The sequence below is a fragment of the Agrobacterium sp. genome (assembly GCF_032092815.1).
Lineage (GTDB): Bacteria > Pseudomonadota > Alphaproteobacteria > Rhizobiales > Rhizobiaceae > Agrobacterium.
On the sequence record NZ_DAMDBP010000017.1, the window covers coordinates 1 to 56,567 of the forward strand.

At 57.0% G+C, this 56,567-nt stretch carries 56 protein-coding genes (1 of these 56 running past the window's edge); 26 read left to right on the plus strand and 30 right to left on the minus strand.

Annotated features, from left to right (window positions below; translation table 11 throughout):
- Positions 1-4 precede the first annotated feature (4 nt).
- From RT613_RS12225 to RT613_RS12255, 7 genes are all read right to left on the minus strand, one after another.
- On the minus strand, positions 5-1,471 hold the full coding sequence (locus RT613_RS12225) for a diguanylate cyclase (protein WP_313615687.1): 1,467 nt from the start codon (positions 1,469-1,471) through the stop codon (positions 5-7).
- 319 nt (positions 1,472-1,790) lie between these two features.
- Positions 1,791-3,110: an FAD-binding oxidoreductase gene (locus tag RT613_RS12230; RefSeq protein WP_313615689.1), complete on the minus strand. Its 1,320-nt coding sequence runs from the start codon at positions 3,108-3,110 to the stop codon at positions 1,791-1,793.
- Between the two features lie 51 nt (positions 3,111-3,161).
- On the minus strand, positions 3,162-4,478 hold the full coding sequence (locus RT613_RS12235; protein WP_313615691.1) for an FAD-binding oxidoreductase: 1,317 nt from the start codon (positions 4,476-4,478) through the stop codon (positions 3,162-3,164).
- A 114-nt stretch (positions 4,479-4,592) separates the two neighbouring features.
- Positions 4,593-5,339: an amino acid ABC transporter ATP-binding protein gene (locus RT613_RS12240; RefSeq protein WP_313615693.1), complete on the minus strand. Its 747-nt coding sequence runs from the start codon at positions 5,337-5,339 to the stop codon at positions 4,593-4,595.
- Positions 5,336-6,154: an amino acid ABC transporter permease gene (locus RT613_RS12245; RefSeq protein WP_313615695.1), complete on the minus strand. Its 819-nt coding sequence runs from the start codon at positions 6,152-6,154 to the stop codon at positions 5,336-5,338. The genes RT613_RS12240 and RT613_RS12245 overlap by 4 nt, the downstream gene beginning before the upstream one ends.
- A complete protein-coding gene (locus RT613_RS12250; protein ID WP_313615696.1) occupies positions 6,151-6,867 on the minus strand; it encodes an amino acid ABC transporter permease in 717 nt (238 codons plus the stop codon). The genes RT613_RS12245 and RT613_RS12250 overlap by 4 nt, the downstream gene beginning before the upstream one ends.
- Before the next feature lie 18 nt (positions 6,868-6,885).
- Positions 6,886-7,713: a transporter substrate-binding domain-containing protein gene (locus RT613_RS12255; protein WP_313615698.1), complete on the minus strand. Its 828-nt coding sequence runs from the start codon at positions 7,711-7,713 to the stop codon at positions 6,886-6,888.
- A 182-nt stretch (positions 7,714-7,895) separates the two neighbouring features.
- On the opposite strand from RT613_RS12255, the gene RT613_RS12260 reads away from it, so the two are divergent.
- Positions 7,896-8,663, plus strand: coding sequence for an IclR family transcriptional regulator (locus tag RT613_RS12260; RefSeq protein ID WP_313615700.1), 768 nt, complete (start codon positions 7,896-7,898; stop codon positions 8,661-8,663).
- On the opposite strand, the gene RT613_RS12265 is transcribed toward RT613_RS12260, so the two are convergent.
- From RT613_RS12265 to RT613_RS12275, 3 genes are all read right to left on the minus strand, one after another.
- On the minus strand, positions 8,657-9,358 hold the full coding sequence (locus RT613_RS12265) for an SDR family NAD(P)-dependent oxidoreductase (protein WP_313615701.1): 702 nt from the start codon (positions 9,356-9,358) through the stop codon (positions 8,657-8,659). The genes RT613_RS12260 and RT613_RS12265 overlap by 7 nt on opposite strands.
- Before the next feature lie 13 nt (positions 9,359-9,371).
- Positions 9,372-10,694 (minus strand): FAD-binding oxidoreductase, encoded by a 1,323-nt coding sequence (locus tag RT613_RS12270; RefSeq protein ID WP_313615702.1) that lies wholly within the window; start codon positions 10,692-10,694, stop codon positions 9,372-9,374.
- A gap of 404 nt (positions 10,695-11,098) precedes the next feature.
- Entirely contained in the window at positions 11,099-12,034 is a 936-nt protein-coding gene (locus RT613_RS12275; protein WP_313615703.1) for a LysR substrate-binding domain-containing protein, read from the minus strand.
- Between the two features lie 92 nt (positions 12,035-12,126).
- Here RT613_RS12275 and RT613_RS12280 point away from each other — a divergent pair, with 92 nt between their 5' ends.
- Complete coding sequence (locus RT613_RS12280; protein WP_313615704.1) at positions 12,127-13,101, plus strand: MBL fold metallo-hydrolase; 975 nt, start codon at positions 12,127-12,129, stop codon at positions 13,099-13,101.
- A gap of 430 nt (positions 13,102-13,531) precedes the next feature.
- On the opposite strand, the gene RT613_RS12285 is transcribed toward RT613_RS12280, so the two are convergent.
- Positions 13,532-13,891, minus strand: coding sequence for a helix-turn-helix transcriptional regulator (locus RT613_RS12285; RefSeq protein ID WP_313615705.1), 360 nt, complete (start codon positions 13,889-13,891; stop codon positions 13,532-13,534).
- A gap of 204 nt (positions 13,892-14,095) precedes the next feature.
- On the opposite strand from RT613_RS12285, the gene RT613_RS12290 reads away from it, so the two are divergent.
- On the plus strand, positions 14,096-15,199 hold the full coding sequence (locus RT613_RS12290) for an NADH:flavin oxidoreductase/NADH oxidase (protein WP_313615707.1): 1,104 nt from the start codon (positions 14,096-14,098) through the stop codon (positions 15,197-15,199).
- 92 nt (positions 15,200-15,291) lie between these two features.
- Here the strand turns inward: RT613_RS12290 and RT613_RS12295 are convergent, their stop codons facing one another.
- The gene (locus tag RT613_RS12295; protein WP_313615708.1) at positions 15,292-16,629 is read right to left on the minus strand and encodes a DUF882 domain-containing protein; all 1,338 of its coding nucleotides are present in this window, start codon (positions 16,627-16,629) and stop codon (positions 15,292-15,294) included.
- A gap of 291 nt (positions 16,630-16,920) precedes the next feature.
- A complete protein-coding gene (locus tag RT613_RS12300; protein WP_313615709.1) occupies positions 16,921-18,084 on the minus strand; it encodes an MFS transporter in 1,164 nt (387 codons plus the stop codon).
- A 107-nt stretch (positions 18,085-18,191) separates the two neighbouring features.
- On the opposite strand from RT613_RS12300, the gene RT613_RS12305 reads away from it, so the two are divergent.
- Entirely contained in the window at positions 18,192-18,686 is a 495-nt protein-coding gene (locus RT613_RS12305; protein ID WP_313615711.1) for a MarR family transcriptional regulator, read from the plus strand.
- Between the two features lie 40 nt (positions 18,687-18,726).
- Here the strand turns inward: RT613_RS12305 and RT613_RS12310 are convergent, their stop codons facing one another.
- Both RT613_RS12310 and RT613_RS12315 read right to left on the minus strand, forming a co-directional pair.
- Entirely contained in the window at positions 18,727-19,353 is a 627-nt protein-coding gene (locus RT613_RS12310) for a GDSL-type esterase/lipase family protein (protein ID WP_313615712.1), read from the minus strand.
- Between the two features lie 26 nt (positions 19,354-19,379).
- The gene (locus RT613_RS12315; RefSeq protein ID WP_313615713.1) at positions 19,380-20,291 is read right to left on the minus strand and encodes a 2-dehydro-3-deoxygalactonokinase; all 912 of its coding nucleotides are present in this window, start codon (positions 20,289-20,291) and stop codon (positions 19,380-19,382) included.
- Positions 20,292-20,408: 117 nt separating this feature from the next.
- On the opposite strand from RT613_RS12315, the gene RT613_RS12320 reads away from it, so the two are divergent.
- The 9 genes from RT613_RS12320 (at position 20,409) to RT613_RS12360 (ending at position 30,153) form a co-directional block, all read left to right on the plus strand.
- Positions 20,409-21,317 carry a dihydrodipicolinate synthase family protein gene (locus tag RT613_RS12320; protein WP_313615715.1) on the plus strand — a complete coding sequence of 303 codons (909 nt, stop codon included), beginning with the start codon at positions 20,409-20,411 and terminating at the stop codon, positions 21,315-21,317.
- Positions 21,314-22,480, plus strand: coding sequence for a mandelate racemase/muconate lactonizing enzyme family protein (locus RT613_RS12325; RefSeq protein ID WP_313615716.1), 1,167 nt, complete (start codon positions 21,314-21,316; stop codon positions 22,478-22,480). Before RT613_RS12320 ends, RT613_RS12325 begins: the two co-directional genes overlap by 4 nt.
- A 22-nt stretch (positions 22,481-22,502) precedes the next feature.
- Positions 22,503-23,774, plus strand: coding sequence for a sugar ABC transporter substrate-binding protein (locus RT613_RS12330; protein ID WP_313615717.1), 1,272 nt, complete (start codon positions 22,503-22,505; stop codon positions 23,772-23,774).
- A 74-nt stretch (positions 23,775-23,848) separates the two neighbouring features.
- Positions 23,849-24,775 (plus strand): sugar ABC transporter permease, encoded by a 927-nt coding sequence (locus RT613_RS12335; protein WP_313615719.1) that lies wholly within the window; start codon positions 23,849-23,851, stop codon positions 24,773-24,775.
- A gap of 10 nt (positions 24,776-24,785) precedes the next feature.
- A complete protein-coding gene (locus RT613_RS12340; protein ID WP_313615720.1) occupies positions 24,786-25,616 on the plus strand; it encodes a carbohydrate ABC transporter permease in 831 nt (276 codons plus the stop codon).
- A gap of 2 nt (positions 25,617-25,618) precedes the next feature.
- Positions 25,619-26,701, plus strand: coding sequence for a sn-glycerol-3-phosphate ABC transporter ATP-binding protein UgpC (locus RT613_RS12345; protein WP_313615722.1), 1,083 nt, complete (start codon positions 25,619-25,621; stop codon positions 26,699-26,701).
- Positions 26,698-27,693, plus strand: coding sequence for an NAD(P)-dependent oxidoreductase (locus tag RT613_RS12350; protein ID WP_313615723.1), 996 nt, complete (start codon positions 26,698-26,700; stop codon positions 27,691-27,693). Before RT613_RS12345 ends, RT613_RS12350 begins: the two co-directional genes overlap by 4 nt.
- Positions 27,690-29,372 (plus strand): SMP-30/gluconolactonase/LRE family protein, encoded by a 1,683-nt coding sequence (locus tag RT613_RS12355; protein WP_313615724.1) that lies wholly within the window; start codon positions 27,690-27,692, stop codon positions 29,370-29,372. Before RT613_RS12350 ends, RT613_RS12355 begins: the two co-directional genes overlap by 4 nt.
- 19 nt (positions 29,373-29,391) lie before the next feature.
- Positions 29,392-30,153 (plus strand): SDR family oxidoreductase, encoded by a 762-nt coding sequence (locus RT613_RS12360; RefSeq protein ID WP_313615725.1) that lies wholly within the window; start codon positions 29,392-29,394, stop codon positions 30,151-30,153.
- 67 nt (positions 30,154-30,220) lie between these two features.
- Here the strand turns inward: RT613_RS12360 and RT613_RS12365 are convergent, their stop codons facing one another.
- Positions 30,221-30,517 carry an RcnB family protein gene (locus tag RT613_RS12365; protein ID WP_313615726.1) on the minus strand — a complete coding sequence of 99 codons (297 nt, stop codon included), beginning with the start codon at positions 30,515-30,517 and terminating at the stop codon, positions 30,221-30,223.
- Between the two features lie 127 nt (positions 30,518-30,644).
- Positions 30,645-31,283, minus strand: a complete 639-nt coding sequence (locus tag RT613_RS12370; protein WP_313615728.1) for a hypothetical protein — start codon at positions 31,281-31,283, stop codon at positions 30,645-30,647.
- A gap of 201 nt (positions 31,284-31,484) precedes the next feature.
- Here RT613_RS12370 and RT613_RS12375 point away from each other — a divergent pair, with 201 nt between their 5' ends.
- Together RT613_RS12375 and RT613_RS12380 are read left to right on the plus strand one after the other, a co-directional pair.
- Positions 31,485-32,213, plus strand: a complete 729-nt coding sequence (locus RT613_RS12375) for a response regulator (RefSeq protein WP_313615730.1) — start codon at positions 31,485-31,487, stop codon at positions 32,211-32,213.
- The gene (locus RT613_RS12380) at positions 32,210-33,472 is read left to right on the plus strand and encodes an ATP-binding protein (RefSeq protein WP_313615732.1); all 1,263 of its coding nucleotides are present in this window, start codon (positions 32,210-32,212) and stop codon (positions 33,470-33,472) included. Before RT613_RS12375 ends, RT613_RS12380 begins: the two co-directional genes overlap by 4 nt.
- Positions 33,473-33,669: 197 nt before the next feature.
- Here the strand turns inward: RT613_RS12380 and RT613_RS12385 are convergent, their stop codons facing one another.
- The 3 genes from RT613_RS12385 to RT613_RS12395 form a co-directional block, all read right to left on the minus strand.
- Positions 33,670-34,281 carry a LysE family translocator gene (locus RT613_RS12385; protein ID WP_313615734.1) on the minus strand — a complete coding sequence of 204 codons (612 nt, stop codon included), beginning with the start codon at positions 34,279-34,281 and terminating at the stop codon, positions 33,670-33,672.
- Positions 34,282-34,509: 228 nt separating this feature from the next.
- Positions 34,510-35,337, minus strand: coding sequence for an AraC family transcriptional regulator (locus RT613_RS12390; protein ID WP_313615736.1), 828 nt, complete (start codon positions 35,335-35,337; stop codon positions 34,510-34,512).
- Positions 35,338-35,500: 163 nt separating this feature from the next.
- Positions 35,501-36,391, minus strand: coding sequence for a LysR substrate-binding domain-containing protein (locus tag RT613_RS12395; protein WP_313615738.1), 891 nt, complete (start codon positions 36,389-36,391; stop codon positions 35,501-35,503).
- A gap of 89 nt (positions 36,392-36,480) precedes the next feature.
- Between RT613_RS12395 and RT613_RS12400 the strand changes: the two genes are divergently transcribed.
- The 6 genes from RT613_RS12400 (at position 36,481) to RT613_RS12425 (ending at position 41,843) form a co-directional block, all read left to right on the plus strand.
- Positions 36,481-36,993, plus strand: a complete 513-nt coding sequence (locus tag RT613_RS12400) for a GNAT family N-acetyltransferase (RefSeq protein WP_313615740.1) — start codon at positions 36,481-36,483, stop codon at positions 36,991-36,993.
- A 150-nt stretch (positions 36,994-37,143) separates the two neighbouring features.
- On the plus strand, positions 37,144-37,755 hold the full coding sequence (locus tag RT613_RS12405) for a cytochrome b/b6 domain-containing protein (protein ID WP_313615742.1): 612 nt from the start codon (positions 37,144-37,146) through the stop codon (positions 37,753-37,755).
- A gap of 226 nt (positions 37,756-37,981) precedes the next feature.
- Positions 37,982-38,467, plus strand: coding sequence for a hypothetical protein (locus RT613_RS12410; RefSeq protein WP_313615744.1), 486 nt, complete (start codon positions 37,982-37,984; stop codon positions 38,465-38,467).
- A gap of 146 nt (positions 38,468-38,613) precedes the next feature.
- Positions 38,614-39,957, plus strand: a complete 1,344-nt coding sequence (locus RT613_RS12415; RefSeq protein ID WP_313615746.1) for a sensor histidine kinase — start codon at positions 38,614-38,616, stop codon at positions 39,955-39,957.
- Positions 39,954-40,649 (plus strand): response regulator transcription factor, encoded by a 696-nt coding sequence (locus tag RT613_RS12420; protein WP_313615748.1) that lies wholly within the window; start codon positions 39,954-39,956, stop codon positions 40,647-40,649. Before RT613_RS12415 ends, RT613_RS12420 begins: the two co-directional genes overlap by 4 nt.
- Before the next feature lie 171 nt (positions 40,650-40,820).
- Positions 40,821-41,843 carry an extracellular solute-binding protein gene (locus RT613_RS12425; protein ID WP_313615750.1) on the plus strand — a complete coding sequence of 341 codons (1,023 nt, stop codon included), beginning with the start codon at positions 40,821-40,823 and terminating at the stop codon, positions 41,841-41,843.
- 106 nt (positions 41,844-41,949) lie between these two features.
- On the opposite strand, the gene RT613_RS12430 is transcribed toward RT613_RS12425, so the two are convergent.
- Positions 41,950-42,549 carry a CDP-alcohol phosphatidyltransferase family protein gene (locus tag RT613_RS12430; protein WP_313615752.1) on the minus strand — a complete coding sequence of 200 codons (600 nt, stop codon included), beginning with the start codon at positions 42,547-42,549 and terminating at the stop codon, positions 41,950-41,952.
- 119 nt (positions 42,550-42,668) lie between these two features.
- Between RT613_RS12430 and RT613_RS12435 the strand changes: the two genes are divergently transcribed.
- Genes RT613_RS12435 through RT613_RS12455 form a run of 5 tightly spaced genes read left to right on the plus strand, consistent with a single transcriptional unit; the run spans position 42,669 to position 47,760 of the window.
- On the plus strand, positions 42,669-44,405 hold the full coding sequence (locus RT613_RS12435) for a bifunctional alpha/beta hydrolase/class I SAM-dependent methyltransferase (RefSeq protein ID WP_313615754.1): 1,737 nt from the start codon (positions 42,669-42,671) through the stop codon (positions 44,403-44,405).
- A gap of 7 nt (positions 44,406-44,412) precedes the next feature.
- Positions 44,413-45,747 carry a phosphatase PAP2/dual specificity phosphatase family protein gene (locus tag RT613_RS12440; RefSeq protein ID WP_313615756.1) on the plus strand — a complete coding sequence of 445 codons (1,335 nt, stop codon included), beginning with the start codon at positions 44,413-44,415 and terminating at the stop codon, positions 45,745-45,747.
- Positions 45,744-46,181 (plus strand): hypothetical protein, encoded by a 438-nt coding sequence (locus tag RT613_RS12445; protein WP_313615758.1) that lies wholly within the window; start codon positions 45,744-45,746, stop codon positions 46,179-46,181. The genes RT613_RS12440 and RT613_RS12445 overlap by 4 nt, the downstream gene beginning before the upstream one ends.
- Positions 46,178-46,828 (plus strand): lysophospholipid acyltransferase family protein, encoded by a 651-nt coding sequence (locus tag RT613_RS12450; protein WP_313615760.1) that lies wholly within the window; start codon positions 46,178-46,180, stop codon positions 46,826-46,828. Before RT613_RS12445 ends, RT613_RS12450 begins: the two co-directional genes overlap by 4 nt.
- Positions 46,828-47,760, plus strand: coding sequence for a phosphatidate cytidylyltransferase (locus RT613_RS12455; protein ID WP_313615761.1), 933 nt, complete (start codon positions 46,828-46,830; stop codon positions 47,758-47,760). Before RT613_RS12450 ends, RT613_RS12455 begins: the two co-directional genes overlap by 1 nt.
- Before the next feature lie 50 nt (positions 47,761-47,810).
- Here RT613_RS12455 and RT613_RS12460 read toward each other — a convergent pair whose 3' ends face one another.
- The 9 genes from RT613_RS12460 to RT613_RS12500 form a co-directional block, all read right to left on the minus strand.
- On the minus strand, positions 47,811-48,284 hold the full coding sequence (locus RT613_RS12460; RefSeq protein ID WP_313615763.1) for a heme-degrading domain-containing protein: 474 nt from the start codon (positions 48,282-48,284) through the stop codon (positions 47,811-47,813).
- A gap of 74 nt (positions 48,285-48,358) precedes the next feature.
- A complete protein-coding gene (locus RT613_RS12465) occupies positions 48,359-48,562 on the minus strand; it encodes a cold-shock protein (protein ID WP_313615765.1) in 204 nt (67 codons plus the stop codon).
- Between the two features lie 155 nt (positions 48,563-48,717).
- Positions 48,718-49,965 (minus strand): glucarate dehydratase family protein, encoded by a 1,248-nt coding sequence (locus RT613_RS12470; RefSeq protein WP_313615767.1) that lies wholly within the window; start codon positions 49,963-49,965, stop codon positions 48,718-48,720.
- An 8-nt stretch (positions 49,966-49,973) separates the two neighbouring features.
- A complete protein-coding gene (locus RT613_RS12475; RefSeq protein ID WP_313615769.1) occupies positions 49,974-50,759 on the minus strand; it encodes a TIM barrel protein in 786 nt (261 codons plus the stop codon).
- The gene (locus RT613_RS12480) at positions 50,756-51,790 is read right to left on the minus strand and encodes a hydroxyacid dehydrogenase (RefSeq protein WP_313615771.1); all 1,035 of its coding nucleotides are present in this window, start codon (positions 51,788-51,790) and stop codon (positions 50,756-50,758) included. Before RT613_RS12480 ends, RT613_RS12475 begins: the two co-directional genes overlap by 4 nt.
- On the minus strand, positions 51,787-52,956 hold the full coding sequence (locus tag RT613_RS12485) for an SGNH/GDSL hydrolase family protein (RefSeq protein WP_313615773.1): 1,170 nt from the start codon (positions 52,954-52,956) through the stop codon (positions 51,787-51,789). The genes RT613_RS12480 and RT613_RS12485 overlap by 4 nt, the downstream gene beginning before the upstream one ends.
- 15 nt (positions 52,957-52,971) lie before the next feature.
- Positions 52,972-53,721: an SDR family oxidoreductase gene (locus RT613_RS12490; RefSeq protein WP_313615775.1), complete on the minus strand. Its 750-nt coding sequence runs from the start codon at positions 53,719-53,721 to the stop codon at positions 52,972-52,974.
- Positions 53,722-53,739: 18 nt separating this feature from the next.
- Complete coding sequence (locus RT613_RS12495) at positions 53,740-56,070, minus strand: alginate lyase (RefSeq protein ID WP_313615777.1); 2,331 nt, start codon at positions 56,068-56,070, stop codon at positions 53,740-53,742.
- Positions 56,071-56,140: 70 nt separating this feature from the next.
- Positions 56,141-56,567: the 3' end of an extracellular solute-binding protein gene (locus RT613_RS12500; protein WP_313615849.1), read on the minus strand. Its footprint extends 1,103 nt past the window's final position; the window shows 427 of its 1,530 coding nt (coding positions 1,104-1,530); its start codon lies off the right edge, out of view — the gene reads right to left on this strand; it ends in the stop codon at positions 56,141-56,143.

The following is a 56,567-nucleotide window of genomic DNA, read 5'->3' on the forward strand; positions in this document are numbered from 1 at the left end:
CGGCCTATAGCACCCATCTCTCCACACCCGGAAATGCGTTCGCCGGACGCTCACGTTCTCGCAGCGCTTTAGCGCGATAAAGGTTAGCATCGGCTTCTAGCTTTAAGTCTTTCAGGCTCTTGCCCGACTGGTAGTGGGCGACGCCACAGCTCATTGCAACAAACAGCCTGACGTTCCCGCTCAGTTGCAGTGCTGTTTGCTCAACAAGTGCCTTGAGTTGCGCGACGATAGCATGTGCATCATTTTCACTTGTTCCGTCGAGCAGTATGAGGAACTCGTCGCCGCCAAGGCGTCCTATGATGTCTCTTGAGCGGATCCTGGATTTCAGCAAGGTTGTGAGATGCACCAGAGCTGCATCGCCTGCTGCGTGACCAAAGTTGTCATTTATCTTTTTGAAATGATCGAGATCGATTGCAACCAGACATGCGGATACCGTTGTCGGTCGGGTGAGGCGGGCTGTCGCAAGCTTGTCGAAGGCGCCTCGGTTCAAAACCCCCGTCAAGCTGTCGATCGTCGCCGCCTTTTCCATTTCGTCCGCGCGTTCAGCTTGTTCTAGGGCACTTTGTGAGAGGTAGGATGCCAGTTGCTGGCGTGCGCTCAGATTGGCGACAACTGGTAAGCAAGTCAGCGACAGCACGGCGAGGAACGCCTGAAACAGGTGTGATTGGTCCGCGCCATCGCTTGTATACCAAGCAATTGGTCCATGCCCATATATGGTTGCAACTGCACCTGTCGCAGCGACCACCATGGTTGCAGCTTCCGTGCCCAGTCGCCCGACACGGAACGTAATCAACATGACGGGCGCGAAGACAACGAACAGAAGCGGCATCGTCGTGATGAAGAAAACAAAGGCTGTCACGCCGAATACAAGCCCGTGCAGTGCGACAGCCTCAAGTCTCTCCTTCGGGCTTTTGAGCCTGAAGCACCTTACATAGTCATTGTTGAACAGGGACCAGAGTGGCGGCGTGAAGATCATCAAGCCCAAGGCATCGCTAAGGTACCAGGTCTCGAAGGAGTGTAAGAATGGTTGGTCAAACACGGCCACGGCAGTTATTGCGCCAAGCAAAGCACTGGCGGCCGGTGCGAATATACTCGCACCGATCAAGAAACGGCCGATGTTTGATGGCGAGGTAAGTGGCTGTGAGTTGTCAGCGCGTGCGCCGATTATGGCCGCTGCAATCACAACCTCGGCCACGTTGCTGACACCAAACAGAAGTGGTCCGCTGACGCTTCCGCGTGTAAGGACATTGGCAAGGACGTTAGCTGCAAAGCCCGCTGTACAGACACCGATATAACCGATGTCTCGTCGCGACAGCAGGAGTGCAAGAAGCACGGCGTTGGCAGGCCAAAGGGTGGCGATATCCTTACCATTGCTCGTCAGCGCGATGGCCGATGACGCAAGGAAGGCGTAAAGCACGAAGGCGGTAGCCCACCAAAAAGCCTTGGTCTTCCAGTGCGGTAAGGTATTCATTGTGATAATCTCCTCGCCTTATTTTTACAAAAAAAGGTGAAAGATTTCTTCTGTGCCTATCGCTTGCCGCGCCCATAATTGCGGGCGATCATTAATGGCTGGTCAAGTGAAGTTGTGCCCCCCAGCCTTTTATTGGACATCACGCCAAATCACCCAGCAAACCCGCGGGCGCAGCATCGCAAGCGCCTCGTCAATCCCCTTATTGCCTGAGGCGGCAAGGAGATTGGCATTGTCCAGTCATGGGCGTTACCAATAGAGGTCCCGAACGAAGACCTTTTCTGCTGTGACATCTGCAGGCTGCTGGTGCTGACTGATTGAGCTATGCGCGGGGCTTTGCCAATCGTGCAAACCGTTGAGCCCTGAAGGGGAAAGGATCGACGGCTGGTGTCGCGCCGGTTATCAGGTCGGCCATCAGGGCGCCAGCCCCCGGGCCAATGCCGAAACCGTGGCCTGAAAAGCCCGTTGCAAGATAGAAGCCCCCAAGTGAAGCCACGGGTGAGATCACAGGAACGGCATCCGGCGTGACGTCCATCAGGCCAGCCCAGATCTTCGTGATCCGGGCGTTGCGAAAGGCTGGCAGTGCCTTTTGCAAATTGTCGACACCGCCATTGACGAATTTCGGCGTCGGATCGGGGTCAAGGATACGAACTTGCTCGAACGGCGTCATCTCGTCGGGTTTCCATCTGCGCGGGATACGGAGTTCGCGTACGAACTCACCATTGATGCGCAAGGCGAGCTCGCGCCAAGTTTTAATCAGGCTTGGCATATAGTCGGAGAACAGACGGAAGCTGTCTGGCGTTACCGCTGCGATATTGGCGTTGCGCTGGGCAACAGTGAACCCACCGTCCAGCCTTTTGCGAAAGGCAAAATCACTGGCACCGACCGGCATGTCGGACATGCCGTCGACGGAGGAAAGCCGGGCCACGCTGCCAAGTATCTTCAAGATTGGAAGGTCGATACCCATGTTGCCTGCGAAAAGCCTTGACCATGCACCGCCGGCAAGGACCACCGATGAACATTTTATTTCGCCATGTTCGGTTACGACACTGCTGACTTTGCCGCCGCTGGTCTCAACGGACCGTGCAGCGCAATTGGTAAAGATATGGGCACCCTTCTTCGCCGCTGCGCGCGCCATGGCAGGTACAGCGATGAACGGTTCGGCCCTTGCGTCGCTTGCCGTATAGATCCCAGCCTTAAATGTTTGCCCTATGCCAGGCACAAGGGTTTCAAGTGCCGGTCCTGATACCAGGGCGGAGTCAAGGCCAAGCGGGCGGGCGTGCTTCAGCCACTCTTCGTGGACGGCCAGTTCGGCATCGTTGCGGCAGATATAGGCAATACCTGTCTTGCGGAAGCCGGTCTCGGCGCTCACGCGGGCATTCATGCCTTCCCAAATGCGCAGGCTTTCCATGGAAAGCGGCAACTCTGCCGGGTCGCGGCCCATTTGCCTGACCCAGCCCCAGTTTCTCGATGACTGTTCACCGGCTATGAGGCCCTTTTCGCACAGGGCGACGCTTACGCCGCGTTCGATGAGGGACAGGGCCGTGCTCACGCCGATAATGCCGCCACCAATGACGACGACATCGACGCGTTCGGGCCAATCGCTCGGCGTTTCCACCAGATCGGGAATAATTCTGGACACGCTCGTCTCCTGAAATGAAGGACTGGCAAATTTTGGTGCGGGAATGGCCGTTCAGCGGCCCGGGCGGTCGAGAAAATCGCGAAACCTGTACCAGCCGGTGAACACCGGAAGGAACCAGGGTTTGCCATTATAAAAAGGCACGGCGGTGAACTTTTTTCGATCGAAGGCTGAAGGCATATTTTGCTCGCCCAGGATCTTGCGGGCGGTCTGATAGCCGAGATAAGTCATCAGTGCGACACCATTGCCATTGCAGCCAACGGCGAAATGCGAACCATCACGCTCGCCGATATGAGCGAGCTTGTCGACCGTCATTGCGACGCTTCCAATCCATGAATGGGTTAACTTCACGCCCGCAAGCTGCGGCCAGATGGCGAGCATGCGCGCGTAGAGACGCTTTGCCGCCTGGCGTTCCGACATTTCGAAGATACCTGGACGCGAGCCGAAGATAAGGCGGGTGCCATCAGGCGATGGCCGGGTGAAAATCAGGTCGCGGCGGGTATCGGACACCATACGCGCCAGGGGAATGAGTTCGGCAAGCAGGTCCGGTGGCAGGGGTTCGGTGGCGATCTGATAGCTTTTTACCGGGACCAGACGTCGCGCAAGCTCTGGCGTCGCATCCGCGCTGGTATAACCGTTGGTCGCGACGATGACATGTGTTGCGTGGATCGTGCCACGCGCGGTCGGCACGACTTTCTTGCCGTTAGGTCCGTCGGTGATGATACCGGCTCGTGCATGGGAGCGCAGGATGGCACCGGCCGCCTTGGCGCGTTCACGGAGTGCCTTGTGATAGAGACCTGGATGCAAGCCGCCATAATCATCTATCAGCATGCCACCATTATAATAATCCGAGCCAATTGCCTCGCGCTGGCGGTCCCGATCGAGAAAATGGACAGATACGCCTGTCTTCTCTGAAAGAAGGGCGCCATGATTTTTCAGTGTCTCGAAGTCACCTTTGGCATGGGCGCCGAAGAAACGACCGGTAATCTTCAAACCTGCATCGAGATTTTCTGTCTCGATCAGTGTTTTGAGATAGTCAAAACTTTCGTTGCTTTCGCCGATCAGGCGGCTGATCAGTGCCGGGTCGATGCCTTTGATAGCACCACCGACGACAAGCTTCTGGCCGCTGGAAACCATGCCGCCAGAACGCGTGGAACAACCCGAGCCCAGACGATCGCTATCCAGCACGACGACGGAGCGCCCTGCGCGCGCCATGTGGGTTGCGGCATTAAGGCCCGCATAGCCGGAGCCGACAACCACCACATCGGCATGTTCAGGCAAGGGATCGAGATTTGTTTCCGGTTCGGCTCCCTCCCACCAGTATGGAGTATCCTTGAAGCCTTCAGCATATATGTCATCGAAACGAGGCATGGGGTGTCGAGCCGTGGGGCTCGCCTTTCGTGTGTTTCCGGGGCGGCTAAGAGGCTTTCGCGGTGTAGGTCCTGAAAATTTTCGGGTCCGGCATTGCGTCGGCCCGACGGTGTATCAGAGCACCTGGCCGAGAAACTCTCGCGTGCGAGGGTCTTGCGGATTGTCGAAGAAGTCTCCCGGCGGGGCACTTTCCACGATCATGCCTCGGTCGGTGAAGCAGACTCGATGGGACACTTCGCGGGCAAATTTCATCTCATGGGTCACAAGAACGCAGGTAAGGCCCTCTTCCACAAGTTCGCGGATGGTGAAGAGCACTTCCTTTACTGTTTCCGGATCAAGTGCAGCGGTCACCTCATCGAACAGGATCACATCCGGTTGCATGGCAAGCGCACGGGCAATCGCGACACGTTGCTGTTGACCGCCCGAAAGCTGGCCCGGGTAGCTGTCTGCCTTCTCCGACAGGCGCACCTTCTGCAAAAGCTTGCGCGCCCTGTCTTCCACTTCGTCCCTGTTATGGCCGAGAACCTGGATTGGGGCCATCATGATGTTGTCGAGCGCAGTTCGATGCGGGAAGAGATTGTATTGCTGGAACACCATGGCCACCTGGTGGCGCAGGGGGCGCATCGCCTTTTCCGTCTTCAACTCATGCACCTTGTGGTTTCCGACACGAATATATCCATCGTCAATCGGGATAAGACCGTTGATGCAGCGCAGGATGGTGGATTTGCCTGACCCTGAAGGGCCGATGATGCAAACAGCCTCTCCCTTGCCGACATTGAGCGAGATGCCTTTCAGGACTTCGAACGTACCGAAGGATTTTCGGATGCTGTCAATTTCGATCAATGCGTCGGAACGGTTCATAGATTGTCTCCTTTAACGGCACGTTCCAGGCGGCGCGCGAAGATCGCGATTGGATAGCAATAGGCGAAGAACAGGAAAAGTATGGTCAGGTAGAAGTAGACGAGCACACGGTCGCTCTCCATTGCAAGCGAGGTGTTGAGGATGGTCAACACGTCCTGAATGCCAGTGACGGTGGCCAAAGCCGTTGCAATCATCAGCAGCGCATAGAGGTTCATCCAGCCGGGTATCATCCGGCGGAAGGCTTGCGGCAGGATCACGTGGCGGTAGATTTGCATCTGGGTATAGCCAAGGGACCGCGATGCCTCCCACTGGCCACTGTGAATTGACTGTACTGCGCCGCGAATGACTTCTGAAAAATTCGCAGCGGTGGGCAGGGCAAGGCCGATCACCGCTTTTACGAAGGGCGGAAACGGGACGAGCATGCCGAAAATGCGCATTTCGAATGGCAGGATGTAAAGCATGGCGAAAAGCAGCACGAGCCAGGGCGAATTGCGCAGAAAGTTCATGATGAAGAATGCTGGCAGACGCACAAGCGGAGATTTTGCAAGAGTGGCAAGCCCCATGAATGTGCCAAGCACCGTCGCCACCGCCATGGACGCTATTGACAGAAGAATGTTGAGTGCAAAGCCGCCGGTAATGGGCCAGCCGTCGCCGCTACCCGTGAGCAGCAGAGGCAGGCGCACCGCCACTCGCTGCCAGTGAGCCGAGGCACCAGCCGCGGCATCTACGGCGATCCAGATGACCACTGCCAGCAGCAAAGCCAGGAGGACTGCAAGCTTTTTGGTCTCGTAGGTGACAAAATCCTTCATGGTCATTGTCCCTTTCCATAGCCCGGAAAGGCCATCCAGCGTTCCAGCCTCGCCATCGCATAGGTCAGGATAGAGACGAGCGATACATAGATGAGCAGCACGAGGATCATCACTTCCAGTGTGCGGAACGTATCGTTGTAAATCTGCCCGGCGTAGTACATCAGTTCCGGTACGGTGATGACCGAGGCCTGTGATGTGGTCTTGAACAGGTTGGTCAGGATGTTGGTGAGTGCCGGAAGGCAGATGCGCGAAGCGATGGGTGCCTCAACTTTCCAAAACCGTCCCCAGCGACTGTATCCCAATGAGCGGGCCGCCTCGATGATTGAGCGCGGCATGGTTTCAATGCCCGAACGGAACGCTTCAATGGCGAGTGCTCCGCCAAACAGGCTGAGCGAGATCGCGGCACAGGCGAAGGCGCTCAACAGTGGCATGGACAGACCGGTCGAGGGGTCGGTGACACGCAGTCCAAGCGTGGACAGCGTGAAATAGGCAAACAGCATCTGCAGCAGCGGCGGCGTGTTTCGGAACACTTCGACAAACAGTTCGATGAGTGCATCGAGCCAGAATATCCGCAGTGTCAGGCCAAGAGCGCCCAGCAGACCGATGATGACTGCGGCGATCGATGAGAGCGCCGCAAGTTTGAGTGTGTTGACGACACCGGTGAGCAGCCACTGCTGATAAGCCGGATCGGCGAGCCAGGAATAATCGAGACCGAACAAGGGCTGCTCCAGACGTTATCAGTTCATCTTGGCTTTGGCGGCCTTGGCGCGCTCGGCAATGTATTCGGAATGGGGAATGTTGAATTCGGTTTCCCACTCGATCAGCTTGCCTTCGGCTTCCGCCTTTGTGATTGCCTTGTCGACAGCCTCTTGAAACGCCTTGTCGCCTTCGCGGATACCGCCAGCCATCGGCAGGTATTCATAGGTCGGAACGGCAACCTTGTAGCCAGACCAGTCGGCCTCCTGAACCTTCAGGTCGAGGGTCATCTGATCGAAGACGAAGCCGATGCAACGGTTATCGCGCAGCGCACGGTAGGCTTCTGGCTGGGTCTTGAAGGCAACGAGTTGAATTCCGAATTCTTCGGTCAGCTTCTTGTTGTAATAAGAACCCTGAATGCCGCAAACCGGCTTGTCCTTCAACTGACCCCACTCGCTGGTTGTTGCTTCCTTGGCCATCAGTACGGCCGGGCCGGGAGAGGAAACGTAGTGTGTGGTAAAGTCGATGACCTTGTCACGGTCAGCGGTGACGCCGAGCGTGGCGAAGATCACGTCAATGCGACCTGCGGTCAGGAACTCGATACGGTTTGCTGCAACGACTGGTACCAGTTCGATTTTTTCTTCCGAGCCAAGCAACTCCTTGGCGACGTATTTTGCCAGTTCCACCTCGAAGCCGATGATTTCGCCCTTGTCGTTCAGGTAGCCATAGGGGGCGTAGTCGTTCTTTATGCCAACGATCAGCTTGTCGCGCGCCTTTACGTCTTCGAGTGTTTCGGCGGCAGCCGAACCTGCGGCGAGCAAGCCGATGGCGACGAGAGCAGTTGATGCGAATGTCTTTGCCAGTTTCATCTGTTTTGTTCCCCAATTCGGATGACGAAACGCGGGCTGGGGCATGCAGCCAACAGCACGCAACATTAAACCGCCTATTTATTGTTCAAATTCACCGACGGCTTAATTTTCATCATTGAACACGTCAATTTCTCATTATACAAGTATAGAGGAGTAATTTTTTCATAATGTGAGATATAGCGATGGCAGTGCCTCAAACGTCGTCTACTGGCGCGCAACTTCTGGATCGGGCGGTGATCTTGCTTGATCTTGTCGCGGATGGTGGCGTGAACGGTATTACCCTGAAGGAATTGACGGCCAGATCAGGGCTTAACTCAGCCACCTGCCACCGCATCCTCAATACTCTCGTTGGGCACAAGCTGCTTGCGCGCGACGACAAGAAGCGCTGCTACCGGCTGGGGGCGCGCATGGCGATTTACGGTGCCCGGGCCGCCCGCGGCCCCGGCATCATCAGTCGCTGTGAAATGGCGCTGACGCGTATTCGCCGGCGCACGGGTGATACCGTTCATCTCATGGCGCGGTTGAATCACGATTCCGTCTGCCTGGACAGGCGCGACGGCGAATGCGTCGTGCCAACCCTCACGGGTTCCATTGGTGGCTCGGTGCCCCTTGGCGTCGGTCCCGGTTCAATCGCAATGCTTGCCTTTCTCGACGTGGACGAGCAGGAGTTCATCATTCGGGCCAATATCGAGCGCTATGCAGCCTATCGCGACCTGACGGCCGAAAAGGTGCGCAGACTGATCGGCGAAACTCGCGATCGTGGATATGCGATCGATGCGGGAGAACTTATTCCCGGCATTTCCGGTGTCGCCGTGCCGATTTTCTCAGATGGGGCAAGCCCAAATGCGTCCATCGGCTTTACGCTGCTCAGCGCCAAACTCACCCCATATACGCTGGAGCAGTATGCCCTGTTGTTGAAGGAAGAGATTGCGGCGATCCTCGTTCAGTAGGAATCGTCCAACAGGCAGTTCACCCAGAACTCGGACACACTGGCGCGATTTGGCAGGTTGACGACATGCAAAATCGAACTTGCAATATCCTCCGGTTGGGTGAGGGCGTCTGTAGGGGTCCCCGAGGCGAGCGGCAGGCCCATGTCGGTCGCCACAAAACCGGGGCAGATGGCCGTCGCCCTGATGCCCTTGTCAAAGCCAGCATGACGGATCGCATGTGACAGTCCGAGGGCGGCAAACTTCGAGACTGAATAGGCGCCCGAGATTGCCGATTTGACACGCTTGCCCGACAGTGAGGCGACGATGACAACGCGTCCCTCACCGCTGGCTGCCAATTGTTCCCAACAGGCCTTTACCAGCCGGCGTGGTCCGTTGACATTGACCTCGATCAGCGAGGCAAACTCCTCGTCTGTTGCCTCCACAGCGGATTTGCGAACCATGATCCCGGCATTGGCGACGATCGCATCGATGCGGCCGAATTTTTGGAGTGCGGTGGCTGCCCACGCATCCGGCGATGCCGGATCCGTTGCGTCATAGGCGGCGACCTGCACTGTGTCGGGATCCGCCCAATCTGGCAGGGCAGGGCTTCGCATGCCAAGCGACACGTTCCAGCCTGCCTCCATGAAAGCCTTGCCGGCCGCAGCGCCGATGCCGCGATTTCCCCCGGAGATCAATACCGTTTTTCTGTCCGTCATCTTGCAACCTCTGTCATGCGTGTGGGGGAAGGGTGGCGCCTTCCTTGCGTGCCAATCTGTTTTCCTGCATGCGGAACCACCGGAGCCGCAGGGCAGGGGCGAAATCCATGAAGGCCGGTGCCTTGTGCAGCGGTTCGATCTTCAGGGACAGGTCCTTGTCTGGTACGCCAAGCGCCCATTCGGACAGAATGCCTCCCAGCATCGAGCCTGTCGGCACGCCGCGTCCGGACAGTCCGGTGCAGGCGACAACGCCTGGTGCGAGGTCGTAGAGCCGCGGGATGGTGCGCATCTGCATGTCGAGTTCGCCGTACCAGAAATATTCCCAGCGAATATCTTCCTTGATTTGCGGATGCAGGAACTTCAGGCGATCTGTCATCACCTTGCGCGTGTATTCCGGGTCTACGCCGCGCTGTCCCATCGGGAACATCGAGGCAACGATGCGGCCTTCGCGGTTGTATTTATAGACATAGATGTCGCCGCGGCCATCATGCATCGTGGTGTTGTGCGGCAGAACGTGCTTGCGCGTTTCGGGGTCGAGCGGCTGGGTTGCAGCAATAAAGACCTTCTTGATCCGGAAGCTGCGATCCAGCCCCTTCCATCCGCCGACCGTATATGCGCCGGTCGCAAAAATGACCTTGTCGGCCAGAACGCTTCCAGTGGGCGTGCGTACGGACCATTTGCCGTTTTCGGGCTGCACGTCCTCAACGGGCGATGATGTGTAGATTGTGCCACCTTCTTGCTGGACGGCGCGCGCAAGGCCACGCGCATATGAGAGTGGATTCACATGACCACCCTCTTCGTGATACCAGGCGCCGTAGAAGCGGGGGCTGCCGGTCATCGCCTCGACTTCGTCCTTGTTTATAACGCGGCATCGCGCACCGGCTTCTGCATAGTCATCGGATTTTTTCTGCATGATCGACATCGCGCCTGGGCGAAGCGCGCCCATGACGTAGCCGTTCTGCACCCATTCGCAATCGATATTGTAGGTCGAGATCATCTCGACCACCCGGTCATTGGCTCGGGTCTGACGATGGATGATGCGCTCTGCCCAGGGTTCGCCCAGCATCTTCTTGAGGGAGGGCAGGCTATAATAGCTGAAAGTTGGGGTGCAGTGGCCCGCATTGCGACCGGAGCCGCCGAAGCCCGCCTCTTGTGCCTCAACAAGCGCAACTTTGATGCCCTTGCGGGCCAGTTCGAGCGCAGTGGTCAGACCGGTGTACCCGGCTCCCACAACGCAGATGTCGGCCTCGACGCGCCCTTCCAGTCTCGTCGTCTCTGGCGCTGGAACGGCCGTTGCAAACCACAATGTTTCCTTGAAGGGAGAAAATTTGTTCAAGGTCAGACTCCGCAAACCGTGCTGTCATTTGCGAGGCAAGGGGATGCCACCGAGGGATGACAGCGATTGTGAACACAGGATGCAGCGATATGCCGCTTTTCTATGCGTGCCAGAAAATGCGGCAGACCGTCAAAATGAATCTCACAATACGATGAGATTCCGAGGTCTTTTTCATGATGTGATATTTTTGATGTGTATTTTGGCGTGAAATGCAGGTGGAGGACTGGATGTTGATCGCCACAATCTGTTTGCGGCTAGGCTACGCGTCCGAGCGCAAAGGAACCTGGTCCGGAAAAATCACCTCGCTATTGCTTATGGAAAGGCGAGATTCCTCATGACGGGACGGTCAATCCAGAAGGTTGTGATCGTTACCGGCGGGGTAACGAACAAAAACCATCAGGGCGTTATTCTGCGACCTCGAGACTAGCGACAATGTTGCGGATTTGCTGGCGAAGCCAGATATTGGCAGCATCGCCATCTGCATGTTGTGCCCAGACCATGTTAACCGGTGGAAAGCTCAGAGACACCGGTAGTGGGCTGACCTCAAGGCCGAGCAATGTTCCATAACGTCTGGCAATCCTGCTCGGAACAGTTGCGATAACCGGGCTCACTTGCGCAGCCGACAGCACTGACATGTAGCCAGGACATGCCATCACGACGTTTAGCTCAACGCCAGCGATTTCGAGTGCATCTTTGATGCAGCCCTGAAGAGTTTCATTTTGTGAGATGGTTGCATGCTCTGCTGCCAGGTAGGCATCCAGGCTTACTGGTGTCGGGAGGTTTAGGAGTGCGGGGTTGAAACAGCAGGCAAACTGGCTGTCATAGAGGGGTTCGAAGGAACGGCGGCTGGTCTTGGTGTAGGTGCAGCCAACGGCGAGGTCGATGCTGCCGTCTTCCAGCGAAGGTTCCATCGCCTCATAGGGAAAAACCCGCGCCAACAGCTTGATGCCAGGGGCCAGTTTTCTTAAGCGGGCAGTGAGGTCTGGCATCAGCAACAACTCGATCTCCGGTGACATGGCGATACGAAATGTGCGTTCTTCAAATGCAGGGTCGAAGTCCAGGCCACCGCTCAGCGCCAGTTGCGCTTGTCGCAGAGCTTGGCGCACCGGCACGGCGAGACTGCGCGCCCGTGCTGTTGGCTGCATCACCTGTCCTACGCGGATGAACAGGTCGTCCTGAAGCAATGCGCGCAGCGTGGACAGGGAATGGCTCATGGCCGGCTGCTGGATTTTCAGCCGTTTTGCCGCTTTTGTCACGTTGCCTTCCGACATCAGCGCGTCGAAGGCGATGAGCAGATTGAGGTCGAAAGAACGTAGATTGAAATGATCGATAGTTACCATGAGCCGGATCGATTTGTTTACTGATAGTCAGATACATAAATGCTCTCCAGGTCAGTTCAAGACCACGTTCAACACACTTCCTGGAGCTTTCCATGCAAACCCGTCGCGACCTATTGAAATCTTCTGTCGGCATCACTCTTGCCGCCGGTGTTATCACCGCTCTGCCCACCAGCGTTTTGGCGAAGGCATCGATTATTGGCAAACAGGCCGTCAGTTTCTATCGCTTGAAACTCGGAGATTATGAAATCACTGCGCTGTCCGATGGCACGGTGAAATTGCCAATGGCGAAGATCTACAAGAACATCAAGGAGGCGGATGCCGAGACATATCTTGAGGGTCATTTCCAGGCAAGAGATACGGAAACGTCCGTAAATGCCTTTCTGATCAACACGGGTGACGAGCTGGTTCTCATTGATGCTGGCACTGGTGACCTGATGGGTCCTGCACTTGGCAAGCTCGTGAGCAATATTGAAGCGTCGGGCTACAAGATATCCGAGATCGATCACGTTGTCCTGACCCATATTCATGCCGATCATTCCGGCGGTCTGGTTGTGAACGGCAAACGGGTGTTCGAAAATGCTGTCCTGCATGTAAACCAGCGCGAAGCAGAGTTCTGGTTGAAAGCCGACGCCGAGGCCAAGGCAGACAAGGTGCTCGGTCCACAGATCGCCCAGGCTGAAAAATGCGTTGGTCCTTATGCTGAGGCCGGCAAACTTGAGACTTTTGAAGACAACGCTGCGCCGATCCCGGGTTTCGGCTCTGTCCTACATGCCGGTCATACACCGGGACACAGCGGTATCATTGTCGAGAGCAAGGGCGAGAAGATCGTCTTCTGGGGTGATATTGCCCATGGTGATGTGCTGCAATTTGATCAACCTGAGGTCACTGTCGATTTCGACGTAGACCAGAAGGCCGCGGCTGCCAGCCGTGCAATCGCGTTTGCTGATGCAGCCGATCAGAAATATCTGGTGGCTGGTGCCCACCACGCCTTCCCCGGCATTGGCCATGTCCGTCGTGATGACAGCAATTATGACTGGATCCCACTGGTCTATAAGGCCAGCTACTGAACTCATCAGGGTGCCGTCGCTCTGGCGGCACCTTGGCTCCATTTTTTGTTATCGGGTTTTGGCAATGCCACCCGACCAGGGCACAATGATTTGATCGAAACTTGAGCTTCCTTACGGCCCCGGAATGTTCCCGGGTTGTGAGCCAAACGATGACAGTTCCAGTCTGCTCTGGTGTGTGGCGTTGCGCCAAACACGATAATCGCTGTCCGTTCAGCGGGAAATTACAGCGAAATTTGGCTGAGTAATGGCTCGATGCTGCTTGTTTCGGACTTGGATCGTACAAGACCCGATAAATGATCCATCAAATTGCGTGTCACTGAACAGCCTTGGCCGGTTTCGCGTCTCTATCGCAAAACGCTGCGGGAACGCCTTGGCATATGAGCAAATCAGCAGCTGAGCCGAATGTTCTGACGCTGTTATCTGGTCGCTGTCAGCGTTGTGCCGATAGGGCAACGGCCTTGTCGCTGCCGCCAGCCTGCTCCAATTCGTTTACCAGCAAAGCAAGCAGACCCGGAAATCGCGCTTCGATGTCCGCTTTTCGCAAAGAAGACGTGCGGCGGTTTCCGTAATCGATCTGGCTGATCAGGCCCGCCTCACGCAGAACCTTGAAGTGGTGGGTCAGTGACGCCTTTGCCACGGGAAAACCAAAGGACACGCAGTTGCGCTCCGTGCATTCCGGCAGAGTTGCCAGAATGGCCACCGTGGTACGGCGCAGAGGATCAGACAATGTCGACAAAACGACACCGAGGTCGATCTCGTCGCGATCGGGTTGGGGAAGCAAATCTGGCATGCCTTATTTTACCGGGTCAGAGCATCATGCGCAAGTCAAAGGTACGTCTTGACGCATACCTTTGACAGGATTAGGTATGGGGCTGTCCATACCAATTGGTCTTTTTAAGAGTGATTGCCGTGGTCAAAACCGTGCACCATCCGATCAGTCCTTTTTGGGGGATGCTGGGAGAGTGCCAAACCCGTTACGATAAGAGTACGCCAGATGCCAAAGCCGCAGCTATTTACGCCGTTCAAGATTCGCAATCTCGAACTTGAAAACCGTATCACCATCGCGCCGATGTGTACCTATTCCGCCGTTGACGGTTGCATGACGGACTGGCACCTCATCCACCTTGGGCAACTTGCTTTGTCCGGTGCCGGATTGCTGACGATCGAGGCGACGGCTGTCGTTCCGGAGGGACGCATCACTTATGGCGATGTCGGCCTGTATGACGATGCGACTGAACAGGCGATGCAGCGGACTTTGGATAGCATCCGCAAGTGGTCTGATATGCCCATTGCCATTCAGCTTGCCCATGCCGGCCGGAAAGCCTCTTCGGATTTGCCGTGGCTGGGTGGTACGCAGATTGCCGCTGATCACAAACATGGTTGGCAAACGGAAGCACCGTCTGCCGTTCCTTTCAAATCCACCGATACCGTGCCGACGGAGCTGACGCGTGAGCGTATGAATGCTATCCGCGATGCGTTTGCGGAGGCTGCCGTGCGCGCTGGCCGTATCGGCATCGATGCCGTGCAAATCCATGCGGCACATGGTTATCTCCTGCATTCATTTTTATCGCCGCTGTCGAACCAGCGGACGGACGAATATGGCGGCAGCCTCGAAAACCGGATGCGTTTTCCGCTCGAAGTTTTTGACGCGGTTAGAGCCGCATTCCCCGCTGACAAGGTCGTCACGGTTCGTGTGTCCGCCACAGACTGGTATGAAAACGGCTGGGATATCGACCAGACAATCGAATTTGCCAAGGCTTTGGAGCTTCGCGGCTGCGATGCGATCAACGTATCATCGGGTGGTCTGCACGCTGATCAGGCCATCCCGGTTTCGCCAAGCTATCAGGTGCCTTTCGCCCGTGCAGTCAAGGCTACCGTCAAGATGCCGGTTGTCGCGGTTGGATTGATCACCGAGCCTGCTCAAGCGGAAGCGATTATCGCAACGGGTGATGCCGATCTTGTCGGGCTTGCCCGTACGATCCTGTATGATCCGCGCTGGCCATGGCATGCTGCCGCCGCCCTTGGCGGCGAGGTGTCCGCTGCACCTCAATATCACCGCAGCCAACCGTCCACATTGAAATCGCTGTTCAAGATGTAGTTTTAACCTAAAAAGAGGCTTCGGTTTTTGACAGACCGGAGCCTTTATTTCTTATGGTTCAACGGGGAGCGCTTGGTGTGTTCCAACCGCAATCATATGTCGGAAAGTGCATCGCCGCGGCCATTGGCATCGCTTGTGTGATCCATCAGAACACGTCTGGTCAGCTCGGGTGCAAACATCGCAACCTGACTGTTCCGCGGTGAAATTGCCCAGCCGATCAATATGTCCTGGCTATCAAGCTCTTCTTCCTCATCGATATCGACGGGTTCGAAACGCAGTGAGGCAATGGATGATTTCGGTTCCTTGAAGGCTGTATCGAAATCAGGCGTGACAGGATTAAATCCTGTGCCTGGCGGTAATGTCACGGCAGTGGCAGCCGTTGCCGGGTCGGTCGGGGCTGACGAGGGGCGGACGGCAGGAATTGTGCCCAATGATGCGGTCACGATCGGATCCGCGGTTGCGGCAGCATCTGCCGTTTCCGTCTGCGGTCGCAGCGTGGGCATCGGGATGGTGGCAGCCGCCACGTTGACATCTGGCTGGTCGGTCTGGTCGACTATGTCGAAGGCAGAGCGCGGGCGACTGGTGGGCACTGGCAACATGGCTGTGACCAGAGGGCTCTGGTTTTCCCGCGAAGGCGTGCGCGGTGGCGCACTTGTTTCTTTTGCCTGCGACGCCGTGCTGGCTGCTCTGGTTGCTGACGCGACCTGAATTGACTGGCCGGTGACGCGACGTCTGTAGTCAGCCAGCGCAACATTATAGCCGGCAAACCGTTTGCCATCCGGCGGCAGATGCAGTGTTTTGCCATCCGGGAACAGCTTGACCAGTTCCTGCCGCGACATGCGCGGCCAGGCGCGTACGCCGCCCACATCGACATGCACAAATGGTGAGCCCGATGTCGGGTAATATCCCACGCCGCCCGCCTGCATCTGCATGGCGAGTGCGCGCAGCGTCGATAGTTTTACGCCGGGAATGTAGAAATCCATGGCCTTGCCCTGCATGTGCAGGCTTTTTTCACCGACGCCGGTATTTCTCGACCGACCACGCAACATGGCGTTGGTGGCAGGAGAACGATAACCTGAGACAACGTGGATATAGCCTTGGGCGTTGGAACGGTCGTAAATCTCCCAGACGATATCGAGGAGCCGAGGGTCCATGCGTCCGCTCTCGTTGCGTCGAAAGTCGCGCAGAATACGATTGACCTTTTGCAGACCGGCCTGGTCGAATCGACCATTCCTTTTGTAGGTAATTGTCGCCTTTTCTCCGGTATGGACAAAATAGAGCTTGAGCGAACGGTCCTGCGCCTCAGCGAGGGACACAAGTCCAAGCAGCGTGGCCGCAGCGATTGTTGCGACCCGGATCGCTGTTGCGAAACGGCTGAAAAGGCCGGAAGGGCCACCCGACTTCATGTCGGCAGACGGAATAATCGACAACTTGAACACTCGCTTGGCTCACAAACTCAAAAGGGGGACGGGCGACAATCAGCACGGCCATACCCTCGAACACTGCGAGTGATTATGGTCAACAAGGTGTTAACGGGTGATTTACGCTGAGACAGTTGTCGTTAGCGCCCCATCACAACACTGTTATGAGGTGAATTGTGGGTGGCAATCTGCCTCGGCAATCGTGGCGGGGTCTAGACAGGATCAGAAAAGCGATTGGCGGCTTAAATCAACATCAAGCCGCCTGACTTCGCCCAGCTCTTGCGCTGGTCGAGGCCGTGTTCAGAACTGTGTGGAAATACGGTCACTGGGGCGGAAACGAAGCGCCAATGCGCCAAGCACCAGACACAGCGCCGCCATCAGCCACCAGGCGGGCGTCAGATCGGCAAGATTTTGCCGGAGAACGCCAGCTGCAAATGGCAATGACGCCGCAAGGATGTAACCGCCACCTTGCACAAAACCAAGGATGACACCTGCCACCTGGCTGCCTTCACCATGATCCAGTGCGACGATCAGCGACAGCGGAAACAATGCGCCAATGCCAAGTCCGGCCGCAAGTGCTGCCGGCCACGCCAGTGTCAGTGGCGACAGGGCCAACATCACCATGCCCGCCAACAGCAGGGCCAATGCGGCAAACAAGGCGGGCCTGCGGTCTCTGGAATGGCTGACCAGAAAGGAAACACCAATGCCGGCAACGACCTCTGCGGCGGTCAGGGCACCAAGAATGTTTCCAGCCGCCTGAGCCGACCATCCAAGCTGGGTGAAGAACGGTGGTAACCAGGCAAGAACCAATGTGTAGGCGCCGGTACCCAGTCCAAAAAATATCAGCAATGCCCAGGCACGACGGTGCCTGTAGATGCCCGGCTGTGCGACAATCCGCTCCGGTTCAGAGCGGTCACCGCCGATGAGCCAGGCGATAATGCCCAATATGGCAGGCAATGCCCAAAAACCGAGCGTCGACGGCCAGTGCCATTTCTCAGAGAGCCAGGGAGAGGCCATGCTGGCGATCAGCGCACCGCCCATGATCGCGGTTGAATAAAACCCCATGACACTGGCGGCGGCGCCTCCGGCATTTCTGCGGATAGCAAGAGGCATAAGCGCCTGCACGATCGCGATGCCAATTCCACCAATTGCGGCTGTGAGCAGCAACGGTGCTCCACCCGGCCACCAGATCCGGGCAAGGCATGCGAGAAAAATCAGCGCGATGCCAAGCAAAATTCCTTGCCTGTCACCAATGGTTTTTCGAAGGGGCGTGGTGGCCAGAAGACATACACCCATCATGATGACAGGCAGTGTCGTCAACAGGCTGGCTGCACTGTCATTCAAGCCGGTGTCACGTTGAATGCTGTCCAGCAGCGGGCCAATGGATGCGAGTATCGGGCGCAGATTGAGACCTACCAGGATAACGCTCGCCGTAAACAGATGGCGATGGATGCGTTCGGTCATTTTATTTCCAATGCTATTGCGGGGAGAGACGGCAGAATGTATCTCTATATAAAGACAATTTATCTTTACGTAGAGATATATTGTTTTGACGTCAAGATAGGTGGGTGATGGATAGAGCGATGTTTGCCGCTGGCCAATGGGCCAAGGAAATGCCGATGTTGGAGACCGGGCCAATGGTTCTGCTGGGTCGACTGGCCGAGGTTGCACTGGTTGTTGCGCGTGATCGGTTGAACCCGGTCTTTGCAAGTTTTGGATTGCAGCCGGGCGAGTTTGATGTGCTGGCCACGCTGAGACGCGGTGGCGCGCCGTATGCGCTGACACCGACAGATCTTTATGAAGCGGCGATGATCTCCTCCGGCAGCATGACCAACCGGCTCGACCGGTTGGAAAAGGCCGGTCTTGTCGAACGCCGGCCCAACCCCGCCGACAAACGAGGTACTCTCGTTGCGCTGACATCAGAAGGACTTGATGTCATCGAAAAGGCGGTGGTTGCCCATGTCGCCAACCAGCACGCTATCCTTGAAGGGCTGGGCAAGGAAGAGCAGGCGGCACTGTCAGCACTGCTTGAAAAGCTGCTTGCAGCGCAGCAGGCCAAAGCGTGAGTTGACGCTCACTTCAGCTGGTTTGCTGGCCAGGCTTGCCTTAGGCCAACAATCCAGGCGTCGTTCTGAGAGACGTTGACCAAACGGCGTAACCGCCAGCATTCATGTGCACGAGATCGGGAAGGTAGTAGCGAAACATCGGCAACCTGTTTTCGCCAATCAGGCCGGCGCTTGGATCGAGCCAGCTGGCATTGCCATCCGTTTCGCACCACTCACGGGCCAGCTGGTTGAACAGGTCAAATTCATCGCGATAAATCCAGCGGGCCGGACTGTGTTTGATGGCAAAGATAAAAACCTCTGCCTGCGGCAGCTTGCTGGAGATGGCGTCCCGCAACGTCTTCAAATGGCCAAGCGTTGTCTGGGCCGTCAGCCCATCGCTGGCAATGTCATTTTCACCAAAATACAGGGCGATCCGCCGTGGCTTCAGAGGCGTCAGAAGCTGGTCCATGTAGTGGATGCCGGAGAGATAGGTCCCTCCGCCGAACCCCAGATTGACGACATCGAGCGAGCCGAGGTCTTCGGTGATCGAGCTCCAGATGCGGAACGAGGACGAACCGTAAAAGGCAATCGGATCATCAGGCAGGCCGACGCGCTCCAGCCGAGCCAGCGTTGTGATGATATCGTTTTCGTGACGGCCTGTGCCGATACTGGGCGGAAAGTCATACATTGGGTTTCTCCCGGACTATTGCAGGTTTACGAAAGTGAATGTTTGAGAATATTCAACGCCCCGCGAACAAGAACGTCATCTGCACCGAGGTCAATTTCCAGATCGAATTTTCTGGCTGCGGCCAGATAGAGGTCGTTCAATCCGTCATTGCCAACAATGGTTGCCTTGTCGCCCGGCGAATACCAGCCCGCATCGCAGGCCTGCCGGAATTCCTGACCAATGACCATGCCATGAACGTAGGATCGCAACTGATCGGGTGACAGCTTGCCGGCCAGCCCCCCCGTTCGCGAGGAAAACAGCAGCGACAGCATGGCACGCGAGTTTTTCGCCTCGTCAAGCCCCTGGTCAAACGCTGCCGGATCATCAATGGGCGGCTGAGTTGCGCCGCGGGCAATGAAGGAATGGTTGATCAACAACGCGAAGATTTCACCGGTCACAAAGGTTTGAAAACCGGCAATCTGGCCTGCCTTGACGCTTGCCCATTTGCTGTGGGTGCCTGGAATGATGATGGTCGCGTCATTGCCAAGCCCGTGGCCGACGACCTGCGTTTCTTCACCGCGCATCACGTCAGGGAAGGGACGGCGGGCCGGGTCAGTCAAACCGGGCAGGAAAACCAGGTCTGACCCATTCGGCAGTTTCCGTCTTTCGCTGCCGGCGGCAAGGTCGGCAGGCCCTACCGGGCAGGGCACGTAAGGGATTTCTACCCAGCCGTTGCGGCTCGTGATCATGCCGAGCGCTGCGACCGGGATCGCCCCATGGGCTGCGAACCATGGGGCCAAGGTGCCCATCAAGGCAGCCTCATGTTCGCCCTTCTGGAGGGACGAGATGCCCTGTGCCGTTTCCAGCTGGTCCAGTTCTGCACCGTTGGCGTCCACCAGCGCAGCTCTCAGTGATGTGGTTCCCCAATCGACGATGATCGATGCGGTTTGTCCTGCCATGTCGTGAGCCTCCTCGCTCATTTTCATCTGAGGGCTTGTCATAAGAGTTTTGCGCATGTAGTGTCAATTAGTGAATTCAAAGTATCAATATGTGAGACTTCATTGGGAGGTGAGGAAATGGCAACTGGTCTGAAGGGCATACTACCCGTTCTGCCGACACCGTTTTTGAAGAGCGGCGAGGTCGATAAGGCAGGCATGTCACGACTGGTGCGGTTTGCACTCGAACAGGGCGTAGACGGCGTGGTTTTTCCCGGCTTTGCCAGCGAGGTAGAAAACCTCAGCGCCGACGAACGTGCTGAGCTTCTGGCCGTGGTTGTTCAGGAGGCGGCAGGGCGGGTCCCTGTGGTGGCAGGCGCCAGCGCTGCCGATTGGCGCGAAGTGGTGGAGCACGGGCGGGTGGCCGTCAGTCACGGTATCCGCCATCTGATGGTGCAACCACCGAAATCGGTTGGCACCGACGCGCCCGCATTGATCGAATTTCTCGGCCATGTGTTGGATGCGCTGCCAGAGATCGAAATCATCCTGCAAAATGCACCCGCACCACGCGGTTCGGACCTGTCACCCCAGGCGATTGTTGAGATTATTCGTGCCTTGCCGCGTGTCGCATATGTCAAGGAAGAGACACTGCCGGCCGGCCCGGCCATCAGCCACATCATCGCGAACGCTCCTGCCAGCCTGAAAGGTGTGATCGGCGGCGGTGGCGCGCGTTACATCCTGGATGAATATGCCCGCGGCGCGACGGCTGCCATGCCAGCCCTCGAGATTGCCGGTGAACATGTGGCGATTGATCGGGCGCTGGTTGCCGGCAAGTACAACGAGGCGCGGGCGATCTACGTCCGCACTCTGCCGCTTTTGGTTTTGCAGGCGGTTTATCGCATGCGATTGACCAAGCATGTGCTGGTCCGTCGCGGCGTCATCGACGGCGTCGGCGTGCGTGCCCCGACCCCTGATCTCGATGCCGCGGCGATTGCCGATATCGACGCCAATCTTGTTGAACTCGGTCTTCTCTCCGCGGAGGCCGCATGAACAGCCCGGTCGCATCCATCGAGGTTTTTACCCTGACACAGCCGCGCAAAGTGCCCTATCTCGGCGCTTTGCGGGAAGGTGAGGTCGTCAATCCCAACGGCTACATCGTACGCAAGGGAAACCGCACGGTCTATCCCACCTTCGACCGCAGCGTGCTTGTGCGCATGACCACCCAAAATGGGGTGGTTGGCTGGGGCGAGACCTATGGCATCGTCGCACCGGGTGCTGTGGCCGCGCTGATCAATGACCTGCTGGCCGGTTTTGTCATCGGTCGTGACGCCTCGGACCCATCAGCGATCTATGACGATCTTTATGACATGATGCGGGTGCGTGGTTACACCGGTGGTTTTTATGTCGATGCGCTGGCAGCCCTTGATATTGCGCTTTGGGATATTGCTGGTCAGGAAGCGGGTAAATCCGTGCGTGACTTGCTGGGCGGTGGCGTGGAAGACTTTCCAGCCTATGTCTCGGGCCTGCCGGAAAAGACACTGCAGGCACGCGGTGAGCTGGCAAAATACTGGCAGGATCGCGGTTTTGACGCCTTCAAGTTTGCAACGCCAGTCGCCGATGATGGCCCGGCCGCAGAAATGGAAAACCTGCGCAAGGTTTTGGGACCGCAGGCAAAAATCGCAGCCGACATGCATTGGAACCAGACGCCGGAACGGGCGCTGGAGCTGATCACAGACATGGCGCCGTTCGATCCATGGTTTGCCGAGGCACCTGTCTGGACCGAAGACATTGCCGGGCTGGAGAAAGTGTCCAAAGGCACCGACATCCCGATTGCGGTCGGAGAGGAGTGGCGCACCCATTGGGACATGCGCGCCCGCATCGAGCGGTGCCGTATCGCCATCGTACAGCCGGAAATGGGCCACAAGGGCATCACCAATTTTGTTCGTATCGGCGCCCTTGCCACCGAACATGGCATTGATGTGATACCGCATGCCACCGTCGGCGCCGGTATCTTTTTGGCCGCAAGTCTGCAGGCGTCTTCAACATTAAAGACGCTTAAAGGCCACGAATTCCAGCATTCGATTTTCGAGCCGAACCGTCGCCTTCTTTCAGGTGACATGGATTGCCGCGAAGGTCGTTATTACCTGCCGTCGGGCTCAGGGCTCGGGGTAAAGCCGTCGGAGGCGGCAATCAGTATGCTTGAACGTATCTGAATTGGTTCTTTGGGAGGAAGCCATGAACAGCAAAATGAAAAGATTGGCGCTTGGCGCCGCAACGACAGCTCTGGTAACCATTGGCAGCCTTGCGCCTGCCATGGCTGACACGGTGTTGAAGTTCATTTCCTGGCAGACTGACGATGCCGGCACCGGTGAGTGGTGGCACTCGGCCATCGCAGAGTTTGAAAAACAGCATCCCGGCGTGAAGATCGAATTCACCAAGGCCGAGCGCAGTTCCTACGCCGATACGATGACGACGCTGTTTGCCGCCAACCAGCCGCCGCAGATCGTGCATCTCGCATCCTTCGAATTCCAGATGTTTGCCGATAGTGGCTGGCTGGAGCCGCTCGGTCCCTGGCTCGAAAAAGACGGTATCGACATGACCGGCTGGGCCGGTCAGAAAACCTGCGAATGGAACGGTGAAACCGTCTGCATCATGACCAACTATTTCGGTTTCGTGATGGCCTATAACAAGAAGATCCTCGATGAAGCCGGCATTGCGGTGCCAAAGACCTATGACGAGTTTTTTGCTGCCGCCAAGGCAACCACCAAGGACCTCAATGGCGATGGTATCATCGACCAGTTCGGCACCGGCCATGAAACCAAGGGTGGTCCCGGCCAATATCTCACCGAGATGCTGAACTACATCATCGATGCCGGTGCCTACTGGACCGACAAGGACGGCAATATAACCATTGATACGCCTGAGATGGTCGAGGGCCTGACGCGCTGGAAAACCGTGATGAAAAGCGGCATCAGCCCGGTCGACATGAGCGCCAGCGATGTGCGCAAGCTTTTTGCCGATGGCAAAATGGCCATGCGCCTGGATGGTCCATGGCTTTATGGCACTACCCAAAAGGGGTCGGCCAAGAGCGACATCGTTTATGCCGCACCACCGCTGACACCGCCGCTTGGTGGTTCGTCCAACGTGCTGGCCATGCCGTCAGACATCCCTGACGACCAGAAACAGCTGGTCTGGGACTTCATCAAGCTGACGATGACCCCGGAATTCCAGCGCAGCTATGCGACGATGGGCGGCAACACGCCGCCTAGCCCGAAAGCTGATGTGTCCGGCGTCGAAAAGACCATTCCGCATTTCCCGATCCTGCTGGAAACCATGAAGGCTGCATCGGAGAAGGGCATCGACCGCGTACCGATCGGGCTTGAGCTCTATTACAACGAGTTCAGCAAGATGGTGATGGAAGAAAGCCAGCGCATGATCATTCAGGACCTCGACCCTGCGGAGGTGGCAAAAACCATGCAGGCCAAGGCGGAAAGCATCAAGGGCTGACCCTTTGCAAGACATGGCCCGCCGACATCGTGGGCCATGCACAGATCACAAAGCATCCGGCAGGAGAAACATCCATGACCGACACCGTTCAGCCGGAGCGTCGCAAGTTCTTTGACCTTGCGCGCCCCAGCCGGCAACATCTTCTCGGCTACATATTGATCGCCCCGGCGGTGTTGATGGTTGCCGCCATTATCGTCTGGCCGCTTGTCCTGGCGATTGACCTGTCGTTCCAGCAAGTCAAGATTCCAAGACTGGGTGGCGCCAGCCGTCCGTTTTCACTCAGCAATTACATGTGGCTGTTTTCCTCGCCGGAATTCTGGCTGGCCTGCTGGGTGACACTGAAACTGGTCATCGTGGTGACAGCCGGTAGTGTCGCCGTCGGTCTCAGCTCCGCACTTCTGGTCAACAATCGCTTCAAGGGCCGCACCGCCGCACGCCTTGGCATGGCACTGCCCTGGGCGGTGCCGGAAATCATCGCTGTGGTGATCTTTGCCTGGATGTTTGACACCTCTTTTGGCCTGTTCGGCTGGCTGGCGATACAGCTCGGTTTCACCGATCAGATGATCCCGTGGGTCAGCAGTTCAACGGCCGCTTTCTGGGCAGTGGCCATTACCATGGTCTGGAAGGGGTTTCCCTTCGTATCGATCATGTGCCTTGCCGGTCTGCAGTCGATTCCGGCGGATTATTATGCCGCAGCCAAGGTCGATGGTGCCGGTGTCTGGCAGCGTTTCCGCTGGATCACCATGCCGCTTCTGATGCCGGTTCTCGGTGTCACTTTGGTGCTGACCCTGCTGTGGGTGTTCCGTGATTTCTCGATCATCAAGGTGCTGACCGGTGGGGGGCCGCTGCGCTCCACCCAGACCCTGTCGATCATGACCTACGACCAGGCATTCCAATACCACAACTTCGGCCGCGCCGCTGCCGTCGGCGTGCTGACCCTGGTCATCTGCATCATTGCCAGCCTGCTGATGTTGGGCCGGCGTTCGAAATCCATTTATTGAGGAGGCTTTGATGAGACGTACATTCGCACAGAGTCTCGCGCTTTACGCCACGGTCGCGTTCACGCTGATCATGATCCTGTTTCCGGTTTACTGGTTGCTGGTCACGGCGCTGTCGACCACCGATGAACTTTACCGCCTGCCGCCAACTTTCTGGCCAAACGATCCGCAGTGGGACATTTTTGCCCGCGTATGGGCCGCAAAACCCATTCTGCTGTGGCTGTGGAACTCGATGCTTGCTGCCGTCGGTTCGGTGGCGCTATCGATGCTGGTTTCCGTCAGCGCCGGTTACGCATTGTCGCGCTACTCGATGCGGGGCGGTGCGACGATGGGGCTGTTTGTCCTGACCGCCAAGATGTTGCCGGCGACACTCCTGGTCATTCCGCTGTTTTCGATCTTTTCGAGCTTTGGGCTGATCGGCAGCCTGTGGACGCTTGTGCTGGCGCACTCAACGATGATCATTCCTTTCGCCACCTGGATGCTGAAGGGTTATTTCGACACCATTCCGAAGGAGCTTGAACAGGCTGCGATGGTGGATGGCTGTTCGCCACTTGGCGCGATGATCCGGGTGGTTCTGCCCATCGCAACACCGGGCCTTGCCGCAACCGCGCTTTATGCCTTCGTGCTGAGCTGGGCGGATTACGCCTATGCCCGCACCTTCCTCGTCAACTCACCCGACAATTGGACGGCCAATCTCGGCATCACCACGATGCAGGGCGAATATGTCACCTACTGGAACGACATCTCTGCCGCATCGGTGTTCATCGCGCTGCCAATCATCGCAATCTACCTGTTCCTTGAACGTTATTTGGTCGGCGGTCTTACCGCTGGCGCGGAGAAATAAGCATGGCCAATATTTCCATTCGCAATGTCAGCAAGTCCTATGGTGCGCTCAATGTCTTGCGGCCCTTCTCGCTGGAGATCGAAGACGGTGAATTCGTGGTGCTGGTCGGACCATCCGGCTGCGGCAAATCGACAATGCTGAAAATCCTGGCCGGCCTTGAACCTGCCAGCGAAGGCGAGATCTTCATTGGTGAACGGGAGGTGACGGATCTTGCGCCCGGTGATCGCGACATCGCCATGGTGTTCCAGAACTACGCGCTCTATCCGCATCTGACCGTGCGCCAAAACATCGGCTTCGGTCTGAAAATGCGCGGCACGGATAAAACAGAAATCGACCGACGCGTTGATGATGCAGCGCGTATTCTTGAGGTGACGCCTTATCTCGATCGCAAGCCAAAGGAACTGTCCGGTGGTCAGCGCCAGCGTGTTGCGCTCGGCCGTGCGATCGTGCGTCAGCCGCAGGCGTTTTTGATGGACGAGCCGCTCTCCAACCTCGATGCCAAGCTGCGCGTCAACATGCGGGCTGAAATCGGCGCGCTGCACAAACGCATCGGCGTGACCACCGTTTACGTGACCCATGATCAGGTTGAGGCCATGACCATGGCTGATCGTGTCGTCATCATGCAAGGCGGTATCATTCAGCAGATCGCAGCCCCCGACGAGCTGTTCAACAACCCAGCCAATCTGTTTGTGGCTGGCTTCATCGGTTCGCCGGGCATGAACTTTCTCAATGCGGAATTGCGCGATGGCAAGGTAACGGTGTTTGGCCAGCAGGTGGCCTTGCCACGCGCCACCAGCCATCAGGGCGCCGTCGTGGTCGGGTTGCGCCCGGAACACCTTGTGCTTGGTGATGCGCCGGTGACTTTTACTGTTCGCCCGACGCTGGTTGAAAGTCTCGGATCGGAAAAATACGTTTATTTCAATGTTGAAGGCGCACGCATTGCCGACGGCGAAGAGGGAAAATCGAAAGGCCTGATTGCCCGCGTTTCCCACACCGGAAATCTACCACGGGACCAGGAAATCAGGCTCGGCTTTGATCCTGCCCAGCTTTATCTGTTCGACGCCAAGACCGGTGAACGTCTATGATCCTGGTCACCGGCTCAGCAGGCCGGGTTGGCCGCGCTGTCAGCACAGCTTTAAGGGCAAAAGGTCGGCCAGTCCGCGGTTTTGACGTCAGGCCGTCAGGGGCAAATGGCGATATCGTCGGTTCGCTGGAAGATGCTGCCAGTCTGGCGCAGGCAGTTGAAGGTGTGACAGACATCCTGCATCTCGGCGCCTTCATGTCCTGGGCACCGGCAGAGCGCGACCGCATGTTTGCAGCCAATGTCGAGGGCACAAGGCGATTGCTGGAAGCGGCGGCGTCCGCTGGTGTCCGCCGTTTTGTCTTTGCCTCTTCGGGCGAGGTCTATCCTGAAAATCGGCCGGAGTTTTTGCCGGTTACCGAGGATCATCCGCTGCGTCCAAACTCTCCTTACGGCCTGACCAAGCTGCTTGGCGAAGAGCTGGTGCAGTTTCACCAGCGGACCGGCACGATGGAAACAGTCATCTTGCGGTTTTCACACACGCAGGACGCCAGCGAATTGCTGGATGAAGACAGTTTCTTCTCCGGCCCGCGTTTTTTCCTGAGACCACGTATCCGCCAGCAGGAAAACTTTGGAAACCTCGCTATCGCCGATCTTCTGCGCTCCAGAGACATCGGCAAACCCGCACATGTTCTGGCGCGCAATGAAAACGGCCGAGCATTCCGCATGCACATCACCGAAACCCGCGACATGGTGGCGGGCATTCTCCTGGCGCTCGATCATCCCGATGCGGAGGGTCAGATATTCAACCTCGGATCAGACGAACCGGAAGATTTTGCCGAACTTATCCCCGAAATGGCAGCTCTGACGGGACTTCCAATCGTACCAGTCGATTTTCCCGGCGCAGGCGTTTATTACCACACGTCGAATGCGTGTATCAGGAACAGGCTGGGGTTTAGGGCGGAATGGACGATGAAGCGAATGCTGGACGAGGCCATCGCCGCAAGGCGGCAACGTCTCGCCGGGGAGAACGAGCCTTGGGGGAAGAGGCCATGAAGCCTGAAACACCGGGTGGCACAGCCGCGCTCGCCAAAGGGCTGACCTTGCTGGACATGGTCGCCGATGCGCCAGAACCATTGCGGTTTGCCGAATTGCTGCGTGCCTCTGGCCTGCCCAAACCCACCTTTGCCCGTATCCTGCGTACGCTGATTGCCTATGGGCTGGTTCGACAGGACGAGGCCCGCGGCACGTACGTGCTGGGTCAACGTTTCCTCGAAATGTCGCACAAGGTGTGGGAGAGTTTCGATCTCGTCTCGGCCGCAACACCGGAACTGGAGCGGCTGGCGGCCGAGCTTGGCGAAACGGTGGCCCTGTGTCGTCTGGATGGTGTGATGGCGCAATATCTGGTCGAACGTTCACCCAATGGTCTGTCCGTGCGGGTTGAAGTGGGCCGCCGGGTGCCACTGCATTGCACGGCGCCGGGCAAGGCACTTCTCGCCTTTCAGGATCCCGCAGTCGGCCGGTCACTGATCGAACGTTTGACGCTGGATGCGCAAACGCCGCAGACCATCACCACACTTGATGCACTGCAGGCCGACCTGACATTGACGCGCGCGCGCGGTTATTCGATCTCCTATGAAGAACATCTGCGCAGCGTGAATTCCGTGGCCGCGCCCGTGATGGGGCGCGACAACACACCGATTGGCGTGCTGGTGGCGCTTGGCCCATCTTCGCGTCTCGATGCCTCGAACATCCATCCGGCTGGCCGTGAGCTGATTGCAGCTGCCCGGCGTATTACCGGTGCTGCCGGTGCTGTCGCCATCAGTTCGCGTCCGCGTCCGCGCACCGCCGTCGGTCGACCCATGGCCGATCTCAGCTGCGTTCTGCCATGGGGCGCGCAGCTGGGTGAAAGCCCGGTCTGGCACGAAGCGGAAAATGCCCTTTATTTGGTCGATATTCTGCATCCCGCCGTGCATCGTTTCGATCCGGCAACCGGTCGCAATGACACCGCTGAGACCGGCAAGCTGGTCAGTGCTGTCATTCCGGTCTCAAAAGGCCGCCTGCTGGTTGCCTCGCAGGATGGCATTGAGTGGCTGGATTTTGCCTCCGGTCGTTTGACGCCTTTCGTCAGCCCGGAAGCGGGCATTGCCGATAACCGCCTCAACGATGCCAAATGTGGACCAGACGGTGCCGTCTGGGTCGGCTCCATGCGCATCGACGCCTCAAAACCAACCGGCGCACTCTACCGCATCAATGCTTCTGGCGCCTCCGAACGCAAGGAGGGTGGCATTATCGTATCGAATGGCTTGGGCTGGAGCCCGGATGCCCGCACCTTCTATTTCGTTGATACCGTGCCGGGATTGATCCACGCCTATAACAGCGATCCTGTGACCGGCACTTTGTCGGGACGACGCGAATTTGCTCGTATCCCGGTCGCCGATGGTCGACCGGACGGGCTTGCGGTCGATGCTGAAGGCGGTGTCTGGTGCGCAATCTGGGATGGCTGGTGCGTGCACCGCTATCTGCCGAATGGCAAGCTCGACCAGGTCATTGATCTGCCGGTGCCAAGGCCAACCAGTATCGCCTTCGGCGGTCCGGACCTCTCGACACTGTTCATCACCAGCGCCCGCACACGTTTGCCAGCTTCGGCGCTGGCAGATGCACCACTGTCCGGTGGCCTGTTCTCCTGCCGCCCTGGCGTTGCCGGTGCGCGTATCCCGTTGTTTGAAGCCTAGCAGGTTCGAAGGATAGCACATGCGTCTTGAAACGGTTTTTGGCCTGAAGGGCCGCACAGCCCTGGTCACAGGCTCCAGTCGCGGCATTGGTGCAGCCATTGCTGAGGGCTTAGCGGGGGCTGGCGCCCATGTCATTCTGCATGGCACGAAAGCCGGAGGCGCGGCAGCGGTTCAGCAGCGCATAACGGACGCAGGTGGTACAGCCCAGGAACTGGCAAGCGATCTCTCAGGCCCTGATGCAGGCCGAGATCTGATTGAACGGGCTGAGGCCATCGCACCGATCGATATTCTGATCATCAATGCCAGCGCCCAGATCAACGCTAGCCTGTCTGATCTGAAACCCGATGATTTTGCCTTTCAACTGGCTGTCAATCTCGGTTCGACGGTGGATATGCTGCAGACAGCCCTGCCGCTGATGGCCGCCCGTAAATGGGGCCGGGTGGTCTCGATCGGGTCTATCAACCAGCTTCGACCCAAAGGCGTGGTAACCGCCTATGCTGCCACCAAGGCGGCGCAGCATAATCTTATCCAGAGCCAGGCACGGGATTTTGCCCGCGACAACGTTCTACTCAATACGCTTGCGCCCGGCCTGATCGACACCGATCGCAACGCACACCGCAAGGATGAAGACCCCGAGGGTTGGGCAAATTATGTTCGCACCCTGAACTGGATGGGACGTGCAGGCCAGCCGGAGGAAATGGTCGGCGCGGCGATTTTCCTGTCGTCACAGGCCTGCAGTTTCATGACCGGCGAAAGCATCTTCCTGACCGGTGGCTACTGACTGGAAAAAAGTCGAGAAATTCCGATGGTTGGTCAGACCCGCCTGATGCGGGTCGACCTTGCCGGCATCAACGCGTGGTGCCTTTGATCGACGAAATCGTTCCTTTGCCGGAATCGATCAGAAGATAGGTCTTTCCGTCTTTGACCCAGTGATATCCCGTTGCCGGTGCTGGCAGGTTTTGCTGGCGATAGTCGGTGATCTTTTTACCGCTGCCTTTATATTTGCCACCCTTTTTCCAGCTGGTTGTCTTTTGGGGCTGAGAGACAGTGGTTTTGGCAACAGGGTTCTGGTCCTTTGCCAATGCGGCTTGCGGTGCTGGCAGGCCGATGGCTGCAGCCATCACGATGTATGCGCTGATTTTCATGTTTATCGTCCTTAAATTTATGCCGGAAGCACACGGCGGGTGTGCTTCCGGCCTAGCCGTTACCGGCTATTCCCACCCGGGGCCGTATTGGCTTTGGGGGCGGACCACAGGTGGGGAACTGAATGGATTATCCGCGCGGCCGTTCAGAGCGTGGGCCTTGATCGGCGCGAGGAGGTGGAGGCATGAATGCCCCTTCAAGCTCGGCAAGTTTTTGCAACTGATCAGGGGTAAGCGTTGTTTTCAACGCTTCGACGGCGGCCTTCAGGGCGTTTGCGCTCTCGGCCTTTTCGATCAGCCGGTCAGCAAATTTTTCGCCAAAAATCGTCTGGCGGTCGTCGCCTTTCTTGCCTGGTCCTGCCGGTGGTGCGGCGGGGGACATGGCGGCTGGCGCAGAGTTCGGCGCTGGTTTTGGTGCTGGTGGCCGGCCATCCTTTTCTGGCGGTTTGGTGCCAACCAGATCAAGCAGCGCCGTGGTATAGGTGCGCCATGCACCGAGCTGTTCCGGGGTAATTCCTATATAAATTTCGGCACCGGAAAGTTTGCTTGCCAGAAACAGATCCGCAAATTGTCGATCCGGTCCGCCCGGATGAAAATCAGGCCTTTCCGGCCGCTGGCCGACGTCATGAGGAGGTGGCAAAGCCGGTCCGTTTTGCTCAGGGCGCGCCATTGATGGCTGCGGCGGCTCCTGCGACATGGCCGGTGATACGAGGACAGTACTGAACATGGTCGTCGCAACGAGCGTGAATGTCAGCAAAGATCGTTTCATTTCATTTTCCTTCCCTTACTCGGAATGGGAAGAAACTAACCGATCGTTTTTTCGGGATTTGGTCCGAATATGTCTGAAGCTTGCTGCGAAAAACAGAAATGTAAATGAATGTTTCTGGCAGGTGCCCAGCAATGTTGAGTTACAAAAAAACTCCATCGGTGCAAAAGGCTTGATGTATATCTGCGCCAAAAGGTTGGACCAATGACAAGCTCAGGCACACATATCCTCATCGTTGACGATGATCGCGAAATCCGCACCCTGCTGGCAAAATATCTGGTTGCGCAGGGGTATCGTGTGACCACGGCAGCGGATCGACGGGAATTTGAAGGACTGCTTGCGGGATCAACTCCGGATCTGATCGTTCTTGATGTGATGTTGCCCGATGGTTCCGGGCTTGATATCTGCCGCGGTTTTCAGGAGAAAAAGCCACGTATCCCGATCATTCTTCTGACCGCCCTGAAAGAGGAAGTTGACCGCATTGTCGGGCTGGAGATCGGTGCGGATGACTATCTCGGCAAACCCTTCAATCCGAGAGAACTCAGTGCGCGCATCAAGGCGGTGTTGAGACGGGGAGGCATATCTGAGCCTGTCGCGAGCTCTTCATCGGCCTATCTGTTTTCCGATTTCACGGTTGATCCGGAATTGCGCAGTGTCACCCATTCCAGTGGCACGAAGGTCGATCTCACCGGTGCCGAATTTGATTTGCTGAAAGTGTTTCTCGATCGCCCCGGCCGCTTGCTGTCACGCGATCAGTTGCTTGACATCACACAGTCGCGGACGCGTGGCCCTTTCGACCGGTCCGTGGATGTCTTGATGAGCCGCCTGCGAAAAAAGCTTGATGATAATGCCTCTGAACCCCTGTTCAAAACGGTGCGCAATGCCGGTTATCAGATGACGGTTCCGGTCAAGACCACAGTGGTGACGCGATGAGTTCACTGCGCAGCCGTATTGCCGCCCTGTTGATTGCCGCCATCGTTGCCGTCGTTTTGCTTGCCACCCTGGCTGCCCAGCAGACGTTGCAACCGCCATCGCAGGCATCAACGATCCAGCCGACAGCCCGGCAGCTCTCCGTTGCGGTCATTCTCGCGGAACAGCATCCTGATCTGTTGCCATCCGATGGTTTTACGCGTCAGGCAGAGCCCTATGCCGGTGATCAGGATGTCATGTTGTCCCGGTTTCTGGAGGAAAACCTTGCCACATCGAACGCGCCAAGAACTGCGATCATAACACGCGACCCGACCCGGGCAGCACCTGTTGCCTCTGTGGCATTGCAGACCGGCGGATGGCTTGTCACCGAAATACCCGATCTTGGACCACCGCCGGGCGGTTGGAAAACCTTCGGCATGTGGATTGCCCTGATCGTGCTTGGAAGTGTCGGTGTGTCGATATTCGCGGCGATGAAAATCACCAGGCCTTTGGAATTGCTGGAAAGTGCAGCGCGAAGCATCCGCCCTGACGGCTCTCTGCCCCATATTCCGGTAACCGGTTCCGGCGAGATACGGGCAACGGCACGCGCGCTGAATGATCTGTCCGGCCGCCTCAAGGCATCGGTTGAAAGCCGCATGCGGCTTGTGGCCGCTGCCGGCCACGACCTTCGAACCCCGATGACGCGCATGCGACTGCGTGCCGAATTTGTGGAAGATGCAGAGGAACAGGCCAAATGGCTTGCCGATCTTGAGGAACTGGATGCGATTGCCGATAGCGCGATATTGCTGGTGCGCGAAGAGGTGAGCGACGATGCTGTGGCATCCATCGATCTCGGAAATTTTCTGCAGACCATCGTCACGGAATTGGCCGATCTTGGGCATGAGGCAAAACTAGCCTATGTACCGCCCGCTGCACCTGTAGTTGTTGAGGCGGCCCCTTTCGCTCTCAAACGCGCCTTACGCAACCTGGTCTTGAATGCTGTCACCCATGGCATGGGGGCGCAGATCGAGCTTGCAAAACACGATGGAAACGCGGTCATCTCGATCGATGATGAAGGGCCGGGGATACCCGAGGAGTTGATCGAACGTGTGTTTGAGCCGTTTTTCAGAGTGGATCTGGCGCGCCGGAAATCAGTTCCTGGCGCAGGGCTTGGCCTGGCCATTGCAAAAGAGATCATCGGCCGTTCCGGTGGTACGGTTTCGGTTGCCAACCGAAAGCCGAAAGGCCTGACGCAGAGCGTGATCCTGCCAGCGAAATATTGAAACGTGGTGGCCTCCCGCCTCTTCCGAGTTTTGGCCTGTACCCCACCAGGCAGGCTGCGTCTTGAAAATCGGTTGCTCAGCATCTGCCCATGTAACAAGCAAAGCTTGGTGTGAACCAGCATGGACATATCTTGTAGACAGGCTGTGACCTTGAGATGCAGTAACCACCGCACATGAAGCGCTGATAGCCGGATTGGTCATTTCGCGGCTAAAGCGAGTTGAATGGCGAGCGCTCCGAAAGCGGCTGCGAAACCACGCCGCATCCAACGCTGGACCATCGGGTTTGAAACGATGTGGCGGCGCAGATAAGCGGCGAATACACCATAAAGAGCGAAGATGATGAAGGTCAGCGCCATGAAGGCGAGGCTGAGATGAAACATCACCAGTAGGGGGCTGATTTCGCTTGAGGTCATGAACTGCGGCAGGAACGCAAAAAAGAAAATCGACAGTTTTGGATTGAGCAGATTGATCAGGACTGCTGACGTCACGATCTGACGGTCGCTTTTGGTGATCGGAGCGCCATCGATGCGCAGGACACCACCTGCCCGGAACATCGAGATTGCCATGTAAAGCAAATAGGCCACGCCAAGCCATTTCAGCACCTGAAACGCCGTGGCGCTGGTATGGAGCAGCGCGGCGAGGCCGCTGATGGCGGCAATCATATGCGGGATGATGCCAAGTGTGCAGCCGAATGCCGCGACAATGCTGGCGCGTGCACCACCTGAAAGGCCGGCGGCAAGTGTGTAAATGGCACCGGTGCCGGGGGAGGCAACAATGACGAGGGTTGTCAGCAAAAACTCGATGCTCATGCTGTCACCGCTTCGAAATGTGACGACGGTGATATCGGCTGTGCAGTTGACTTGAACGTCTCCGCCAGATTGTGATCCCATCGACGGTTGGTTTGGCTTTGGTCTGGAAATGGGGAGTATTTCTTATCGGCATTTTGGATAGTTAAAGGCATGTCTGCGGCTCTCTGATGTTTTGAGCCATTGTTCCTCTACAGCGTCCTTGCGTCTTGAAGGAAATTGCAGACGTTATTACCGCCGCGCTGCGGCGTAGGAGCCGGGCGACATGCCATAGGTGCGCGTGAACAGGCGCGTCATGTGGCTTTGATCGGCAAAGCCGCTTGAGGCCGCAGCATCTGCCAGATTGCCGCCATCCGCGATCAGCCGTCGGGTCATCTGCAATCGTCGCTGGATCATGTAGGCATGGGGCGTCAGACCGGTGGCACGGGCAAAACCGCGCAGCACCTGAAAGCGGCTGATGCCACACAATTCAGCCAGATCGCTCAGCGACAGGGGAGCGGCTGGTTCGTCATCGATTTTTGTGACGGCGACGGCGATGGTTTTGGGTACGGATCGTGTCTTGAGTGTTTGACCGCTCTCGACAAGTGGCTCGAGGATGAAAAACAACTGTTCTTCGGCCAGCATCTGTTGCTCTGTACCGGAATCCGCAGTCACGCAAGCAAACAGCGATCGAAAACGATCTGCAACAATCCTGTCCTGGATAACGGGGTTCGATAACTCGAAGAGATGTGCTTTGCCTTCGGTGATGTCGTGGAAAAGGTCAGTCACGACGTCAGGCTCAAAATAGAGCATCTTCCAACGGCGACCACCATCACCGATCGGCGCACCGTCGTGGATTTCGCCGGGGTTGACGGTGATGACATCACCCGCTTCTGCTTCCACCATACCCCGACCGCTGAACGACGCCTGTGCGCCTCGATCGATCAGCCCGATGCCGAATTGGTCGTGCATGTGCCGGTCAAAGGCAAGCGCCGTATCAGCCCCAACGGCATCCACCCCAGGCAGGATGGTGGACCTGACCGTGAATGAGGAGGAGAGGCGGTCTTTGCTGTTGCGCATGTGCCAAATCATCCCATTTTATTGTGAATTGTTGTTCCGGCGGCGTTTTCGTACTCCGGGGAAGACCGATTTTGCCGAAATTTATCCGGCTGTCCAGACTAGAGGCAAGCCGCGGACCCCGACCTCATTCAGAAGCGTTGGTGCATTGATGGCCAGGTCGAAGTCATGGCGGCCGAGGTGATTGCGCAAGGCCCATATCCAGCAGCCAGCGCTGAAACACCCTGACATGGCGTGTGGCGGCCCCAGGCGGCACAAAAAAATGAAAATCATCGAGGGGTAGCGGCAGGTCTGGAAACAAGGCAACCAGTCGTCCCGCCATAATGTCGGTTGCCACCAGCGCGCTTGGCCCCATGGCTATCCCCGCGCCATCGATTGCGGCTTGTAGTGAGTGATAAAGGGGCTCAAAGCGTAACTGCGCCTTACCCTGCAGCTTGCGATATCCGGCCAGATCAAGCCAGCGTTGCCAAAGGTCCGCGACAGATTCAGCGTGCAACAGCGTGTGCGCAGTCAGGTCTGTTACGCGGCTTACCGGTGTGGTTTTCAGAAGATCAGGACTGGCAACAGGAACGCAGGTCTCCGACAAAAACGGTGTGCTGTCGGCACCCATGGCGCCGCGTCGGATGGCGAGATCAAAATGCCCGGTGATCTTGTCGATGGGTTCGATTGAGGCGGAAAGGCGAACCTCTATTCCAGGATGGGCGACCGAAAAGGCTGAAAGCCGCGGTATCAGCCAGCGCATTGTGAAGGTTTGTGGTGCGTTGATGCGCAAAACCCGGCTTTTGGGACCGCCTGACAATCGCTCCGCTGCAAGCGCCAGCCCATCAAGAAGTTTCGTTGCCTCTTTCAAAAATTGCCTGCCGTCCACCGTCAGCTCAATGCCCCGACCTTCCCTGATAAACAGCCCGGTGCCGAGCCAGTCCTCCAGAATCTTGACCTGGCGGCTGATGGCGCCATGCGTCACGCCCAGCTCCGCTGCAGCGGCGCTGAGGCTTTGATGCCTGCCTGCGCATTCGAAGGCTTTTACGGCATTAAGGGGCGGAAGAGACCTGGGCATCTGTGAGTTTTCCTGACAATTGACGCACACTAACTCAATTGTACTGCGGGAAAAAGGCAGGCAAGGGAAGTGAAAAAAGCGGAGCTTCCATGACAGATCCAATCCTTATCCGTCCACTTCATCAGGCCGATTCTGTTGCAGAGCTGACGACCCTTCTTCACCGGGCCTATCAGCGGCTGGCCGACATGGGCTTGCGCTACATGGCAACACATCAGAGCGAGGCGGTGACCCGCGAGCGCATAGCGCAAGGCACATGCCTTGTTGCGGTGCTTGACGAAAAAATTTGCGGGACGATCCTGTTTCGCTCTGCCAGACAGACCATGGGATGTCCGTGGTATGATCGTCCCGACGTTGCGTCTTTCGCTCAGTTCGCGGTGGATCCGGCAATTCAGGCGAAAGGCATTGGTCTGCAGCTGCTCAAAAAGGCCGAGACCATGGCCGTGGCAGACAACGCGCGCGAGATTGCACTGGATACGGCCGAGCCGGCCACGCATCTCGTCGAATGGTATTCCCGCCTCGACTACCGTTTCCGGGAATATACGCAATGGTCGCACACCAATTACCGAAGCGTCATCCTGAGCAAGGCACTCACGCCCTCTTAAACGGTCCAGTGTTGGACTGGGTCGCTTTAACGGTGGCAGCGCAGCCAACCTTGGACGTTTACACCATTGGCTTCACCTGGGGAGGGTAATCCGTTAGCAAGGCCAAAAGACGCGTCCCGGCGATTCTACGCCGCGTGAGACGGGGTGAGAATGAACAAGACGACTGCCAACAAGTTGACAAACATCTGGATGGATGTGCCTGAGCGTTATGGTTTGGTGAGCCGAATATTGCACTGGTTCATGGCCTATCTGCTGATCTGGCAGTTCTTTACTCTTTTGAGCTGGCGTTTGTTTGGCCCTGCCGAGTGGGTCAAGCTGGTTACCTCGTTTGGGCCGGCCCACGGAACGGTTGGGCTTATGGTCCTGCCACTTGTTATCCTTCGCGCACTTTGGGCGCTGACCAACCACAGGCAGCGACCAAAGCAGGAGTTGAGTTTGCTGGGTCGCCTTGCGATGGCCGGCCACGCAATGTTCTATCTGCTCATGTTTGCCATTCCGGCACTCGCACTGCTTCGCGCCTATGGCAATGGAAAGGGCTGGGCTCCGTGGATTCCAGCTACCGGTGAGCGGGTTGATTGGCTGACAGCGCCGGCGAACGCCTTGCACGGGCCACTGTCATGGTGTCTGTCCGCGCTGATTGTCGGGCATATCCTCGCGGCATTGTTCCATCGATTTGTTCGACACGATGCCATTGTTGCCCGGATGATTGGACCGTTGCGTTCCCGCACGGTCAAAGGCTCAAATGCCGTCAGGGAAGAATAGGTTTTTACGGGGCTCTGCCAAGATGTACAGGGTCAGCCCCCAGGGGTATTTGTGTCAAGAAATGTCGTTTAGAACACAATAAACACCCATCAATTGTTTGTTGAATTTGGATTGTCGGGGTTGCATTGAAGCTCTAACGTGCAAGGCAATAACGATGCACTTGGGTTAGGGCCTTCATATTCCTGTCCAAATGGCTTCTCTCAAGACCCGTTTAACAGGACTGTTCATGAAACGCCGATTGCTGACGACTTTTTTGGCTCTTTTCCCACTCACGGCATCCGCCAATTGCATACCACCCTGGCAGACATTGTTTGCCTGCAATATCCGCGGTTCGGAAGCGCGGGCTGAGTTTTGTGAAATCACCGATCAGGAAAGTCACAAGAGCCTCAAAAGCCACTATTATACCTATGCTATCGGGACGAAACCGGCCGAGCTTTATTTTGAAGCGGACGGTTATTATTTCTCGACCAAGGACACCAACCCTGATCACCCGACCGATCTGAGAATGGGTGTTGGTCTGGCAAACAAGAATTATGTCTATTCGTTTTTTGTCACCGAAGACAAAAGCAGTGACGGACCGGTCCGTGATGCCGAAATCCGTGTCTACAAATCGATAGATGCGTTCAGCAATCACACCAAGGACAATGAACAGGCGCGCCTGCAATGTGAGCCCGGTTCGGTCATTGCAAACAAGGACAATATTCGTCCCTGACACCAGCTCATCGCGCTGAACCTCGGCTGCAGGACATCGCAAATATTGCGTCCCTGAGATCTGTGCAGGTTTCAATTGGCAAAAGGGCAGGCTTGTCCCTAAAAGTGGCTGCACAGAGAAATCGGACCACAGACTGGATGTTCACCTTGCGCCCGCAGATCAAACTCACGCATGCATGGCAATTTTCTCTCGCCTGCGTGCCCGTTCTGCTGGCCGGCATGCTCGCCATCGGTTTCTGGGTTTCTTCGAACATCGAAAAGGCGATCCTCCAGAACCGCGCGGATGCGACCGCATTGTTTGTGGACAGTATCGTGTCGCCACTGGTGCAGAACCTGTCACCGCAAACCGTGCTGGACGAAAAATCGCGGGCTGATCTCACCGCTGCGATAGGTGCCGGGCCGTTGGCCAGCCGTATATTTTCGTTCAAGATCTGGACCCATGATGCAATGGTGGCGTTCAGCACCGATCCTGAGCTGATCGGCAAGACATTTCCGATGCAGCCCGCATTGCAGACGGCGATCAACGGCACGGTCACAGCAGAATTTGATGCGCTGAGCGGCGACGAACACGCATTCGAGAGAAGCAGCGGGCTGCCATTTCTGGAAATACACAGCCCCATCCGCGATGCCAGAACCGGTGAGGTTGTGGGTGTCGCCGAGTTTTACGAGCGCTCCACCGACATCATCTCGGAGGTACGGCGATCCATCTTTCACAGCTGGCTGGTTGTCGCCGGCGTCACGATCGGCATGCTTGCCATTCTTTTCCTGATTGTTGCGCGCGGAAGTGCGCAGATCGAACGACAGCGGCAAAAGCTGGATGAACAGGTCTGCAAATTGTCACAGCTGCTCGAGCTCAATACGACACTCAGAAAACGGGTCGATGATGCCTCACAACGAACTGTGGCGCTGAATGAGCGCTATTTAAGGCGGCTGTCATCCGATCTGCATGACGGCCCGACGCAGCTGTTGGGTTTCGCCCTGATGCGACTTGAGGCGGTGCGCAAAGGCAAGGCGAGGGATGATGACCAGGCGCTGATCCAGCGCTCGGTGCAGGATGCCATTGAGGAAATTCGCAACATATGCCGTGATCTGAGATTGCCAGAGCTGGAGGACCTATCCGGTAGCGAGGTGGCCATCCGGGCAATCCGGGCCCATGAACTGCATTCCGGCATGTCAATTGACACCGCAGTGTCCAATGTTGACGTGAAAAGCCAAGGCACGCGAATCTGCATCTACCGCTTTTTGCAGGAAACATTGAGCAACGCGTCCCGGCATGCAAATCCAAGCTGGATCAAGGCGTCCGTCATGCCGCATGCTGATGGCATCGCTGTCTGCGTTGAAGACAATGGCATCGGATTTACGCGTGATACCACCAGCGCCGGTCTTGGCCTGTCAGGGCTGGAAGAACGGGTTGCCAGCCTTGGAGGGCATATGGAAATTGCCAGCAATCCATCCGGCGGGACTGCCGTGACGATGGTGTTGCCATCATGACAGAGGCGGAAACTCGGACTGTGCTGCGCGTTGCCATCATCGATGATCATCCGATGTTTCGCATGGGTGTTGTCCGTGGGTTGGAGGATGAAGGTGGCATCGTGATTGTCGGGGAGGGCGCAACCGCCGAGGATGCCATAACCATCTTCAGGCGGGAGCAGCCTGACATCAGTGTTGTTGATCTCTCCATGCCGGGTGGTGGCCATGCGGCAATCCGGGCGATACGCGGGCTGGATGAGGCTGCGTGCATCGTTGTTCTGACGGCGTCCGAAAATGACAATGATGTCTATGAAGCATTAAAGGCCGGTGCCAGGGGTTATGTGCTGAAGGGGGCTGACTGCAGCCACCTCGTTGATGTTCTGCGCGGCGTTGCCGACGGTGAAACGATTGTGTCGGCCGGCCTTGCGGCCCGTGTCCTCTCTGACATGACGGAAGAGCGCTCGACGCAAACCGGCGATCAGCAGGGCGAAGCACCCGCACGTGCCATGCCCTACCTGACCCCACGGGAAGAACAGATACTTGCATTGGTGGCGGAAGGGCATAGCAACAAGGAGGTTGCGCGCTTTCTGTCACTGCAGGAAAAGTCCGTCAAACACGTCATGACACGGGTGCTGAGGAAACTTGAAGTTCGCAACAGAACCGAAGCTGCGGTTTTGATGCGGGATTGGCAATACGACAAAAACAGCCGATGACCGGGCATCGAAAACTGTAGCGATACGGACTTTGGTCCGCATGGCGTGTGGTGGGGTATCCAGATAAGTGGAGTTTTATTGAATAGATTTCGCCTTTGCGTCGAAATCCATATCGAAACTCGGGCCAGCATGCGCGTGGATCGCAGTGGCCTTAAATCCGGGGAGTTCTCCATGCAAGCCAAGGCCCTTTTGACGTCTGCTTTACTCGCCACCTCGGCGCTTTCCATTCCCTCGCTGGCATCTGCAAATGAACTGAACATCTACACGACCCGCGAACCGGCTCTTATCCAGCCGCTTCTCGATTCTTTCACCACCTCCAGCGGCATCAAGGTCAACACGGTCTTTCTCAAGGACGGTCTGGCGGAACGTGTTCTGAGCGAAGGTGCAAGCTCTCCGGCGGATATTCTGATGACGGTTGATGCCGGTAACCTCGTCGACCTCGTGGACAAGGGCGTGACGCAGGCTGTCGATTCCGCTGCGCTGAAGGATGCCGTTCCTGCTGAACTGCGTGATGCTGCCGGCAACTGGTTTGCCCTGTCGATGCGTGCCCGCGTTCTCTACGCTGCCAAGGACCTTGATCTTGCGTCCTTCAATTATGAAGACCTGGCGGATGCCAAGTGGAAGGGCAAGGTTTGCATTCGTTCCGGCCAACATCCCTACAACACGGCACTGTTTGCCGACTACATTGCCCATTACGGCGCAGAAGAAACGGAGAAGTGGCTGGCTGGCGTCAAGGACAATCTGGCCCGCAAGGCTGGCGGTGGCGACCGTGATGTTGCCAAGGATATTCTCGGCGGCATTTGCGATATCGGTCTCGCCAACTCCTATTATGTTGGCCTGATGCGTTCGGGCAAGGGCGGTGAAGACCAGGTCAAGTGGGGCGATGCAATCAAGGTTGTTCTACCGACCTTCAAGGATGGCGGTACGCAGGTCAACATTTCGGGTGCTGCGGTTGCCAAGAACGCACCGAACAAGGACAATGCGGTAAAGCTTCTGGAGTATCTGGTGTCTGACGAAGCCCAGAAGATCTACGCAGAGGCCAATTACGAATATCCGGTCAAGTCGGGCGCTTCTGTTGATCCGATCATCGCCTCGTTTGGCGAACTGAAGATCGACAACAAGCCGCTGTCGGAAATCGTCACCCACCGCAAGCAGGCCAGCGAACTGGCTGAAAAGGTTGGCTTCGACAACTAATTGAACATCGGAAGCGCCTCTTCGCTCAGAAACAAGGGGCGCTTCTTTTCCTGATCAGCGGTTTTACTGTCGTGCCTTGGCAGACAATGCAGGCGGATGCTACAGTCTATTGTGGATCGTGGAGGCCAGCCCGCACCCGGTTGACCACCGTCCAGATCAGCAAGACACATGACATCGGCTGCAGATGCCATGTCCATTGCGGCAAGGTGTCAAACATTGCCACAAGCAGACCCAAAGCGCCGAAAAGCAAAGCGCGGTCGCTTTTTCCCATTGGTCCTTCGTAACTGCGGCCATTGCCGTGCACCACACCCAGCACACCGGCAAATTCTGTCAGGACGGCGAGAAAAATGATCGTTGCAATCCATGGCAGTGAGAAGGGCGCGACAAGCGCGAAGGGCACGTAAAGTGCCGCATCCGACACGACATCGGTGATTTCGTTGAGATAACCGCCAAGCGACGACTGCTGGCCATGTTCACGCGCCAGCATGCCATCCACGGCATTAAAACCCATGCGCAGAAACATCCAGACCGGCACCAGTGCAAACAATGCTGGCAGTGGCTGCACCACCAGCAAGGCACCGATGGCCACTGACACCAGTGCCGCAAAGAGGGTGACCTGATTGGCGGTAACGCCCATGGCTGCAAGGCGTGCGACCAGCGGGCGCAGGATGGATTGGAATGATGATTTCAGTTTGTAGATCGACATGAAAGCTCGAATTCGATTGATTTCATTCACAAATGCAGGCGCAAGTTGATGAAATCAACTGGAAACTTGGCAAATCATCCGTATAGAGTGCAGTCCAGTCAAGCGGGAGTGACAATGGCATGATCGAATCAGTGTTTGCGAGCCATGACGGCGTGGAGCTTTTCTATCGCACATGGCCTGCCCGCTCAGGCTCGGCAAAGGGTGTTGTCGTGCTTTTGCACCGCGGCCATGAACATGGTGGCAGGGTTGCCCATATTGTCGATGAACTTGGTCTCGATGATTTTGCCTTTTACGCCTGGGATGCGCGCGGCCACGGAAAGTCGCCCGGCCAGCGTGGCCATTCACCGTCCTTTGCGCATTCGGTGCGCGACCTCGATAGTTTCGTGCGCCATATCTGCGAGACCGGCGGTTTTGCCATGGATCAGGTGGTTGTCATCGCGCAAAGTGTCGGTGCCGTGCTGGCATCAACCTGGGTGCATGATTACGCGCCCAATATTCGCGCGCTGGTGCTGGCGTCCCCGGCCTTTGACGTCAAACTTTATGTGCCTTTCGCACGGGAAGGCATTGCCCTCTGGCAGAAGCTGAAAGGCACGTTTTTTGTCAATTCTTACGTCAAGGCTCGTTTCCTGACGCATGATCCCGAACGTATCGCATCGTTCGAAAGCGATCCGTTGATCACCCGCCCCATCGCCTCCAACATTCTTCTGGAGCTTTACGAGGCGGCTGACCGTGTTGTGACCGATGCCCGTGCGATTACCGTGCCGACGCAGTTGCTCATTTCGGGCAATGATTTCGTCGTGCGTCATGCACCGCAGCACCGGTTCTTTGAAAACCTCGGCAGCACGATCAAGGAACGCCACGTGTTGCCCGGCTTCTATCACGACACGTTGGGCGAGCTGCACCGTGCCAAGGCGCTGGAAAAGATCAAGACATTCGTCATTGCACGCTTCGAAGAGGCACCTGCAATAGCAGACCTTCGCAAGGCGCACCTCTCCGGTTACAGCCGTGATGAGGCGGATCGATTGGCAACGCCCTTGTCGCTCACGACACCACGCGGCCTCTACTGGGCTGTGACACGGGCGTCGATCCGGTTCGGCGGCCTGTTTTCCAATGGCATCAAGACCGGTTTGCGCACCGGCTTCGATTCCGGCTCGACGCTTGATTATGTCTATGAAGATGATGCGCGCGGTCTTGGGCCCAGTGGCCGTTTGATCGACCGGCAGTTTCTCGATGCTATCGGCTGGCGTGGCATCCGCCAACGCAAGGTGCATCTGCAGGAACTGATCGGCAAGGCGTTTGCCCGGCTGAAGGCAGAGGGCAAGCCGGTGCGTGTGCTCGACATTGCAGCTGGCCACGGACGTTACATTTTGGATGCGGTGGCAGCATCAGATGTGCGACCAGACAGCATCCGCCTGCAGGATTACTCACCGATCAATGTCGAAAAGGGTGGCGCGCTAATCACCGAGCGTGGCCTCAGCGATATCGCCTCGTTCCACCGCGCCGATGCCTTCGATACGGCGGCATTGGCCGCAATCGAACCGAAGCCGACGCTTGCCGTGGTTTCAGGCCTTTACGAGCTGTTCCCGGACAACACAGCCATCGAAGCCTCGTTGAGCGGCATTTCGCAGGCACTGGAGCCGGGATCGCTGCTGCTCTATACCGGCCAGCCCTGGCACCCGCAGCTGGAAATGATCGCGCGAGCGCTGACCTCGCATCGTGGTGGTGAAGCCTGGATCATGCGCCGCCGCACCCAGCAGGAAATGGATCAGCTGGTGGCAGCTGCCGGTTTCCGCAAGATTGAACAGCGTATCGACAAGTGGGGCATTTTCACCGTGTCTCTGGCCGAACGTATCTGAGGGGCGCATGGAGGAGAGGGTTCCATCTGTTGCAGCGGATAGGCGCGGCGCAGTCGTGCGAAGGGCAGCCCTCTGGCTTGCCTTCCTCGCTCCATTTTTCTACCTGACCTATGGTGTGGCCAACTGGCAGGCGTCACTGCGGGCGCAGGTGCCGAACCTTGCTTTTGATTGGGAACAACACGTCCCCTTCATCGCCTGGTCGATCGTTCCTTATTGGTCGATCAATGCCTTTTACGCCCTGTCGCTTTTCGACAATGATACACCGACCGAGGTCTCTCGGCTGGCACGACGGTATTTGACCGCGCAAATCGTGGCCGTTGCCTGCTTTCTTGCATTTCCGCTGCAGGCAATTTTCGTGCGACCGGAAACCTCAGGCCTTCCAGGCTTCATGTTTGATGTTCTTGGTGGCTTCGACAAACCGTTCAATCAGGCGCCGTCGCTGCACATCGCCCTGCTTGTGATCATCTGGGATCATTGGCGCGCGCGCCTGAATGGTGTTGTGCGCGTTGCCTGGCATGTCTGGTCACTGCTGATCGGCATTTCTGTCATGACCACCTGGCAACATCATGTCATCGATATCCCGACCGGGGCGCTGCTGGGCCTGTTTGCGCTCTGGCTTTTCCCGCCGGGCAAGGCATCACCACTCTCGACTTTCCAGTTTACCGGAAATCAGAGGGCGCGCCGTCTGGCACTGGCCTATGCGGTTGGTGCGGTTGTCTTTCTTGCGATCGCGGTCGTCACGGTGCGCAGTTCCGGCGCCGGGTTGCTGTGGTTGTGGCCAAGTCTGGCGCTGGCATTGGTGGCGATTGGTTACGCAGGGGCGGGACCACAGGTCTTTCAAAAATATCACGACGGAACCACAAGCCTCGCGAGCCGCTGGTTGCTTTGGCCCTATCGATTGGAGGCAAAGGTGAACCGCTGGTGGTGGACCCGCACGCTGCCAGCTTCAGTCGAAGTCGCTGACGGCGTGTTTCTCGGTCGCGCGCCTGACTGCAAGGAACTGAGCGCCTATTCTGCGGTGGTCGACATGACGGCCGAGTTTCCATCACCGCGCGTGCCCGGTCTGATCTGGCGGGCCTTTCCCTCGCTTGATCTGTTGCCTTTGTCTTCCACCAGCATTCGTGATGCAGCACTTGCCGTTGAAGACGCCCGTCATCGCGGCCCGGTGCTTGTTTGCTGCGCGCTGGGTTTTCAGCGAAGCGCAACGGTGATGGCATGCTGGCTTGTGCGCACCGGCCGCGCAACCAATGCCACTGCTGCAGTCGGGCAACTGCAAGCGCTCGGTCGACCGGTTCACGTAAAGCAGCAAGCCTATGCGGCAATTGACGAGGCTGCGCGATGAGTGACTGGAAAAAGGCCGTAACGGATAAGGCCAGACACCTGCGCCGAAACAGCATTGGCGGCGGTTCGATCGCGCTTCTGCTGCTGGTCATTGCACCGGTGACGGCAGGTGCGCACGGTTTTACCGCAGCGCTTGGTTGGTGGCTGCTGCTTGCCTTCTGCCTTGTTCCGCTGGCGCTGGCCGTTCACCTGCTGTTTGATGCGCTGCTCTTTCGCCTTGCGACTTCGCATGACACCGAAGAAGACGCGCTAACGGCAATCGATGACGTTCTGGCGCGAATGGGACTTCGGGCGAAACCTGCAGTGCCGGCATTTCTGTCACAACGTTTTGCCGGATGCCGCCGTCTGGTCATTCTGCAATGGTCGACGCTGACCATTGCGATCCTGCTCTACGCTATTCTTCTTCTTGATGCCGTCGATGGAGCGCCGACATGAGCGGTGGTGCTACGCTTTTACAGATCGTTTCCGGGTCTGTGCTTGCGGTTCTGGCACGGGCGGTCACCGGTGTGCGTCCCATATGGGCGGGTGCTGCGCCGAATGGCGGGCAGCGCATCTATTATGCCAATCACGCCAGCCACGGCGATTTCATTCTGGTTGCGACCTGCCTGACGCCCTTTGAGCGTGCGCGGACGGCAGCGGTTGCCGGGGCAGATTATTGGGGTTCAGGGCGGGTGCGCCAGTTCATTTCCCGTCGGTTGCTGCGCACCGTTCTGGTGGAGCGCAACTGGGTGGAGCGAACGGCTGACCCAATGCAGGTGATGCTCGATGCGCTTGATGTGGGTGAATCGCTGATCTTTTTCCCAGAAGGTACCCGCAACATGACGGAAGAACCGCTGCTGCGGTTTCGTTCCGGACTTTACAATCTCGCCCTGTCACGGCCTGACGTTGAACTCGTTCCCTGCTGGATTGAAAACATGTCGCGTGTCTTGCCCAAAGGTGCGGTGCTGCCCATTCCGTTGTTGTGCCGGGTTGTTTTCGGTGCACCGGTGACACTCACAGAAGGCGAGGACCGCCGAGAATTTCTTGACCGCGCCCGGCAGGCTCTTTTGGCGCTTGCACCCAGAAAAGATGGAAATAGCTGATGAGCGACGACACGATGCACCTTTTTCTGGGTCTGGTCGGCGTGCTGGTGACGGCAAGTGTCGTTGCAGGCGTGTTGTCCTGGCGCAGCCCCAAGCCACTGCCGTCGACGCTGGACAATCTCAATGCCCGTATCAAGGCATGGTGGATCATGGTGGCCGGCATCAGCTTTGCGTTCCTGTTCGGTACGGGTGGCGTGCTGTTGCTGTTTGCATTCGTGTCGTTTGCGTCGCTGCGGGAATATGTCACCCTCACCAAGACACGTCATGCCGATCGCTGGACATTGCTCGGCATGTTCCTGATCATCGTGCCGGTGCAATATTATCTGATCTGGATCGACTGGTACGGGCTCTATTCGATCTTCATTCCGGTCTATTGTTTTCTGGCCATGCCGGCCCTCACGGCAATGCGCGGTGATACGTCCCGTTTTCTCGAACGGGTCAGCGAACAGCAATGGGGTGTGATGCTGTCGGTTTATTGTATCAGCCACGTGCCGGCGCTGGTGACGCTTGCCATTCCCGGCAATGAAGGACGCGGATTGCTGCTGATCGCCTTCCTGATTGCCACCGTGCAGGGCAGCGATGTGCTGCAATATATCTTCGGCAAGCTCTTTGGACGTCACAAGGTGGCACCAAGCATTTCGCCTTCAAAGACTTGGGAGGGGCTGATTGGCGGTATCGCCAGTGCCTCACTGATGGGTGCCGGACTCTACTGGCTGACACCGTTTTCACCGCTGGAAGCGGGTTTCTTGGCGGCACTGTCCTGCATCATGGGCTTTTTCGGTGGGCTTGTTGCCTCTGCCATCAAACGTGACCGCGGCGTCAAGGACTGGGGTCACATGATTGAAGGGCATGGCGGCATGCTGGACCGGGCGGACAGCCTTGTTTTCGCAGCGCCAGTGTTTTTCCATATCGTGCGTTACGCCTGGACGTGAAGACACGTTAGCGCAAGGAACTAAAGGGCCAGATTTTAACGTGATCGCTGTTATAGCAGCTCAGCGAGTTCGGCGATGCTGTCGGCGGCAAGCCTGTGGTCATCTACATCGGGAAGCCCGCTAACGGCAACGGAGCCGACGAAAAGGCCATTTTTGAGGAGCAGGGGCAAAGCGCCACCTGATGGGGCGAAGTCAAGAATGGGCAAGGCAAAACGTTCGTTGAGATTGTAGCCCTTTTCCTCGGCCATCAATCGCATATAGAGCGAACTTTTGTGGAAGCGGTGTACCACCGCGCATTTGCGGCGTGCCCAATTGAAGTTGTCGATCGTGGCACCTGGCAACAGGGTTGCAAATACCACATCATTTCCGTGACGAACTTCGATGGCAATCGGCAGCCGGGCTGCGACTGCACGCGTCCGAATTTTTACACCAAGCTGCCAGGCAACATCATAATCGAAATGCGAAAGCTGCAATCGTTCCTGCTCTGCCAGCAGTTCCGAAAGCGTTGGTGCATGCGACGTCATGAAGTCCCCCCGGATCGTCATTGGCAGCGGCATCCGTGTGGCAGTTTAAAACCGCCACACGGTGAATTTCGCTATCAACCAGGGATAACGTTTTCAGCCTTGGACTTACCGGTCTTGCGGTCCTGACCAATCTCGTAGCTTACCTTCTGTCCGTCGCGAAGCGGATTGGAGCTCTGAACTGCCGAGATGTGAACGAACACGTCAACGCCGCCGTTGTCAGGCGTGATGAAACCAAAACCCTTGTCTTGATTGAAAAACTTTACTGTGCCAGTGGCCATGTATATCCCCGTAAATAATGACGGCCTTGATGCCGCCGCGGGAGATTATGCATCTATGATGAAGATCGCAACCTGTTTCCAACGGTTTAACAAGAATAGACGCTGCTTCTTCTACTAAAATGCAAGCAGAGCGGACATTGAGCTCCCGAAACGGCTTACCAGCGCGGCACACGCCGTTCATAGGTGGGGTCGAACCGCTTCATATAGGCGGTATCGTCGCGTTCCTTCATCGCCGTCGCCTCATAAAGCGCCGCAAGATTGGCGAGTTTTTGCCGATCGAGCGAGACAGCCAACCCAGGGCCTTTTGGTACAGTCAGTTTGCCGCTCTCAAAGGTGAAGGGTGACCCTTCGATGACATCAACTCCCGTCCATGGGTAGTGGGTATCGCAATCATAGCTGAGATTGGGCGTTGCTGCGGCCACATGGGTCATGGCGGCAAGGGTAATGCCGAGATGCGAGTTGGAGTGCATCGACACGCCAAGCCCCAATGTTTCGCAGATTTTGCCGAGATGGGCCGAGGCCCGCAGGCCACCCCAGTAATGATGATCCGACAAAACGATTTGCACGGCGTTTTTGCGGAAGGCTTCCGCGATCTGGTCAAACTCCAGCACGATCATGTTGGTCGCCAGAGGGATCGACGTGGCGGATGCCACTTGTGCCATCTGGTCCATGCCGATGACGGGGTCTTCGAGGTATTCCAGAACACCTTCCAGTTTACGGGCCATGTAGATGGCCGTATCGACCGTCCAGCCGCCATTGGGATCAATCCGCAAGGGGTGATCTGGAAAGGCGTCGCGCAGCTTCAACATCGTCTCGATTTCGAGATCGGGGTGCAGAACGCCGCCTTTCAGTTTCAGCGACTGAAAACCATAGGTGTCGACCATCTTGCGTGCTTCGCCAACCATCTGGTCAGGTGTCAGAACCTCGCCCCATTCATCAGGCGCTTCGCCGATATGACCGGCAAATTTGAAAAACAGATAGGCGCTGAAGGGAACTTCGTCACGAACCGCGCCACCGAGCAAGTCTACCACCGGTCGACCCAGTAATTTACCCTGGATGTCGAGGCACGGAACTTCAAAGGCCGATGCCACCACATCCGTCAGCTTGTGATCGGCCACCGCTGATTTTGCGTTGATGCCACCGCCACCGGGCAATGCAGCAATCACCCGCGCTTTCAGCGCGTGGAGATGAAAAGGATCAAGGCCAATCAGTGCGGGAGCCGCTTTTCTCAGCCCTTGCAAGGCCTTGATGCTTCCGTAGCTTTCGCCCAGCCCAACCGTTCCGTCATCACAAATGACCTCGATCACGGTTCTAAGCGCGTGCGGTTGATGGACCCCCTTGCAGTTCAGCAAAGGTTTGTCGGGAATGGCAACGGGTGTGAGATGGATTTCTGCGATCCGCATAAAAACTCCTATCGCCACCAGGTGCGTGCTGCAGTCAGCGCGTCATCCAGAGGTGGCAGTTCGGGATGCCAGTGGCGTTCCCATTCGAGACTGAGAGGAAGGTGTTGGTCAGTTGGCGCAAGTGCTGCGATCAGTTCCGCCATCGGAAAATCACCCTGGCCGGGAAGCACGTAATGGCGTCGCCCGTCGTCTCCCATCTTACTGTCCTTGACATGCAGATGAACGACATTGGCGGCGATCACGTGCCACAGGGTCTTGAGATCAGATCCCTTGGCCCAGGTGTGATGGGTGTCCCATAATATCCGCGCACTCGGCACCTGCCGGATGAAGGCAGTCAGTTGCCCGGCATCGGCCAGCGCATCATGGGTCTCAATCATCAGATCGACATTGAGCCCACGGGATTGCCGCGATCTCTGCCATTGATCAAGCAGCGCAGCGCCGCGTGTCATGTCTTCGGTGGTTAACTGCTTGCCGCCGTCGAAAATCCTGAGATGTGTCGCGCCAGCGGCCTCCGCCCAGGCAATAAATGGCTCAAGGGCTGAAAGATCAGTGCTTTCAAACAAGCGGACCGATGTATTGAGAGCCACGACCTTGAGATCGCGGTTTTCAAGAAAGGTCGCAAATTTCGAAGGGCCTCCAAACTCAGCTTCAAGTGCTGCAATCAGATCAACGGAGCCGGAAAGAGCCCGCAATTCCACGCATCGGATGCCATGGCGCTGTGCCAGATCAGCGGTTTCGCGCATATTCAGCTCTGAGCAGCCGAGTGTCGAAAAACTATAATCAAACGCGCTCATGCCATACGCTCCATATCCTGTTTGTGGACGGGGTAGAGCGGGGAAAGACCCGCGACGAAACGTTCAATTTCAGTGATGGCAACATCGGCAAGTGCACGCAGTTCATTGCCCAGCGCACCAGCAATATGCGGTGTGAGCACGACATTGGGCAGATCGTAAAACGGGCTGTCGACCGGCAAAGGTTCGGGTTCTGGCGTGTCGATCAGAATACGCAGGCGCCCGGATTGCGCCCCCGATAATAATGCCGCATGGTCGACCAGCCAGCCGCGTGCCGTGTTGATGAAAATCGCATGATCAGGCATCAGCGCGAGTTCGCGGGCACCAATCATATGGTGTGTTTCCGGCAGGATCGGCGCATGCAGGGAAACCACATCCGACCAGGCGAGAAGCGGGTGCAGCTCCATTTTTGTGGCACCCAGCGCTGCGGCTTCATCGGCAGAAAGGTAAGGGTCGTAGACGGCAATATCGAACGTGCCGCTTTTAAGCAGGTCTATCACCAGCCGCCCGATGCGTGACGCACCAACAATGCCGACCTTGCGGCGATGATTGCCAAGCCAGGGCTGGTTCATGCCGCGCCGGCTGCCAAAACCACCGGTGCCACGCTCGGCCCGGTGTTCATCGCGCAGGCGAAACATGTCCTTGCCGGACAGGATGATTGCCGCATAGGTAAATTCGGCCACCGGCAGGGCCATGGCAGAGGCCGCCGTCGTTACCAGAATATCTGACGTGTCCCAGAATTCCTTTGGCGCTACCACACGAACCGAAGATGCAGCATAGGCGAGCATTTTCAGCTTCGGCGCTCGTGACAGCCGTTCTTTTGTCAGCGACGGTGTTCCCCAGGCCGCAAGAAGAATATCTGCTTTTTCAAGCGCTTTGGCACCGGCAGGACTGTCGAAATCCGTAAACGGGAAACCGGGAATAATATCTGTCACGGCGTTGAGCCGTGCCCATTCGTCTTCCCCGAAAAATCCTTCGGGCAGTTCGTCGCGCATGGCAATCAGCAGTTTCGGTTTCGTCCGGTGCTGTGTCATGCACGCACCGGACTTGAAACAGGCCTGATATCAATGCGGTTAAGTGTTACCTCCAAGGGCGCAGAACCCGGTTTCAGGATCACGTCGAGATAAAGTTCAGGTGGTGTCTTGCCCTGCCGCAGTTTCAGCGGCGGAGTTCTCAACGCACCCCTCCAATCGGTGGCCGGGAAAGGAAACAGCGTGCCATCCGGGCCGCGAAATGGTGCAAGTGCCGTGGTTTGCAGTCCGTCCTCTGCGGTATCTTTTAATCTCAGGGAAAGTCCAAGCACGCCGTTATGTGCTGGCACATCGACATCACAAATCGCCTCGATCCAGACACCTGTGCCCGGATGGATCAACTGCCCGCCAAGGCGGTGATTTTGCTCCGTCTTATCCGCCTGTGTCCGCGCCGATAATTCCGACGCCAGATTGCCTGTTGGATTGTTTATGGGATCGAAACGATCATCGCGCGGCACTATGCGATCCGTCGCACGGGGCACGATGGTTTCAAGATAGGCGGCAAGCTGTTGTCCGATAGCAAATGCACCTGTTACCGCAAAATGTGTTCCGTCATCGGAATAACCGTCATGTGGTTCGCCAAACTCATTCTCCGGATCGACCCAAGCCGCGTTCCAGTCAAAGACGTGGCAGTTGGCGTGGCTTGCGGCAAACTCGATGCCCTGCCGATTGATCCAATGTGCCTTTGCCCGTTCTGCACCACCCGCAGGCCATTTGCCGACACCTCGGGCAAGTATCGGCAAAAGGATGACAGTTTTGCCTGCCGCAAGTAGGGCGGAGGCAATTCTTGCCCTGGTGTCCGCAATCGTCTGGCGTGTTTCCACCATCATGTCGTTGGTGCCGGCATCGACAAGGATCAGGTCGAAATCCGATTGCAACAACAGTGGCAACCGGCGCTCGATCTCGATTGCCTTTTGGCCGGAAACCCCGAAATTCAGGCCACGGAAAAACCGGCTGATGCCCGGCCTGTTGCTCGGTTCCCAGCCAGACAGCACGGATGGATCGTGATGGACCGGGCAACTGAGTCTGCCATGCGACAACACCTCAGCCCAGCTCATCCAGCCACGTGCCGATGTGGCAAGTGACTGTATGTCGCCAATGTGGTTTTGCTGGACGAGCGATGTGCCAAGAATGGCAATTCTGCTCGCCCTTGGTAACGATACGGACATGGTTTTACCTGGATGTCAGGAGAACAGAACGCCGCCATTGATGTCGTAGCAGGCGCCGGTGATGTAAGCGGCATCGTCAGAAGCCAGAAACGCCACCAGACCGGCAACATCCTCGCTTGATCCTTCCCGCTTCATGGCCGTTGCACCAGCCACCCGTTCACGGACCTCCGGTTTGGTGAAGGTGTCATGGAAGGTGGTGGAGATCATGCCAGGGCAAACCGCATTGACGCGAATATTCGGACCGGTTTCCTTGGCAAGACCGCGTGTGAAGGTCATCACGGCACCCTTGGATGTCGCGTAAGCGAGCGCGCCTGGACCACCGCCATCGCGGCCGGCCTGCGATGAGAAGGTAACGATGGCGCCGCCCTTTGCCATTTTTGGCACGGCTGCCTTGGTGATCAGGAAAAGCGAGGTCAGGTTGACGTCGAGTACCTGATGCCAGAAGGCCTCGTCCATCTCGGCCAGAGACTTCCGGGCGATCAGGCCACCTGCCACATGCACCAGACCATGAATTTCGCCGAACTTGTTGGACGCAGCAGAGATTGCAGCCTCGACCTCGGATGCGTTGGTCAGATCTGCCTTGATGGCAAGTGCGGAGCGACCGAGCTTTTCGATCTCCGCGACAGCCGTGGCAGCGCCGTCAGCGGCACCATTATAGGTCAGCACCACATTGGCGCCTTCCTGTGCAAAACGGATAGCGCATGCGCGGCCGATATCCCGGCCGGCACCAGCGACGATGACAGTTTTGTTGGTGAAACGTTGCATTTGAAAACCTCGCATTGATTAGAATTGCTTGGGAAGGGAAAGTTTGAACCGCTCATCGTCGACATCGCTGAAATAGATGTCGGTCGAAAAACCCTGATCATCGATGAAGTTGAATATCCGTTTCGGTTCGTTCAGGCTGTAGGGAACGAGAAGGGTGACCAGACGATGCCGTGTCGCGGCCGGTACGGTCGTGCAGACATGGTGCTGGATATCGAGCCCTTCAAATTCCGCAGGATCGATGTCTGGAAAACCTTCAACGGCGGTGATCTGTGGTGCGCCGGCGGAGGAATAGACGAACTGTCCATAAAAACCCGCCTTTTTGCCGGTGTAGCGGAAGCTGGATCGTCCGACCTGCGGCGCGCCCAATGTGTGGCAAAGCCACTGCAGTTCCTGCGGTTCAGCGCATTCCACATCATCAACAATCACGAAATAGCTGTCGTTGACGAAATGCATTTCGCGTTCGGCCTTGCGAACCAGCGGGTTTGCCACCTGATAAGCGGCGGTTGCGTCTCCAAGGATACGGATATGGCCCGGCTTTTCCTCAACGGACACCACACGACCGGCGGCGCGGCGGGCCAGTGCCTTGTCCTTATCGGCATATTGCCCCTTGCCACCGATCAGCACGGCATTTTTTGACCGTGTCTGTCTACGCCAGTTCACATGCATCTGTGAATTGAAGGCAACGTAATACCCGGACTGGATGGCGAGATCCTCACCATAGGCATAGAGAACAAAGGCGTTCTGATCACCATGGCTGTGGCTGAGCGAACCGTAAGGGCTTGATTTAAAAACGAATTGCAGATGGCGATCCGGATCTTCCATATGCTTTTGAATGGTCACCCAGCCGATATCATCGAACACGGCCAGGGATGGCAGGTCGTTTGGTGATTGGGGTTCCACCGGCTTGTAGTCGTGGCGGTAGACGAGGTCGTCGAAATTGAGATCCCACCAACCGTAATTGTAAAAGGCCATTTCAGTGCCGGTGGCATCCTGCTTGATGCGATCAAAATACCACTGGTAATGGCCATTGCCGGTGACGCCAGCGAACTGGCGGACATTGTAACCAACCTTCAGTCCGGGCAGATCGCCCATGGTGGAATCGTCACCAAAATTGGCGCGGCGCGTGCCCGGTGCCTTGGTGTAAAGCGGGAACCGGCCGGTATTCTGGAAGAATGGGCGCTGGTAGAGATCGTAACCAATATAGGAGCGGATCAGGTTGGCCGCCTCGATGAGGTAAGCCATGCCGGTCATCCAGTAATGGGGACCTTCAGCCCAGCCGCCATCCGTGCCGGCCCAAGGGGAATAAAGCGTGGAAAGGAATTCCACGGTATAATCGAGCCATTCGCTGGCGTCGTCGTCTTCTCCCAGAAGCGAGATACAGGCAGGGGTGAGCACTGCTGACAGTGAGCGCACCGCATGGCTGTCATAGGGGAAAACGTGGATACGTGCGTGGGCAATGACATGGTCTGCCACCTCGCGTGTCCGGCGCAGCAGAACGGATTTGACCGTCTGACGTTCGTCTTCCGTCAGATGATCGTAAAGCCAGTCATATCCCCAGGCGAGTGCGACCACCACACGGAAACCGGCTTCGTCATTATAGGCACGAGACGTCGGTCCGGTCGGATCCCAGGCAGCCACCGCCAGCAACCAGTCGCGCGACCTGTTGAGGAGATCGTCCCGCCCCAGCACCCGGCCTGCGATTGCCAGGTGGCGAATGGCGTAAATCACTTCCTGGCAGTCAATATACATCTGCCGCCACAGCGTCGCGACGCGGATATTGTTGGGATAGGGTTTGGGTTCCGGCATGATTGGCCGGTCCAGCCAGGGTTTGACGGATTTTTCGAAGAAATCCGACCATCCGCAATGGTTGGGGTCTTTGGCCACGGCGTCGGAAAAAGACTTTAACTGGTCAGGGTTCAGCCACAGCCTTGGATGGCTCATATGCGCGGCGGCATGTCGCTGCGCTCTTGCCGGCACGGGCGTTTTGGGCAGTGCGGCGGTGATTTCAAAACGGCGTGTCGTGCTCCAGTTGGATGCCGGTCTTGCACCCTTCTGGTCCCACAATGCGTAACACCAGTGATAACTGCCCTGCGGCAGGGCTTCATCGGGGGTGAAAAAATTCCATGCGAGATCTTCAAAGATCGTTGTTTTCGCGTCAGAAAAATCCGAGTCTGTGGAAATGCGCAGCACATAACGCGCGCCATCATCAATATCGGGAAGCCAGGAAAAACGCGGTGGATTTTCGGTGGGTGGTGTTTGCTCGCTCGGCACGTAACCAATGGTCAGAGAGCCCGGACGGGGTTCATCGAGATGAGCTTGTTTGGCAAGGGCCGAGGAAGAGGGACGCATCGCGCTCTAACTCCTTTAAAAATATGGGGAAAAGGATGGCGGCGACAGGGCCGCCATCACGATCAGAAGTTTATTGTGCAGACTTGTATTGGCGGTCGTAGGCCGACTGCATCATCTTGATGACTTCGTCGTAACCGAGTGCGGTCAGCCGCTTTTTGTAAGCGTCCCAGCCGGTGTCGACATCCTGGGCGCCCAGCACCCAGGTCTGCTGCATTTCTGTCATATATGTCAGAATGCTTGGCCAGTAGCGGTCGAAGGTGGCTTTTTCCTCGGCGTTCAACGACACGCCCATGAACTCGTCCTTGAGGCAATTGCACTTGTCGTACATATCGATGCCTTCAAGCGCGATCTTGTTGGTCCACTGGCGTTCATATTCATAGTCCATCCAGTAGCCGCGCGGCACCTGAGCACCAACGGCCCAGAGCTGGGCATTGACCGGGTCCTTGTTTTCAAGAACTTCCTTTTTGAACTGCGGTTTGCCGTCGACCATCTCATAG

What these genes read in the sequence shown, in the direction of transcription:
- RT613_RS12320 (WP_313615715.1), top strand. Translation starts at nt 20,409, where the DNA reads ATGGCAACTGGTCTGAAGGGCATACTACCCGTTCTGCCGACACCGTTT.
- RT613_RS12450 (WP_313615760.1), top strand. Translation starts at nt 46,178, where the DNA reads ATGAGCGGTGGTGCTACGCTTTTACAGATCGTTTCCGGGTCTGTGCTT.
- RT613_RS12355 (WP_313615724.1), top strand. Translation starts at nt 27,690, where the DNA reads ATGAAGCCTGAAACACCGGGTGGCACAGCCGCGCTCGCCAAAGGGCTG.
- RT613_RS12335 (WP_313615719.1), top strand. Translation starts at nt 23,849, where the DNA reads ATGACCGACACCGTTCAGCCGGAGCGTCGCAAGTTCTTTGACCTTGCG.
- RT613_RS12350 (WP_313615723.1), top strand. Translation starts at nt 26,698, where the DNA reads ATGATCCTGGTCACCGGCTCAGCAGGCCGGGTTGGCCGCGCTGTCAGC.
- RT613_RS12380 (WP_313615732.1), top strand. Translation starts at nt 32,210, where the DNA reads ATGAGTTCACTGCGCAGCCGTATTGCCGCCCTGTTGATTGCCGCCATC.
- RT613_RS12310 (WP_313615712.1), bottom strand. Translation starts at nt 19,353, where the DNA reads ATGTATGACTTTCCGCCCAGTATCGGCACAGGCCGTCACGAAAACGAT.
- RT613_RS12460 (WP_313615763.1), bottom strand. Translation starts at nt 48,284, where the DNA reads ATGACGTCGCATGCACCAACGCTTTCGGAACTGCTGGCAGAGCAGGAA.
- RT613_RS12365 (WP_313615726.1), bottom strand. Translation starts at nt 30,517, where the DNA reads ATGAAAATCAGCGCATACATCGTGATGGCTGCAGCCATCGGCCTGCCA.
- RT613_RS12390 (WP_313615736.1), bottom strand. Translation starts at nt 35,337, where the DNA reads ATGCGCAACAGCAAAGACCGCCTCTCCTCCTCATTCACGGTCAGGTCC.
- RT613_RS12395 (WP_313615738.1), bottom strand. Translation starts at nt 36,391, where the DNA reads ATGCCCAGGTCTCTTCCGCCCCTTAATGCCGTAAAAGCCTTCGAATGC.
- RT613_RS12305 (WP_313615711.1), top strand. Translation starts at nt 18,192, where the DNA reads ATGGATAGAGCGATGTTTGCCGCTGGCCAATGGGCCAAGGAAATGCCG.
- RT613_RS12430 (WP_313615752.1), bottom strand. Translation starts at nt 42,549, where the DNA reads ATGTCGATCTACAAACTGAAATCATCATTCCAATCCATCCTGCGCCCG.
- RT613_RS12490 (WP_313615775.1), bottom strand. Translation starts at nt 53,721, where the DNA reads ATGCAACGTTTCACCAACAAAACTGTCATCGTCGCTGGTGCCGGCCGG.
- RT613_RS12225 (WP_313615687.1), bottom strand. Translation starts at nt 1,471, where the DNA reads ATGAATACCTTACCGCACTGGAAGACCAAGGCTTTTTGGTGGGCTACC.
- RT613_RS12485 (WP_313615773.1), bottom strand. Translation starts at nt 52,956, where the DNA reads ATGTCCGTATCGTTACCAAGGGCGAGCAGAATTGCCATTCTTGGCACA.
- RT613_RS12445 (WP_313615758.1), top strand. Translation starts at nt 45,744, where the DNA reads ATGAGTGACTGGAAAAAGGCCGTAACGGATAAGGCCAGACACCTGCGC.
- RT613_RS12405 (WP_313615742.1), top strand. Translation starts at nt 37,144, where the DNA reads ATGAACAAGACGACTGCCAACAAGTTGACAAACATCTGGATGGATGTG.
- RT613_RS12265 (WP_313615701.1), bottom strand. Translation starts at nt 9,358, where the DNA reads ATGACGGACAGAAAAACGGTATTGATCTCCGGGGGAAATCGCGGCATC.
- RT613_RS12235 (WP_313615691.1), bottom strand. Translation starts at nt 4,478, where the DNA reads ATGCCTCGTTTCGATGACATATATGCTGAAGGCTTCAAGGATACTCCA.
- RT613_RS12260 (WP_313615700.1), top strand. Translation starts at nt 7,896, where the DNA reads ATGGCAGTGCCTCAAACGTCGTCTACTGGCGCGCAACTTCTGGATCGG.
- RT613_RS12280 (WP_313615704.1), top strand. Translation starts at nt 12,127, where the DNA reads ATGCAAACCCGTCGCGACCTATTGAAATCTTCTGTCGGCATCACTCTT.
- RT613_RS12470 (WP_313615767.1), bottom strand. Translation starts at nt 49,965, where the DNA reads ATGCGGATCGCAGAAATCCATCTCACACCCGTTGCCATTCCCGACAAA.
- RT613_RS12455 (WP_313615761.1), top strand. Translation starts at nt 46,828, where the DNA reads ATGAGCGACGACACGATGCACCTTTTTCTGGGTCTGGTCGGCGTGCTG.
- RT613_RS12255 (WP_313615698.1), bottom strand. Translation starts at nt 7,713, where the DNA reads ATGAAACTGGCAAAGACATTCGCATCAACTGCTCTCGTCGCCATCGGC.
- RT613_RS12285 (WP_313615705.1), bottom strand. Translation starts at nt 13,891, where the DNA reads ATGCCAGATTTGCTTCCCCAACCCGATCGCGACGAGATCGACCTCGGT.
- RT613_RS12245 (WP_313615695.1), bottom strand. Translation starts at nt 6,154, where the DNA reads ATGACCATGAAGGATTTTGTCACCTACGAGACCAAAAAGCTTGCAGTC.
- RT613_RS12385 (WP_313615734.1), bottom strand. Translation starts at nt 34,281, where the DNA reads ATGAGCATCGAGTTTTTGCTGACAACCCTCGTCATTGTTGCCTCCCCC.
- RT613_RS12360 (WP_313615725.1), top strand. Translation starts at nt 29,392, where the DNA reads ATGCGTCTTGAAACGGTTTTTGGCCTGAAGGGCCGCACAGCCCTGGTC.
- RT613_RS12340 (WP_313615720.1), top strand. Translation starts at nt 24,786, where the DNA reads ATGAGACGTACATTCGCACAGAGTCTCGCGCTTTACGCCACGGTCGCG.
- RT613_RS12300 (WP_313615709.1), bottom strand. Translation starts at nt 18,084, where the DNA reads ATGACCGAACGCATCCATCGCCATCTGTTTACGGCGAGCGTTATCCTG.
- RT613_RS12425 (WP_313615750.1), top strand. Translation starts at nt 40,821, where the DNA reads ATGCAAGCCAAGGCCCTTTTGACGTCTGCTTTACTCGCCACCTCGGCG.
- RT613_RS12480 (WP_313615771.1), bottom strand. Translation starts at nt 51,790, where the DNA reads ATGACACAGCACCGGACGAAACCGAAACTGCTGATTGCCATGCGCGAC.
- RT613_RS12435 (WP_313615754.1), top strand. Translation starts at nt 42,669, where the DNA reads ATGATCGAATCAGTGTTTGCGAGCCATGACGGCGTGGAGCTTTTCTAT.
- RT613_RS12275 (WP_313615703.1), bottom strand. Translation starts at nt 12,034, where the DNA reads ATGGTAACTATCGATCATTTCAATCTACGTTCTTTCGACCTCAATCTG.
- RT613_RS12375 (WP_313615730.1), top strand. Translation starts at nt 31,485, where the DNA reads ATGACAAGCTCAGGCACACATATCCTCATCGTTGACGATGATCGCGAA.
- RT613_RS12345 (WP_313615722.1), top strand. Translation starts at nt 25,619, where the DNA reads ATGGCCAATATTTCCATTCGCAATGTCAGCAAGTCCTATGGTGCGCTC.
- RT613_RS12495 (WP_313615777.1), bottom strand. Translation starts at nt 56,070, where the DNA reads ATGCGTCCCTCTTCCTCGGCCCTTGCCAAACAAGCTCATCTCGATGAA.
- RT613_RS12370 (WP_313615728.1), bottom strand. Translation starts at nt 31,283, where the DNA reads ATGAAACGATCTTTGCTGACATTCACGCTCGTTGCGACGACCATGTTC.
- RT613_RS12475 (WP_313615769.1), bottom strand. Translation starts at nt 50,759, where the DNA reads ATGAGCGCGTTTGATTATAGTTTTTCGACACTCGGCTGCTCAGAGCTG.
- RT613_RS12440 (WP_313615756.1), top strand. Translation starts at nt 44,413, where the DNA reads ATGGAGGAGAGGGTTCCATCTGTTGCAGCGGATAGGCGCGGCGCAGTC.
- RT613_RS12315 (WP_313615713.1), bottom strand. Translation starts at nt 20,291, where the DNA reads ATGGCAGGACAAACCGCATCGATCATCGTCGATTGGGGAACCACATCA.
- RT613_RS12325 (WP_313615716.1), top strand. Translation starts at nt 21,314, where the DNA reads ATGAACAGCCCGGTCGCATCCATCGAGGTTTTTACCCTGACACAGCCG.
- RT613_RS12290 (WP_313615707.1), top strand. Translation starts at nt 14,096, where the DNA reads ATGCCAAAGCCGCAGCTATTTACGCCGTTCAAGATTCGCAATCTCGAA.
- RT613_RS12330 (WP_313615717.1), top strand. Translation starts at nt 22,503, where the DNA reads ATGAACAGCAAAATGAAAAGATTGGCGCTTGGCGCCGCAACGACAGCT.
- RT613_RS12465 (WP_313615765.1), bottom strand. Translation starts at nt 48,562, where the DNA reads ATGGCCACTGGCACAGTAAAGTTTTTCAATCAAGACAAGGGTTTTGGT.
- RT613_RS12400 (WP_313615740.1), top strand. Translation starts at nt 36,481, where the DNA reads ATGACAGATCCAATCCTTATCCGTCCACTTCATCAGGCCGATTCTGTT.
- RT613_RS12240 (WP_313615693.1), bottom strand. Translation starts at nt 5,339, where the DNA reads ATGAACCGTTCCGACGCATTGATCGAAATTGACAGCATCCGAAAATCC.
- RT613_RS12420 (WP_313615748.1), top strand. Translation starts at nt 39,954, where the DNA reads ATGACAGAGGCGGAAACTCGGACTGTGCTGCGCGTTGCCATCATCGAT.
- RT613_RS12410 (WP_313615744.1), top strand. Translation starts at nt 37,982, where the DNA reads ATGAAACGCCGATTGCTGACGACTTTTTTGGCTCTTTTCCCACTCACG.